Below are 47,906 nucleotides of genomic sequence, written 5' to 3'. Positions count from 1 at the left end.
GGTACTACATTGTGGGAGAGTAGGTCGTCGCCTTTTTAGAGAACCCTTCATATTTATTTATGAAGGGTTTTTTTGTGCCTTATACTCAAATAAATGAAAGGGCGGAGTAAGTGCCAAAAGCCGAAAGAAAGAAGTAAAGAGGCAAAAGGCAGAAGGCAAAAGCAGATAACAGAAGGTAAAAGTGATAAGCTAAAAGGGTAAAGTAAATAGAGTAAAGGCAAATTGAATAAATGACTATAGCACAGTTATAAACTATGGTTCAATAAAGGGATTAGTCGATAGGTCGGAATATTATATTTAAATTAGAAATTTTTAAAACTGGAATATTTAATTTAAAGGATAGATTAGTAAATTATCATCATTATTAGTTTAAATAAAAGCCTCTAATATTATTAGAGGCTTTATTATTTTTAAAAAGTAGTATTTAAATTATAAATTACTACTCTGTGGAGTAGATATATTTATGTTATTACTTGGGTTAGTTAGTGGTCTTGCTGTGCTTAATTCTATTTAGTCTTATTGCTTTTGAAAAGACTATCTAAAATTGTATTTATACCTTTAAAAGCCATAAATACAGCTAATACACATATTAGTATTGCAATTATTAATAGTGGAATATAGAAATCTCTTTCTTTATTACTTAATACGAGATAAAGTAATGTAGGACCAACAAACATTAATAACATTGCTATACCCATTTGTTTTACTCCTTTTACAAGAATATCTTTGTCTGTTGATTTAGTTTCCATTGTTATAATGATTTATTGCATTTCTAACACTTTTGTGTGTTTTTAATAAACTTTCTGCTTCTGTATAAGTTATGTTTAATTCTGACATTATCATTTTTGTACCTCGGTCTACTAGTTTGTCATTACTTAGTTGCATGTCTACCATTTTGTTTCCTTTTACCTTACCTAATTTTATCATGGTTGTGGTAGATATCATGTTTAGGACAAGTTTTTGCGCTGTACCTGCTTTCATACGTGAGCTACCGGTTACAAATTCTGGTCCTACTATAACTTCTATAGGAAACTTTGATACTTTGCTTAATGGGCTATTACTATTAGATGTAATACAACCTGTTAGTATACCTTCTGAATTACATTGTTTTAATGCTGCTATTACGTATGGAGTAGTACCTGACGCTGCTATACCTATTACTACATCTTTTGTTGATACGTTATGTTTTGTAAGATCACTCCAACCCTGTGTTGTAGAATCTTCTGCAAACTCGACTGCTTCTCTAATAGCTTTATCTCCTCCGGCTATTAGTCCTATTACTACGTTATAAGAGACTCCGAAGGTTGGAGGACATTCTGATGCATCTACAACTCCTAGTCTTCCGCTTGTACCTGCACCTAGATAGAATAGTCTCCCGCCTTGTTCTAATTTATTTACAACTTGCTCTACTAATGTTTCTATTTGTGGTATTGCTTTTTGTACAGCTTTTGGAACAGTATTATCTTCTGTATTTATATTTTGAAGCAAGTCTGTTATAGACATTTTTTCTAAATTGTTATAATTTGAATCTTGCTCTGTTGTTTTTGTAAATTTCATATTTTAATGTTAGTACTGATTTGCGTTAGGGATTGAGGCATTTGTTGAAGCTCCTCGCAGAGAGCGACTGCCGAAAGCGCGACCCTTGTGGTAACGCCCAATAATTATTCTACAATATAGGTAAATTGAAAAGCTTCTGACACTCTAAAGTAACCTAGTGGAAAATTATCTGGATTTGTAATGTTTACGCAGTTTCCTCTAACAGTTGCTGGTTGGGTTTGAAACGGACCGCCACCACTATCTGAGGTTTGTTGTAATAAAATATCCATGAATTGATAAAATTGTTGGGATATTCCGTAATTATTTATGGTTACTTGGTTTCCTGACTCTAGGTCTTCTTCTGAGTAAAATGCGAATATCTGATTACCGTCTGTAAATTGATCGTCATAAACTTGTAATACTGGAATTTCGGGAATATCGGATATAAACTCGTAAAAGTAGTAATTGTCTATATTGGCAGGATCAGTATAATAGGCTTTAAGCTCTATATCTTCTCCAGAAAAACCGCCATCGTTATTCTGTTCGATATAATCTATAGGAGTTACTGTTGTGAGTACTTCTGTACCTACGTACGTTTGATTTTGATATATAATAGTTAATGTATATTCTTGATTAATTTGAGGTATAAATGTTGATGTTTTATATATTCCGGTTTCAGCATCTTCTAAAAATTGAAACATATTACCATTGTTATCTTCCACAGTTACGATTGCATTATTGGCTGGTGGAACTTGTGCATCGAAAAATGGTGCAGATAATGTTAGTTTTATTTGTTGTTGAGCTCCATCTGTACCATCAAACCAATTTAATGATGCTTCTATCACTAATTTAGGATCTGATGTTGGGACTTTTAAATCGATTACATCTTCGCAATTAAAGAGTGTAAATACTATTAATATATATAGGATTTTTTTCATTTTTAATTAAAATTTAAAGTTGTAAGATACAGATGGGATTAACCCGAAAATGGCAAGTCTTGTTGCTTCGTTATTTCCAGTCATTCTGTTTTCTCCAAAAGTTATTGATGCTGCGTTGCGTCTGTTATATAGATTGTATATACTAAATACCCAATAGCTTTGCCATCCGGAAGTTTTATCTGGTTTTGGTGTGTAATTAGCCGATAAATCCATACGATGATAGGCTGGTAATCTGTCTGTGTTTCTATTACTGTAACTAGGTATATTTATTCCGTTATAGGTGTATTGTCCATTTGGATATGTTGTTGGTTGCCCTGTTTGAAATAGGAAGTTGGCATTAAATTTCCATTTTTTATTCCAATCATAACTACCAGTTAAGGATATGTCATGTGTTTTGTCATAAGCTGTGTTATACCAATTACCATTATTTATACCAGTTTCGTTTGTTGTGCGCCCGGGAGTTTTCTGTTCGGATTTTGAAAGCGTATAAGCTAACCAACCTTTAAAACGCCCTTCGTTTTTTCTTAATAATATTTCTAGTCCGTATGCTCTGGCTTCTCCATTAAGTATTACTTGCTCTATAGCATCGTTAGCAATTAAGTCTGCTCCGTCTATATAATCAATTCGGTTTTGAATTTTTTTGTAATAAGTCTCTACTTCTAAACTATATTTATCATCATTAAAACTTCTAAAGTACCCTAAGGCAACTTGGTCCAATAATTGAGGTTTTACATATTTACCGCTAGGTGTCCAAACATCTAATGGTGTAGGAGAGGATGTGTTTGACAATAAATGTAAATATTGTGTCATCCTATTATAACTAGCTTTTATAGAGGCATCATCGTTTAACTGATACGCTAAGGATGCTCTTGGTTCTATATTTGCGAAACTTTCTATAACATCACTTTTATTATAAGATTCTGATCCTGTTGGAGTCGCTTTTTGATAGATTTGAAAATCGTTATTAAAAACAACAGCTTGATTATCTTGATACGTATTTAACTGGTCTTGGCCTAAACGTAGAAAAGAACTAATACGTAATCCGTAACTTAGGTTTAATTTATCTGTTATTTTATGTTCCGCATCTATGTAAACAGCATTTTCAAATGCATATTTATCTGTTAGTTTAAATGAGTTTATTCCTGAAGTTGGCGTAGATGGTTTAATATCTCCTGGATTAAATTTATAGTAAATACTATTTATACCATATTGTAATTTGAAGCCATCGGCTAAGTAATGTTTAAAGTCGTATTTGAAATTAAAGTTTTGAATTCCAGAATTCCAATCAAATTCGACAAAATTTAGTTTTAAACCATAATAGTAATCAGAATAAATAACAGACATATTGGAGAATAATTTATCAGAGAATAAATGATTCCATCTAAAATTAAGGACCGTATTACCATATGTGTTTTCAAAGCTATCTGAAATACTAAAGACATCACGACCAAAATAACCAGAAAGGTAAATACTATTATTATCGTTTATATCGTAGCTTAATTTTGTGTTTAAATCATAGAAGTAGGCTTTATTATCTATATCAAATAGAGGTAGAAATAAATGTGCATAACTACTACGTCCACCAAATAGAAAAGACCCTTTGTCTTTTTTTATAGGTCCTTCTGCTAAAATACGAGATGCAACGATACCAATTCCACCATTCATATGAAACTCTTTACTGTTACCTTCTTTCTGATAAATATCTAAAACTGAGGAAACTCTTCCTCCATAACGTGCGGGAATACCACCTTTATATAATTTTATATCTTTTATGGCGTCAGGATTAAAGACGGAGAAGAATCCAAATAAGTGAGACGAATTAAAAACAGTAGCTTCATCCAATAATATTAGGTTTTGGTCTACAGCACCACCACGGACATTAAACCCAGAAGATCCTTCTCCAGCGTTAGTAACACCTGGTAATAGTGTGATGGCTTTAATTACATCAGCTTCTCCAAATACCACAGGAATATCTTTTATAGTTGCAGAACTAAGCGCATTAACACTCATTTGAGGTTTTTTAATGTTTAGTTTTTCTATGTTTTCTGTAATAATTACTTCATCTAAATTTTCAAAAGATTCTTCTAAACTAAAGTTTTTAGAAATATCGCTATCTAAAGTTATTGTCTGGATAGCATCAGAAAATCCAATATAAGACACAATTACTTTGTAGGTTCCTTTAGGAAGTGTGATGGAGTAAAAGCCATACTCATTAGTAACAGCACCAGTATTTAATTCTGGTATAATTACGTTAACGCTAATTAAAGTTTCATTACTACTAGCTTCTGTTATTTTTCCACTTAAAGTGAATTTTTCTTGTGCGCAGAGTACAGAACTACAAAGAAGGAATAGTATTAAGATATAGTTGGTGACGTGTTTCATTGTTTAATTTTGAGTAGTAAAAATAATGAAAATGTGCCTTAGTAATTAGTATTTAACGTTAAGATAAAATTTATTTGGGTTAAGTATTTAGGCTTAATTTTCTAAGTTATTTATTATTAAACGATGGTTGTGGAACATTAATATATTATTTATTAATAATTTGAAATAAAAAAAGCCCCCAATTGGGAGCTTTTTTATTCTATAATCAGTGACTTAGATACTTTTAAGTAAGTTGTTAAATAACTGAATAGGTCTCATTACTTTATTTGTTAATTCTTCGTTTGTTGAGTAATACCCTTCAAGATCTACTGCAACACCTTGGATATCATTTAAAGCGGATATAATTGTAGATTCTTCAGCTTTAAAAGCTAAAGCTACTGGTCCAAATTGTGCTTTTAAAGCAGCATCCTTATCTTGGTTTGCTAATGCTTCTGCCCAATACATTGCTAAATAAAAGTGACTTCCTCTGTTGTCAATTTCACCAACTTTTCTTGATGGTCCTTGTTTGTTTTCTAATAATTTTTCAGTTGCATCATCTAATGCATCACCTAAAACTTTTGCTTTTGGATTATTATTTACTTGACTGAAATGTTCTAAAGATACAGCAAGTGCTAAAAATTCTCCTAAACTATCCCAACGTAAGTGATTTTCTTCTAGTAATTGTTGTACATGTTTTGGAGCAGATCCACCAGCACCAGTTTCAAATAAGCCACCACCGTTCATTAATGGCACAATAGATAACATTTTGGCAGATGTACCTAATTCTAAAATTGGGAATAAATCTGTTAAGTAATCACGTAATACATTTCCAGAAACAGAGATTGTATCTTCTCCAGCTTTTACTCTTTTTAAAGTAAACTCAGTTGCTTTAATTGGAGATAAGATATGAAGTTCTAAACCTTCAGTATCGTGATCTTTTAAGTATGTATTTACTTTTTTGATTAATTCTGCATCATGAGCTCTGTTTTCGTCTAACCAGAAAACAGCAGGTGTTTGAGATGCTCTAGCACGAGTAACTGCTAATTTTACCCAGTCTTGGATTGGTGCATCTTTAACTTGACACATTCTCCAGATATCTCCAGCCTCAACATTATGAGAAATTAATACATTTCCGTCAGTATCAATAACGTCTACTTTACCGTCTGCAGCAATTTCAAAAGTTTTGTCATGAGACCCGTATTCTTCAGCTTTTTGAGCCATAAGTCCTACGTTTGGAACTGTTCCCATTGTTGTTGGGTCAAAAGCACCATTTTCTCTGCAAAAATCGATTGTTGCAGTATATATTCCTGCATAACTACTATCAGGAATTACGGCTTTAGTATCTTGAGCTTTACCATCCGCATTCCACATCTGACCAGAGTTTCTTATCATTGCAGGCATTGACGCATCAATAATTACATCACTTGGTACATGTAAGTTGGTGATTCCTTTATTACTATCTACCATTGCTAAAGCAGGGTTTGCTTTGTAAGCAGCATCAATATCTGATAATATCGCGTTACGTTCAGCTTCTGGTAACTCACTTAAGTTACTTAATAAATTTCCGAATCCGTTATTTACGTCAACACCAATTTTATCAAATGTTTTGCTGTATTTAGCAAATAAATCCTTGAAAAATACACGTACTGCGTGACCAAAGATGATAGGGTCTGAGACCTTCATCATTGTTGCCTTCATATGTAAAGAGAATAGCACTCCTTTTTTTTGAGCATCTTTAATTTGTGCTTCTAAAAAAGTTAATAATGCTTTTTTACTTAATACAGTACCATCAATAATTTCTCCTTTTAATAACCCTAAGTTATCTTTTAAAATAGTTTCATTTCCTGATGTATCAGTATGTACTATTTTAATACTAGTTGCCTCAGCTAATGTCACAGACTTTTCGTTGTTTGCAAAATCACCTTCTGTCATTGTAGAGACATGTGATTTAGAGTCTTTAGACCAAGCACCCATTGAGTGTGGGTTTTTCTTAGCGTAATTTTTTACTGCTTTTGGAGCACGTCTATCAGAGTTACCTTCACGTAATACTGGATTTACAGCACTACCTTTAATTTTATCGTAACGTAGTTTTGCGTCTTTTTCTTTGTCATTTGTTACTTCTTCTGGGTAACTTGGTATAGCAAAACCTTTTGCTTGTAATTCTTTTATTGCAGATTTTAACTGCGGAATAGAAGCACTAATGTTTGGAAGTTTTATAATGTTAGCTTCTGGTGTTTTGGCTAAAGCACCTAAAAAAGCTAAGTCATCAGACACACGTTGGTCCTCTGTTAAGTAGTCTGGAAAAACTGCTAATATTCTTGAAGCAAGCGAGATGTCTTTAGTTTCTAATCCTATTCCTGAAGAAGCTGTAAAAGCTTGTACTATTGGTAAAAATGAACGCGTCGCTAAAGCAGGAGCTTCATCTGTTATAGTATATATAATTTTTGGTGTATTTGACATAAATATATATTGTGTATTAGTTTAATTTTAAGCTTGGCTAAGATACAAAAAACAGGAGGTATTTTAAAGCGAAAACGTTTACTTAACACTGCAATTGGTTGGAAAATAAATTGAAGCTTAGTTTATTGCGGAATTAATAAAAAAAGAATAGTATATTAAGAAATATGGATTTTGTAGCTGTCTAGCAAGCCATGAATTTCCGCTTTCGAAAATTTAGCACCTTTTATTTTGTTGTTTTCGGGATTGATAGAGTAGTTGTAGGATGTTAAAAAGCTAGCATGCTCTACATTAGTATTAAAAAATACTGCATGCTTAAAGTCACACGCGTTAAAAATTGATTTTGAAAAGTTTGCTTCTGTTAATTCTGTCTTATCAAATGTACATTTGTCAAACTGCGTATTGACTAATTTAACTTGATAAAATGAGGCAAAATTAAGTTGACAACTCTTAAAGGTAATAGACATTAACAACTGATTACAGTCATTAAATAATACTCCTAATAATTTACAGTTTTTAAAAGTTACATCTTTAAAGGTGGTATCTGATGTTTTACTATTGCTTAAATCACAATCTATAAATTCACATTCTAAAAAAGTACTTATAGAAAGGTAGCTTGCGTTAAAATTACAGTTTATAAAACTACAATTGTCATATTCCCCTTTTTGTAGACTATTGATGGTGAAGTCTTCATTTTTAAACGTTTTGTCCGGTATAAAGGGTAAGTGCATCAGTTGTTTTTGTATGGTTATACAATATAAATGGTTTTATTTTAAAACAGGTTGATTTTATATAAATTACAAAAGCCATAACATAATAGATCTAACTATTGTTGTTATGGCTTTTTTGAGATAACACTATGTTGTCTTATTTAATTTTCATTAAATCAATCCAAAACTTACGTTTTACATTTTTTCAGAACAAACTAACATTAAATCAATAGTACATTTGGGTGTAACTTTCAAAATGTATTGACTTGTTACTAAATGTACCTGGTAATTGCTTTTCTTGATGCGTACTTTATAGTCCTTGTTTACACAATAACTACTTTTCTTTTGCATTGTTTTGTTTAAATACATTTGCTTTCGCTCCTGTAGTTTACTTAAAACTTTCAATCTTACTAGTTAAATCCTGCGTGCATGATTCACTTTTTAAAATATCATGGTTTTTAATTGACATGACTACACATATTATTTTAAAACCTCAAAAAACAATTAAACTAACTCAAATTCAATTTTTGATTGAAACCAATATTACTATTGTTGTTAATTGTTTTACTAAATTACGTTTTATCTTCAAGATTTTAAAAAATATAACCACTTAGTTATTAACTAGTTGTGAACCGTAGTTATTAACAAAAGTTAATAACGCAAAAAAGCCTAACTTATAAAAGTTAGGCTTTTTATTATGTGTAAGGTTGAAGATATTATTTTCTTCTAACTTCTTTAATTCTAGCTTTCTTACCAGTAAGACCTCTAAAGTAAAAGATTCTAGCACGACGTACTTTACCTTTTTTGTTAACTTCAACTTTCTGTAATGCAGGTAAGTTAACAGGGAAGATACGCTCTACACCAACTGTTCCTGACATTTTTCTGATAGTAAATGTTTCAGAAGAACCAGTTCCTCTTCTTTGAATTACTACTCCTCTAAAAAACTGAGTACGTACTTTTTCTCCTTCTCTAATTTCGTAGTACACAGTAATTGTGTCTCCAGCTGAAAATTCAGGGAAGTCCTTTTTAGTTACAAACTCGTCTTGTACAAATTTTATTAAAGATTCCATCTTTATTTTATTTTTAATGATTGATTCAGAGCAACATTCACGTATCTCGCCAGAGGTTAATCCGAATTTGGGTGCAAATATAAGTAAAAACTAAAAAGTATAAAGTATAATTGTTAAAAAATTTGAAGCTTTTTTTTACCTAATTTCACTGTGGTATGTTGTTGTTTAAAGTCCTGTTTATTAGTTGTTTAATTGGATTATTTATCCAATAAATCTGGGCGTCTTTCTTTTGTGCGTTGGTAAGCTTGGTCTTCTCTCCATTTATCAATGTTAGCAGCATGACCACTTAATAATATTTCTGGAACTTCTAAGCCTTTATAGTTTCTTGGTTTTGTATAAATAGGAGGAGCTAATAAATTGTCCTGAAAACTATCCGTTAAAGCAGATGTTTCGTTTCCTAATACTCCCGGTATTAATCTTATAACAGCATCACAAAGTACAGCAGCACCAAGCTCTCCTCCGGATAACACATAGTCACCAATAGAAATTTCTTTAGTAATAAGTAAATCACGAACACGTTGGTCCACACCTTTATAATGTCCGCAAAGGATAATAATATTTTCTTTTAATGAAATATGATTCGCAATACCTTGGTTAAGTGTCTCTCCATCGGGTGTCATATATATAACCTCGTCATAATTTCTTTCTTCCTTTAGTTTAGAGATGCATTTATCAATGGGTTCAATACTCATGACCATACCGGCTCCACCACCAAATTGTGTGTCGTCAATAGATTTATAGTTACCTGTAGTGTAGTCTCTTAAATTATGAAAATGTACTTCTACCAGATCAGCTTCTATAGCGCGTTTTAATATTGATGCTTCAAACGGGCTTTTTAATAATTCTGGTAAAACAGTTATTATATCTATTCTCATGGTTTTGCTTTATAGTTTGCAAAGATAGAAGAAATGTTTGGATGATTCTACGTCAATTTATTCTCGTTTTTATCCTAAAAAGTAAGATGATTTGTTGTTGTGTCTATTTAATAGGAGTGTTTTTAATCATATTTTTATAACAAAGTCAAATGTAGATTGGCTTAAATACTAGTCTTTTTATTACTTTCGCAGCATTAAAAAACAGACTATGATTTCTATAGATAATTTGGCAGTAGAGTTTAGCGGTACCGCTTTGTTTAGTGATGTATCTTTTGTGATTAATCCAACGGATAAAATTGCTTTAATGGGAAAAAACGGAGCAGGTAAATCTACCATGATGAAAATTGTTGCAGGTAGACAAAACCCAACACGAGGACATGTTAGAGCTCCAAAAGAAGCTGTAATTGCTTATTTGCCACAACATTTATTGACAGAAGATAATTGTACTGTTTTTGAAGAGGCAGCCAAAGCGTTTAAGCATGTTTATGATATGCGAGACCAGATGGAAGTACTTAATAAAGCGTTAGAAACTAGGACGGATTACGAGAGTGATGAGTATATGTCTATTATTGAGCAAGTGTCTGATTTAGGTGAAAAGTACTATGCTTTAGAAGATGTTAATTACGATGCAGAAGTAGAAAAAGCTTTAAAAGGATTAGGCTTTAGGCAAGATGATTTTACAAGATTTACTAATGAGTTTTCTGGTGGATGGCGTATGCGAATTGAATTGGCAAAAATTTTATTACAAAAGCCTGATTTAATTCTATTAGATGAGCCCACTAACCATATTGATATAGAATCTGTTATTTGGCTAGAAGATTTTTTAGTTAATAAAGCGGATGCAGTTATGGTAATATCGCATGATAGAGCTTTTATTGACAATATTACAAACCGTACTATAGAGGTTACTATGGGACGTATTTATGATTATAAAGCTAATTATAGTCATTATTTACAGTTAAGAGAAGATAGACGTGTACATCAAATAAAAGCGTATCAAGAACAGCAAAAGTATATTGCGGATAATATGGCTTTTATTGAACGTTTTAAAGGAACATATTCTAAAACTAACCAAGTGACTTCGCGAGAGCGTATGCTTGAAAAACTGCAAATTATAGAGATTGATGAAGTCGATAATTCTGCATTAAAATTAAGTTTTCCTCCGGCACCAAGATCTGGAGATTATCCTGTATCTGTACAAAACTTAACCAAAAAGTATGATGATGTTGTGGTCTTTAGTGATGCTAACATGTCAATTAAAAGAGGGGAGAAAGTTAGTTTTGTTGGTAGAAACGGAGAAGGTAAGTCTACAATGATTAAAGCTATTTTAGGTCAAATAGACTTTGAAGGAGAATGTAGTTTAGGTCATAATGTTCAGGTTGGGTATTTTGCTCAAAACCAAGCGGCTTTGTTAGATAACGATTTGACTGTTTTTCAAACGGTGGACGAAGTTGCAAAAGGAGATGCTAGAACAGGTGTAAAAAATATTTTAGGTCGCTTTATGTTTAAAGGCGATGATATTGATAAAAAAGTAGGTGTTTTATCTGGAGGAGAAAAAACAAGGTTAGCTATGGTTAAGTTATTATTAGAACCAGTTAACTTGTTAATTTTGGATGAACCTACAAACCACTTAGATCTTAAATCTAAGGACGTATTAAAAGAAGCATTAAAAACATTTGATGGGACATTGGTATTAGTCTCTCACGATAGAGACTTCTTACAAGGTTTATCTGAAAAGGTATTTGAATTTAAAGAGCAACGCGTTATTGAACATTTTGAAACTATTGATGCCTTTTTAGAACGCAATAGAATTAAGAGTATTGCAGATATTAATTTAATGAAATAAGTGTTTAGAGATTAAATCTGTCTTCAATAGATTTAGCCGTTCGTTTTAAAAATTTAGGAGCAATAAATCGGTAACCAAAGTACAGACTAGCATAGCTTTTGTCTGTTACAACACTTTGTGTAAGCTTTTTATTTACAGCGTTAGAGTCAAAATTGAAACTAGCGCCAGCGCTAATAGTTTCTGAGGTATACCCAAATTGTAATGTAAAGTCTAAAGCACGAGTAATAAACGTGTTTTTGGTTGTTGCTATTTGGTCTATTTTTTCTGTTGTAAAACGAACCCCTAAAGCAGGAGCGATAGAAGAGGAGATAAACCAATGTTCTTTAAATGCCCAAGTATAATAGTATGCCGGAGCTATTGCAATGTCAAAGCTGTTTTCTGCAATTTTTTGATTGTCAATAGTATTACTTAATCTATTAAAACCAGACCTTAATGTCGGGACTAAGCTTCCTGCAGTTTCTCTCTGCCATTCAGTAAGGTGCGTCAAGTGTTTTAAAGAAAAATTATCATTCAACACATAAGATGTGGTGCCAATCCAACTGGTTGTTTTTAAATTAGGGAATTGTGCCAATACATCTGCATGATTATCTTGATAAAATCCTTTGACTTTTCTGTATTCAAAACTCTGTATCCATTGTTTTATAAAAATATTTAACTGTGGATTGATAAACTTAGACTTGAAATTAGAATTACGACTGCTTGGAGAAAATCCTACTTTTAAGCCTAAAAACTTATAGTTAGCAGCGACTTGTAATCTGTACGTGTTATTAGCATTTACAATAACAGATTGCCCATTATCTTGGATGGAAAACGACTCGGACTGCGTGCTAATATTAGATTTTACTAGTAAATTTTCTTTAAATGAAATCACAGCATTCTGTCCACAAACAAAAGTTGTGATAAATATTGAAACAATTAAAAATGTATATTTCATAATTATAGTACAGAAATAAAGGTGTTGATGCCTTCTGTTGCAGATTCAGCAATAACAGTTACCTTTTTAGAGCTAGAAATAGATGGGTTTGGATCAATAAAAAAGGTAGGCGTATTTTCCGGTACATAATGCATTAAGCTTGCTGCGGGATATACTTGTAGTGATGTACCTATAATTAATAATTTATCTGCTGTAGCACAAATCTCTACAGCTTTATCAATTAACGGTACTGCTTCTCCAAACCAAACAATATGCGGACGCAATTGGTTTCCGTTTTTATCTAAATCCCCTAGATTAAGATCTTTTTTCCAATCAAAAACTAGAGCTTCATTTTTTGTACTCCTTACTTTTAATAATTCGCCATGTAAATGTATGACGTTTGTACTACCTGCGCGTTCGTGCAGATCGTCTATGTTTTGCGTAATTATGGTTATTTTAAAATGCTTTTCTAAGTTAGCTAATTCTAGATGGGCTTTATTGGGCGCTACTTCTAGTAACTGTCGTCTGCGCTGGTTATAAAACTCTAATACTAATTCTGGATCAGCCTCAAAACCCTCAGGAGAGGCGACTTGCATAACATCGTGACCTTCCCACAAACCATCAGCACCTCTAAACGTTTTTATGCCACTTTCTGCGCTCATACCCGCTCCAGTAAGTACTACTAAATGTTTCATAATTAATTTGATGTTTTTAGTTTCCAAGCTTTATAAGGCTCAGACTGGACTAATACTTCTAAGATGTTTTCGCCATTATCATCATCTTCTTCAACATAATTAATTATATCTGCCCTATCATAGCCTTCCCTAATTAATGTTTCTATATAGGTTGTAGCATCTTTAAAGTTTTCCATCATTACTAAAGTGCTTAAATATCCAGCTTGACCTTCAAAAAAATCAGGATAGTTATCTATTATATATTTATAGTTGTTAAGTGCAAAGTCATAATTTTCGTCATAAAACGCAACATTTGCTTTTATAAAGTTTAAAAAATCGTCTTCTGTTTCTTCTTGTAGTTGATTAATTACTTGTATGGCTTCAAAGTAATCTTCTTTATAGACATAGTAATCAATTTTGTTAAGCACAATAGTTGGATCGTCTTTATAGGTTTTTATTAATTCTTCTAAAGTAGCAAGATATTTTTCGTCATCAACGTTGCTTGCCATTAAAGACTTAAATATTAAGAAAAACTTTTCTTTAGAAAGCTTAGAGGTTATACCATCCATTAATTTGTAGGCTAGCTCAAAATTTCCTGATTTTTTATATTGTATGGCTTGAAATAGTTCTGTAACACCTTCGTCTTTTGTTGTTTCTATTAGTCCTAATATTTTTTTATTGGGTGCTACATAAGTCATTAATCTTGACATGGTGGTGGTAATATTTTCTCCAGCAAGATATAAGTAGATGTCGGATATTAACATCTCAGAATCCTTTTTATGGATTCTATAATCATGATAATTTAATCCACCTTCGGCAGAGTATAGTCTAAAAAGGATATAATAGGTTTGTAAATTTTGATCATACCTGTAGTTTACAAAATCGTAATACGCACCATTTTCTACTTCGGTTATAATTTCTTGTGGAAATAAGTCCAAGCCTTGTTTAATTCCTTTGACAAAAGATTTTAGGTAATCACTATTTAAATCTGGGGTAGTATTGTCTTGCAGAATACGTTTTAGTAATGCGTTTTTATACAGTTTTCCAACAAAAGGTTCTGATTGGTTATTAAGTACTGAGCTTTCTATTAAATTACCTAAAGCAACTACTTTTTCAGAATTGGTGTCGTTATACGTAATTGTATCATTAGGATTAAAATTAGCATTGTTTTGAGCAATAGCAAAAATTGAAAATAATAGATATAATGATAAAGAGAGGTTTAGTTTGTTTAGTGCCATTAAATTTTTTATTACTTTTGATATTAGATTATAAACTTAAGATTAATTCCCTTTAATATCTTAATGCTTAGTAAAAAATAAGTCATTCATTTAAAAAATTAATCCATGAAATCCTTTCACTACCTTTTTATTATTCTTTCTATTACGTTATTTACTAATTGTTCGGACGATGATGCTTCAGAACAAATAATGTCTTTAGAATCCGAAATTTTTAATATTGCAACTGTAGGTTCTTCTGGAGTTTTTGGTACTATTGAATATTTTAAAAACTCTAATAGTACAATTACTATCGAAATTAATTTGGTTGGTATAGCGGTTAGTCAATCTTATCCAGCTACAATATATTTTGATACTGCTGTAGAATTTGAGCAATCTACTACAATGGTTGCATTAAACCTGGAACCTGTTGATGGTAATACAGGAAAAAGTAGAACCACTTTTTCTACTTTAGAAAACGGGACAGCAATTACTTATGAAGAATTATTAAATTTTGATGGTAATGTTGTCATTAATCAAAGCGGTACTAGCACATCAGTTTTAGCGCAGTCAGATATTGGTCAAAATATTGTAACTACTAATAATATAAATTATGCTTTAAATGGGGTTGATGTTACTGATATTTCAGGAGTTATAAGTTTTTCAGAACGTGTTAACGGAGAGGCGCTAGCTGTAATTACATTAACTGGTAGTCCAGCAGGCGGTATGCATCCAGCACATATACATGTTGGTAGTGTTGCAACAGCACCTGGTTCTATTATGTTTAGCTTTACACCTGTTGATGGTACAATGGGTATTAGTAAATCTAATATCGCTAAATTGGACGATGGTACACCGTTTGGGTATACTGATGTTTTAAATGTTAATGGTTACGTTAACGTACACTTAAGTAGTACTAATTTAGGCACTTTAATTGCACAGGGTAATATTGGTGTTAACTAATTATAAATAGAAATTTTTACAAAAGCCTGATGGTAATCCCATCAGGTTTTTTAATTTTAAAATATGGTAGATTTACAATTATTAGAACATTTAGAGACCTTTTTAACAGACCACCGATTGGAGCGTTTTAACAAAGTCCTTAGTCAGCGTACTAAACACTTTACTGTAGCTACAGAGGATGTCTATCAATTACATAATACCAGCGCTGTGATGCGTAGTTGTGATGTTTTTGGACTACAAGAGTTAAATATTGTAGAAGAAACTAATAGTAAAAGTATTGATAGAGAAATTGCAATGGGCGCACAAAAATGGGTCGATTTAAACAGGTACCATTCGGTTAAAGAGTGTATCACAGATTTAAAAGCTAAAGGGTATCAAATTGTGGCAACCACACCTCATACGGACGATTGTGATTTATATGATTTTGATGTGACTAAAAAGTCTTGCTTTTTCTTTGGAAGAGAAACCGATGGTTTATCAGAAGAAGTTTTAAGACAAGCCGATAGTTTTTTAAAAATACCAATGGTTGGTTTTACTGAAAGCTTAAATATCTCTGTAAGTGCAGCAATAGTATTACAACATGCAACTTCTAAATTGAAAAAAACAGACATCGATTGGCAACTTACTGAAACTGAATTGTTGGAGAAAAGACTAGATTGGTGCAAGAAAACGATTAAAAGTTACGATGAGATTACTACCCGTTTTTATAATGCAAAAAAATAGAGTAGAGGAAGACTTATAACGCAATGCTATATTAAAAAGCTAATAGTTAATTTAAGAAATAAAAAAATCTCAAATTATAATAATTTGAGATTTTTAAATTTTATAGTATGTGTAAAAAGTTATATTCTTTTTTTACGACCTCTGTTTAATACTTTGTATTCTTCATAACATTCGCTAATAGCATCTAATATTTGAAGATCATTGGCAGTGCTTACAAATTCTAAAGAGTAGTTACATTGGCTAACAATCTCGTCTAAGTCAACTTTATTAACGCCTAATAATGCTATTAGTACTTCTCTATCAAATCGATTAGCTAATGTGTTTCGGATGTTATCATCTTCCTTCATTTGCTTCAATTTACGTAACTCTTTTCCTTTTTTGCTAAAGGTGTTATATAAAAAGTCTAACGGGTTAAATATCGATCCTAAAACCTTGGTAACAGCACTAGGTTGTTTTTTACCAGCTTCATAACCATTAGATAGTCCTGAAATACTATATCTATAATTGTTGTTTATTTTAACTTGTTTGATGTCTACTTCTAAATAACCAGTTAATTGTAACCCCGTAACTACAACTTCTTCTAAAGCTAAAGCTAGTTCTGTTAATGTAATTGTAGATTTATCAATTCTGTCAACCCAGTCATTAGTTACTTTTACTTTAATAGATTTAAAACCTAAATAAGATAAGTGTAATGTGTCATTAGCTTTTGCACGTAACTCAAATTCTCCTTTGGCATTAGTTGCAGTACCTATAACTTGATTTAAGTTAACAATGTTTACATTTTCTAGGGGTTGCTTTGAGGTAGCATCAATGATAATACCTTTAACGGTAGAATCTGATTTTACAGCAGTAGAGTCGCTAACTTTTTTAGCGGTTGTGTTTTCTTTTGCTTTAACAGAATTGTCTTGAGCAAACCCAAAAGTTATGCTTAAGCTAAAAAGTAATATAAAAAGGGAATACTTCATGTAGAATAGTTAGAATATAAAAATAACAAAGAAAACGCTAAAAATGACGTCTTCTTTGTTATTTGACTAAATATTAACAAAAAGGTTTAAGTTTTTGCTATTCTAAAACTATGTTTTAATCTTTACGTCTAGATCTAGTTGGTCTAGAGTGAGATGTTTTAAATTCAGATTTATCTCTGTCAGAACGACTTGATCTATCAGAACCACCTTCGTTACTTCTGCGTCTGTCACTTCTGCTAGAACTGTCATCGCTTCTTCTTGAGCGTCTTTCTCCTCTTGGTTTATCATCACGACGTCTTCCGCCACCATTTCCACCTTCACGACGTCTTCCACCGCCACCACGGTTTCTATCACGACCACCACCACGACTTCCGCCTCTGTCTTCTGTAACTTCTACATTAACAAAACGTCCATTATCTTTGTAATCTGTAAAGAATGCTAAGACTTTTTCTTGGTGTTCTTTTTCTGTATTAAAGAAAGAGAATGTTTCTTTTACATCTACTTTAAAGACATCATCACGACCTAAATCTAAAACTTCTTTTAAGAAATCTTTTAATTTCATCCAGTCATAACCATCTTTTTCTCCAACATTAATAAAGAAACGTGCTGCGCTTCCAGAAGATTGTGGTCTTCCTTCACGACCTGAGTCTCCACCTGCAACATTTAAGTTTTTAGATTTTTGATAGTAGTTAAAGAAACGTGTAAACTCTACAGAGAAGAATTTTTTGATAAGTTCTTCTTTTGAAGTGTCTTCAAATAAAGCGTTGATATCTCCTAAATACTTATCAATCTCATGATTGATTTCTGTGTTATGTATCTTATTTGCTAAAGACATTAATTGTACTTCGCAAATAGCCATTCCGTTAGGAATTTCTTTTAATTCAAATTTCTTGTTGATAATACGTTCGATACTTTTTAATCGACGTACTTCACTTTTAGAAACAATTACCATAGATACACCTGTTTTACCAGCACGACCTGTTCTACCAGAACGGTGTGTATATGTTTCTATCTCGTCACTTAATTGGTAGTTAATTACGTGAGTAATATCATCTACATCAATTCCACGTGCAGCAACATCTGTTGCAACAAGCATTTGGATTTGACGTGATCTAAATTGTTTCATTACAATATCACGTTGATTTTGAGATAAATCACCATGTAAAGCTCCTGCACTGTATCCGTCTTCAATTAAGTTTTCGGCTACTTTTTGTGTATCACGTTTTGTTCTACAAAATATAACTGAAAAGATATCAGGGTTTGCATCTGCTAAACGTTTTAAAGCTTGGTAACGGTCACGAGCGTTAACCATGTAATATTCGTGAGAAACGTTACTTGTACTTTCATTTTTATGACCCACAGTAATTTCTTGTGGATTAACCATAAACTTCTTAGCAATAGTTGAAACTTCTCTTGGCATTGTAGCAGAGAATAACCATGTGTTTTTGTCTTCAGGAGTACCAGATAAAATTTCTGTAATATCTTCCTTGAATCCCATGTTTAACATCTCATCAGCCTCATCTAATACCGAATATTGGATTTTAGTAATGTCAACTAAGCGACGATTAATCATATCTTTCATACGACCAGGCGTAGCTACAATAATTTGTGCGCCACGTTTTACTTCTCTTGCTTGATCAGTAATACTTGACCCACCATATATAGCAACAACATTTAAACCTTTACAGTATTTACCGTAGGCTTTCATTTCGTTTGCTATCTGTAAACAAAGTTCACGTGTTGGAGATAATATTAAACCTTGAGTAGTACGACTATTTACGTCTATTTTCTGTAACATTGGAAAACCAAATGCTGCAGTTTTACCAGTTCCAGTTTGCGCTAACGCAACTAAATCTGTGTCTTCGTTTAATAAAATTGGGATTGCTTTTGCTTGTACTTCAGATGGTGTTTCAAAACCTAAATCTTCTATACCTTTTAATAGATCTTCGTTTAGACCTAATTCTTGGAATGTGCTCATTCTTTTATTTTATGTATTTCAATGTCAATCTGTTTGGTGTTACAAATAGAAGCGCATTGAATATACTTAACCTAAACTTCTAATAACACATCCTCTCTCTGAGGAATATATAAACCCTCATGGGTTTTTCAAGGTGCAAAGGTACGTTTTAATTCTGGATATTCAATCTTTAATAGATTATCCTTGTTAAGTACAGTAAATAAAAGGGGTGTGGTGTTTTTTGTTAAATCTGATTAAGTAAAATGACGTTTTAAATTGGTCTAAAAAAGGTTGTTTTGCGCTAAAAGAGGTTTGTTTTTTAAATTACTGATTTAAAAGTTTAAAGTCTATTTAAAAAAGCAACTAATTGTTGTACAGCTTTACCGCGGTGCCCAATGCTATTTTTCAATTTTAAATCCATTTGCGCAAATGTGCTGTCATAACCATTGGGTTTAAAAATAGGATCGTAACCAAACCCTTTGTCTCCTTGTTTGGAACTAGTGATTTCGCCTTTACAAATACCAGTAAATGTGTCCAAGTTATTGTTTAAATGTAATGCAACAACCGTTTTAAATTGCGCGTTTCTATTATCTTTTTCTATTAGGTTTTCTAATAATAAGGACATGTTATCATTGTCATTACGCTGTGGACCTGCGTATCTGGCACTAAAAACGCCAGGTGCCCCGTTTAAAGCTTCAACTTCTAAACCGGTATCGTCCGCAAAGCAATCAAAGCCATAATGCAGTTTTATGTACTCTGCTTTTTGTACTGCATTGCCTTTAATATTTGGTTGGGTTTCTGGTACATCTTCAAAGCATCCAATATCTTTTAAGCTTAACAACTTAATATGTGACGGTATTAAGTTCTGGACTTCTTTGACTTTATTTTGGTTGTTTGTAGCGAAAACGAGTTGCATAATGGGCTTTTTGTTGCAAATTAATAATAACTACTAATTTTTGTAACAAAATTTAAGTTTTTGTGTCTAATAAGTATGAAAAAATTAATCTTAATAAACGCAATTGTTTGGGCCTCTATTGTTATGGTAGGCGCATACCTTTTTAAGGGAGATGAAAACTGGAAATACTTTTTCGGTTTAATACTAGTCGCTTTTTCTATAGTTAATTGTTTAATGGCCAATCTTATTAAAAAAGATAAGAAGTCGTGTTCTGCTTTTAGATAGTTTAGTTTTTCTATCACTTATGATGATAAGGTTCATTCCTTAAAATTGTACAACCACGATACAACTGCTCAATAACAAATAAACGCACCATTTGATGGGAAAATGTCATTTTAGACAATGATATTTTTCCTTGTGCTTTTGCATATACTTCAGGGCTAAAACCATAAGGTCCTCCAATAACAAAAACAATTTGCTTAGCTCCAGAGTTCATGTGTTTTTGTAAATAGTTAGAAAAACCAACGCTATCAAATTGTTTACCGTTTTCGTCAAGTAAAATTAAGACATCAGTCGGCTTTAGCTTTCCTAAAATAAGATCACCTTCTTTTTGTTTTTGCTGGTCTTCGCTTAAATTTTTTACTTTTTTTAAATCTGGAATAATTTCCAAATCAAAACCTATATAAAAACCTAAACGTTTTGTGTAGTCGTCAATTAGCTGTTGTAATTGCTTATTATCGGTTTTGCCAATGGCTAGAAGTTTTATAGTCATGTGCAAATTTACAATTTATGAGATAAGATGCGTTAATTTTTTAGTTTGAAAAATGATAAATCAAAATAGTAAATCAAAAATGTATTGTTATTTTTACATCAAATAAGAAACACATGATAAGTCAAGCGCAATTTGATAAAGAAATAGAATTAATTATAACTAACGCTATTAGAGAAGATGTTGGAGATGGTGATCATAGTTCATTATCTTGTATTCCTGCATCAGCGCAAGGTAAAGCTAAGTTGTTGGTTAAAGACGAAGGGATTATAGCAGGGGTAGAATTTGCTAAGCAAGTATTTAGCTATGTAGATGCAGACATGAAGATCGAAACCCTTATTGAAGATGGGAGCAGAGTTAAATATGGTGATATTGTGTTTTATGTTACTGGTGCATCACAATCTATTTTAAAAGCAGAACGATTAGTGTTGAATGCTATGCAACGTATGAGTGCTATTGCAACAAAAACAAGACAGTTTGTAGACTTATTAGAAGGTACAGGAACAAAAGTTTTAGACACACGTAAAACAACACCAGGTATTAGAGCTATTGAAAAATGGGCAGTTAAAATTGGTGGCGGAGAAAACCATAGGTTTGCTTTATACGATATGATTATGCTTAAGGATAACCATATAGATTTTGCTGGTGGAATTACTAAAGCTATTCAAAAAACAAAACAATATTTAAAAGACACTAATCGTGATTTAAAAATTATTGTAGAAGCTAGAGATTTAAACGAAATCAAAGAGATTTTAAAAACCGAAGGCGTTTACAGAATACTAATAGATAATTTTAATTACGAAGACACTAAAACAGCTGTAAAACTAATTGGTGATCAATGTTTGACGGAAAGTTCTGGTGGAATTAACGAAAAAACAATCAGAGACTATGCTTTATGTGGTGTTGATTTTATTTCGTCAGGTGCATTAACGCATTCTGTTTATAATATGGATTTAAGCTTAAAAGCGGTAGATTAATTTAATAGTTTAACTATTTAAAAGGTTAATAATTAACCAATAGACGTCTTTAATAACGTCTTAAAACTATCATTTTTAACACCGTAATAGCTAAGCATTTACACGAAAAGTGTTTTTGATAAAAAGTAAAAGCAAATCAAACAATTAAAATTAAATGTCTCAAGCCATAGAGGAGAAGCTTAACAAAATACCGGTGGTTAACATTTTGGTTAAACTATTGGGTAAAATAAAACTACCTGGCTTGGTGGGATTATCTATGTACGATTTAATTGAATTGTACATTATTGGCATTGTAAAGGGGGCATTAACAGCACGAGCAAGTGCAATAGCTTATAGCTTTTTTATGGCATTATTTCCGTTTTTGCTATTCGTGATTATTGTCATTCCATATATCCCAATAGACGATTTTCAAACAGATTTTTTGGTCTTTTTAGAATCTATTTTGCCACCAACAACATCAGATTTTTTTTCCGATAATATATTTAATAATATAGGAGGTAATCAAAACGGAAGCTTATTATCCTCTGTGTTTTTGTTATCTATTTTTTTAATGGCAAACGGTATTAATGCCTTGTTTTCTGGGTTTGAAAACTCATATCATGACCAATTAACACGTAATGTGTTTAAGCAATATTTATATGCGTTAGGTATCGCTTTAATTTTATCCTTTTTACTAATTGTGACCGTTGCAGTTTTAGGATATTTTAATATATATGTCATCGATAATTTAACAGATCGTGGTTATATTGCCAAGCGTCAAGTTAGTATTTGGAGTACATTAGCACAATATGGCTTTTTTGTAGTTATGGTGTATATGGCAACCGCAGTGTTGTATTATTTTGGAACAGCAGAAGGAAAGTCGTCTAGGTTTTTCTCCATTGGTGCGCTGTTTACCACAATACTAATTTTAGTGACTTCCTTTTTATTTGGGATTTACATCGAAAATTTTGCACAGTACAATGAGCTGTATGGCTCGATTGGTGCATTATTAATTTTATTATTTTATTTATGGCTTAACGCAAATATCCTATTATTGGGATTTGAGTTAAACATGTCTTTAAAACAACTTAAAAAAAGTTTTTAATTATGAAAAAGTGTAGTATCGTTTTATTAGTTCTATTATTTAGTTTATCAGCTCAAGCACAAGATGTTTTTGGTCAATGGAAAACTATTGATGACGAAACAGGTGAAGCAAAATCAATTGTAGAAGTCTATGAAAAAGACGGAAAAGTATATGGTAAAATTATTGAAATTTTTAATAAAGACAGACGTGATTTACCATGTGTAAAATGTGAAGGCGACGATTATAATCAACCAATTTTAGGTTTGGATATAATTAAGGATATGACTAAAGATGGTAAGTACTATAAAAACGGGACAGTTGTAGACCCTCAAAGTGGTAAAGTTTACGACTTAAGATTAGCAGTTACAGAAGACGATACACTTCAAGTTAGAGGTTATATTGGTTTTTTCTACTCTACTCAATATTGGGAACGTATAAAATAATTACCAATTAAAAAGGCCAATATATTTTGCATTATATAGATGTTATATTACCCATTCCTCTAGAAAACCGTTTTACATATAGTATAACGGAGGCAGAGAGTGGGTTTTTAAGTATCGGAATGCGTGTGTCTATCCCTTTTGGGAAATCAAAAATATACACAGGAATTGTCGCATCAATCCATCAAGTAAAGCCTTTAATTTATGAGGCAAAGCAAATCCATCAAATTCTTGACGAAACACCAATAGTTACAGAAATGCAATTGCAATTATGGCAATGGATTGCTAAATACTATATGTGTACAGAAGGCGAGGTTATGCGTGCGGCATTACCAAATGCTTTTTTGCTTGAAAGCGAAACCATTATAAGTAAGAATAATGCTATTGAATTAAATGAAACAGATTTAAAAGACGACGAGTATCTTATTTACGAAGCATTACAACGCCAATCATCACTTAAGATTCAGGATATTGCCAACATTTTGGATAAAAAAAATGTACTTCCTGTAGTAAAACGGTTAGTAGAAAAAGAGGCTATTATTTTAAATGAAGAAATTTACGATAAGTATAAGCCAAAATATGTTAGATATGTTAAGCTAACAGAAGACTATACTACTCCAGAATCTTTAAATCAATTATTAGAAGCATTAAGTAGTAGAGCAAAAAAACAGCGGGATGTTGTTATGACCTTATTTTCTATTTCTGCAAAGACTAAAAAGCCAGTTAAAGTTTCGGATTTAGTGGCAGAAAGTAAAACAACTTCTGCAACAGTAAAAGCGTTAGTTGATAAAGGTATTTTAGAAGATTATCATATCCAAACAGATCGTGTGGTTTATGATGGAGAAGAGAATGAAGCTTCAAAAGCTTTAAACGAATTTCAAACGGAAGCTTTACAGCAAATTAAGACTAGTTTTAAAACTCAAAACGTCGTGCTTTTACATGGTATAACGTCTTCTGGTAAAACGGAAGTATATGTAAAGCTAATCGAGGAAGTTATCGCAAAAGGACAACAGGTCTTGTATTTATTGCCTGAGATTGCATTGACAACACAGTTGGTTACTAGACTGCAAAACTATTTTGGAGAACAAGTAGCGGTGTTTCATAGCAAATATTCTGCTCATGAGCGTGTTGAGGTTTATAATCAAGTATTAAATAATTCAGCGAAAGCGAAAATAGTTTTAGGCGCTAGATCATCTATATTTTTACCCTTTAAAGATTTGGGGTTAATTATAGTGGATGAGGAGCATGAATCTTCTTTTAAGCAATTTGATCCTGCACCACGTTACCACGCGCGTGATGTGTCTGTCGTTTTAGCATCGCTTTTTAAAGCAAAAACACTTTTAGGAAGTGCTACTCCAAGTATTGAGAGCTATTTTAATGCGCAGGAAAATAAATATGGTTTAGTCGAAATTAATAGACGTTATAATAATGTTCAGTTACCAGATATCGAGCTAGTAGATATTAAAGACAAGCAGAAGCGTAAAAAAATGAAAGGGCATTTTTCCGATAGATTAATCGAAGAAATGACTGAAGCGATTGCCGATGGACATCAAATTATACTGTTTCAGAATAGAAGAGGGTATTCGCCAATTGTAGAATGTAATACTTGTGGACATTCGCCGCAATGTCCTAATTGTGACGTTAGTTTAACGTATCATCAATTTCGTAAACAGTTGCGTTGTCATTATTGTGGTTATAACAGTGCGATGTTAATTAAATGTATGGCATGTGGGACGCCAGGACTAGACTCTAAAGGTTTTGGAACGGAACAGATTGAAAGCGAGGTTAGACTGCTATTTCCAACCCTTAAAGTAGGGCGTATGGATTTAGACACGACAAGAGGTAAGTTTGGTTACGAAAAAATTATAACTGCTTTTGAGCAGCAAGAGATTGATGTGTTAGTCGGTACACAAATGTTAACTAAAGGATTAGATTTTAGAAACGTTAAGTTAGTTGGTATAATGAATGCCGATAACATGTTAAACTTTCCGGATTTTAGAGCGCATGAAAGAAGTTTTCAGTTAATGTTACAGGTGTCTGGTAGGGCAGGACGTACCAATAAGCAAGGTAAAGTACTAATTCAGACTTATAATCCATATCATAAAATATTGCAGCAAGTCTCAATAAATGATTATGCCGGGATGTTTAAGGAGCAGTTGGAAGAGCGTTATAATTATAAATACCCACCATATTATAGATTAATAAAAATCACACTAAAACATCGCGATTATAATAAAGTAGATATGGCAGCAGATTGGTTAGCAAAGTCGCTAACACAATTGTTTAAACATAATGTTTTAGGACCTGAGTTTCCGCCGATATCTAGAATTCGTAATCAATACCATAAAAACATTCTAATTAAAGTACCGCAAGGTCAGCCATTAGGTAAAACAAAAGAAGCTATTAAAAAAGTAAATACTAGTTTTGCTGCTATTGGAGGTTTTAAAGGAGTACGAGTTATTATTAATGTCGATAATTATTAGAGACGTGCTACTAGTTGTAGTACTTTATAAATTTTACATCAAAGTTATGGGACATAAAAAATCCCACTTAAAAAAAGCAGGATTTAATTATATAAAGAATGTAGTTGTTTAGATGCTATTTAAAGCTTCTACTAACTGTGTTTTTTTGTTTCTACTTAAAGGTATTTCGTAAGCACCAACTTCAACATTTTTACTGTTAAATCGGTCTACTTTGTCAAGATTGACAATATATGATTTGTGGATTCTTAAAAACTTACCTTCTGGTAATTCGCTTTCAAAAGCTTTCATTGTAGATAATACAACAAGACTGGTGTCTTCAGTTACTAATTTTACATAGTCACCAAGTGCTTCAATCCATTTAATATCTCTAATGTAAACTTTACGTTTTTTAAGATTACTTTTTACAAATATATGTTCTCCTTCTTCTTGATTAAAATCAAGTTTTAACTTATGGTGCTCTACAGCTTTATCAACTGCTTGGCTAAAACGTTCTCTAGTTATAGGTTTTTGTAAATAATCTGTAGCATCATAATTAAATGCTTTAAATGCGTATTCTGTTTTACCAGTTACAAAAACAATTTGAGGTTTATTATTTAGTACGTCTAGTAATTCAAAACCATTTAATACAGGCATTTCAATATCTAAGAAGATAAGGTCTACCTTATGTGTATTTAATCCGTTTTTAGTCTCTAAAGCACTGCTGTACTCAGCAATCAAGTTTAGATGATTGTTGTTTTCAATTAGCTTTACAATAGACAGTCTTTGTATTGCTGAATCGTCCACTACTACACAATTTAATACCATAGTCTTTATTCTTTATAGGTTAAGTTATCGACAATAGTACAAAAAATCGGGATTAAAACCAAAAAACTCCGCTAAAATGTAAATTTTAACATTTTAAAAAGATTTTATTGAACGCTTTATTTTGTATTAAAAATGATTGAAAAGTACTTGTGGGATTAAATAAAAAGAATTATTTTTGCACTCATTTTTAACACAAATTAAATTAGATTTTTATGAATCATTATGAAACTGTTTTCATCTTAAATCCCGTTTTATCTGAAACACAGATAAAGGAAACAGTACAGAAATACGAAGAATTTCTTGTATCTAGAGGAGCAAAGATGGTATCAAAAGAAGATTGGGGACTTAAGAAGTTAGCTTACCCAATTCAAAACAAAAAAAGTGGATTTTACCACTTATTTGAGTACCAAGTAGAAGGAGAAGTAATCAATCCTTTAGAAGTAGAGTTTAGACGTGATGAGCGTTTTATGCGTTACTTAACTGTAGCTATGGACAAACATGCAGTGTCATGGGCGGAACGTAGAAGAGTTAAATTAAAACAAAAAGCTTAATTATGGCAAGTATAGATCAACAAGCAAAAGGAAAAAAAGAAGGAGAGATCAGATATCTTACACCTTTAAATATTGAAACTAACAAACAAAAGAAATATTGTCGTTTCAAAAAGTCTGGTATCAAGTATGTAGATTACAAAGATGCAGATTGGTTATTAGGTTTTGTTAACGCTCAAGGTAAAATTTTACCAAGACGTTTAACAGGAACTTCATTAAAGTATCAAAGAAAAGTGTCTGTTGCTGTTAAAAGAGCACGTCACTTAGCTTTAATGCCATATGTAGCAGATTTATTAAAATAAAAATATCATAACAATGGAACTTATATTAAAACAAGACGTTGAAAACTTAGGATTTAAAGACGATGTTGTAACGGTAAAGAACGGTTATGGTAGAAACTTTTTAATCCCTACAGGACACGCGATTTTAGCAACTAAATCTGCTATCAAATCGTTAGAAGAAACTTTAAAGCAACGTGCTTACAAAGAGGCTAAAGAGGTTGAACAAGCTAACGTAATTGCTGAAGCAATTAAAGCTTTAGAGATCAAAATAGCTGCTAAAGTTGGACAAGGAGACAAATTATTTGGTTCTGTAAACAACATTGATGTTGCTGAAGCATTAGCTAAAGAAGGTCAAAACATTGAGAAGAAATTTATCTCTGTGACTACAGTTAAGCGTTTAGGTAAATATAACGCAGCAGTGCGTTTACATAGATCAGTAAATGTTGATTTAGAATTTGAAGTTGTTGCTCAAGCATAACTAAAAATTGTTGTTAACAATACGTTAATAAATAGTATTTAAATATTAAAGCCACTCTGCAAAGAGTGGCTTTTTTTGTTATATTTTTGTTAAATGTTATGCTTGCATAATATTAAAAACAATCAACACAACAATATAACACAATGAAAAAACTTAACTTAACTATTACTTTACTGTTATTTACAGTTCTGAGTTTTGCTCAGGTTACAACATCTAGTATTAAAGGGTTAGTACAGGATGACACCAACGAACCATTATTTGGTGCCAATGTGGTAGCAGTACATGGTCCAACAGGAACTAAGTATGGCGCTATTACAAACTTAGATGGACGTTACAATTTATTAAATCTTAGAGTAGGTGGACCGTATACGGTATCTATTACTTATGTTGGATTTAAAGAGCAAACATTTACTAATGTATATTTAACATTAGGTAAAACAACAAACTTAGATGCAGCAATGAATGGTAATGCCGAGTCTCTAGATGAGGTTGTTATCACCGGATCTGCTTCTGGTACTTTTGGAAGTGATAGAACAGGTGCAGAAACTAGTGTTGGAAGACGTGAGTTAACAACGTTGCCTACTATTTCTAGATCTGCTGCAGATTTTACAAGGTTAGAGCCTTCTGCTTCAGGAAATTCTTTTGGAGGTAGAAATGATCAATTTAACAACTTTAGTTTAGATGGTGCAGTTTTTAATAATCCATTTGGATTAGACGCTGCAACTCCAGGAGGTCAAACAGATTCTCAGCCAATATCTTTAGATGCTATTGAGCAGATTCAAGTATCTTTAGCACCTTATGATGTTACATTGTCTGGTTTTACTGGTGCTGCTGTTAATGCGGTAACTAAAAGTGGAACTAATGAGTTTCATGGTACTGTTTACGGTTTTACTAGAAACGAAGACATGACTGGAGGAAAGATTAAAGGAGAAGATGTTTTTCAGTCGGATTTAGAACAAAACCAATATGGTGTTAGTATCGGAGGTCCAATTGTGAAAAATAAATTATTCTTCTTTGCTAACTTTGAAAAGGACGAACGTTCTGATTTAGGTACAAATGGTTTTGCGCCAAATACAGGAAGTGGTGCAATTAACGAAACTCGTGTTTTAGAATCTGATCTATTAATTGTTCAAAATGCATTATTGGACTTAGGATATGACCCAGGACGTTACCAAGGATTTAATTACGATTCAAATTCTACTAAAGGTATCTTTAAGTTAGATTGGAATATTAATGATAATAACCGTTTAGCTGTAATTTATAACTTTTTAAATGCATCTAAAGAAAAACCTGCACATCCATCGGCATTAGGTTTTAGAGGGCCGGACACAAATACATTACAGTTTGAAAACACAGGATATGAGATCAATAATAACATCAAGTCTTTTCAGTTAGAATTAAACTCGACGTTATCTAGTAGCGTAAGTAATAAGTTTCAAATGGGGTATACTCATTTTGACGATTATAGAAATGCATTATCATCACCAGCACCAACAATTACAATTACAAATGGTGGTTCTAATTATATTATTGCAGGACATGAGCCTTTTTCTATTAACAATACATTGGATCAGAAAGTATTTCAATTTTCAAATAACTTAAACTATGTTGAAGGTGATCATACGTACACTGTAGGTTTCTCTTATGAGAAATTTCAGTTTGATAACTCTTTCAATTTAGGAGCTTATGGAGCGCAAGGCGTCTTTTTTCCAACAACAACAATGGATGATTTTCAAAACTTTGCAGATTCAGGACAATTACAAGCATTATTTAACGATGCTGCAGCTGCAAACGCAAGTTTAGAAGCAAACGGTGAAGGAGTTGCAGGGGGTTGGGCATTAGCCGAAACGAATGTAGGACAATTAGCATTTTATCTTCAGGATGAATGGAATGTTACTGAAAACTTTAAATTAACATACGGTGTTAGATTTGACAAGCCATTATTTTTTGACTCATCTTCAAAAGCACAAGATGTTATTGATAGAGCATGTTGTTATGCTCCAGGAATTGAATATGTAAATCCTAATACAGGAGAAGGTGTGTTTTTAGATAACACTAAAATGCCATCAAACAAAGTATTAATCTCTCCAAGAGTTGGGTTTAATTATGATGTAAAAGGAGACAATAGTTTTCAAGTACGTGGTGGAACGGGATTATTTACAGGTCGTTTACCATTTGTATGGTTAGGTAACCAGATTGCTAATCCAGAAGTATTCTTTTACCAAGTAGTAGATCCAGATTTTAAATTCCCTCAAGTATGGAGAACAAATATTGGAGCAGATTACAGATTTGATAATGGTATTGTTGCAACAACAGATATTTCTTACACAAAAGATATTAATGGAGCACACGTACAAAACTGGGGACTTCGTAATCCTACGGGAACTTTAAATGCGCCTGGAGATACAAGAGCAATCTACACATCAGATGATGTTATTAATAATGCTTACGTATTTACAAACTCAAACAAAGGTCGTGTTTGGAACTTTACAGCTAAGGCTCAAAAAACGTTTGATAACGGATTATACACAAGTGTTGCTTATAACTACTTAAACTCTAAGGATGTTAATTCAATTGAAGCAGAAATTACGGGTGATGCATTTGCATTTAATCCAGTAGTTGGTAATGCTAATAACGATGTGTTATCACATTCTAAATACGGAGATACACACCGTTTTATTGGTGTTGCAAGTAAAAAGTTTACTTATGGTAATGATAAGTGGGCAACAACAATCTCTACGTTCTTTGAGTACGCTCAAGGTGGACGTTTTAACTACACTTATGGTGGAGATTTAAACGGAGATGGTTCTAACTTAAACGATTTACTTTACGTGCCTACAGCTGCAGAGTTACAAGACATGCAATTCTCAGGAGCTGGACAAGCTGAGGCTTTTGAGTCTTTTATTCAACAAGATGATTATTTAAGTGATCGTCGTGGAGACTATGTAGAGCGCTACGGTGCTTTAGCTCCATGGAGAGGACGTTGGGATCTTAAATTATTACAAGACTACAAGTTTAATGTAGGAGGTGGTAAAACTAATACAATACAGTTTAGTGTTGATGTATTAAATGTTGGAAACTTATTAAATAGTGACTGGGGTCTTGTACAACAACCAAGTTCTGTACAACCATTAGGAGTAGATGTTGATACATCTGGTGTGCCAACATATACGTACACAGGAGCAACGGAAACATTTTCTTATAACTCAAGCTTATTATCAAGATGGCAAGCACAATTTGGAGTTAGATACATTTTCTAGTCCATACGTCATAGATATTTTTTAAATTTGCGCTCCTTTTAAGGGGCGCATTTTTTTTTATTCAATATTATAACTTAAAACATTTTTAAATGATTTTTTTATTTCAACGCTTTCGCGGAAACCTTGCCTTTAAAAACATATACTTAGCAGTGCTATTAGTGGCTTTTGTGTCTTGTAAAAAAGAGACAGCTCAAGTATCAAAAACAACTACAGTAGATGCTTCTACACTTAAACAATCGGCGTTAATCGAAACTTTTAAGTACCAGCCAGAGCAAGAGTTGATTATTAGTGTGCACAGAGGTGGTAAAGGTTTAAAGCATTATCCTGAAAACTGTTTAGAAACTTTAAAATATGTAAATGATAGTATTCCTGCTATCTATGAAATTGACATCGCGCAGACTAGAGATAATGTATTAGTATTAATGCATGATAATACATTAGAGCGTACCACTACTGGAACAGATAAATTAAACAAGTATACTTACCAGGAGTTGCAAGCCTTTAATTTAGAAGATGATTATGGTAATGAGACAGCCTTTAAAATACCAACGTTAAAAGCGGTCTTACTTTGGGCTAAAGAAAAAAACGTAGTACTTACATTGGATAAGAAAAAGAGTGTGTCTTTTGACGCTATTGTAGCTTTAGTAAAGCAAGTAGAAGCAGAAGATGTCTCAATAATTATTACATACGATTTAAAGCAAGCGGAAGAAGCATACGGTTTAGCGCCTAATTTAATGTTATCTGTATCTGCTAGAAATCAAAAAGAATTAGATTGGTTATTAAATTCAAAAATACCAACACAAAATATGTTAGCATTTACGGGGACAAGATTATCTCCAAACTACTTTTATAAAACAGTACAATCACACGGTATAAAAACCATGTTAGGTACGTTAGGAAACTTAGATAAGCAAGCAGAGGCAAAAGGAGAGGTGCCATATACGTTATGGAGAGATAAAGGAATAGATCTTTTTGCAACTGATAGACCTTTTGAAGTAGCTAAAGCATTAAATATTAAGAAATAGAGAAGATGAAGTATTCTAGACTTACAAAAGAACAATTTGAAGAATTACATAAAGAGTTTATTAACTTTTTAGCAACGCAAACCATTACCGCAGACGAGTGGGATAAGCTTAAAACTGAAAAGCCTGAAGTTGCAGAGCAAGAATTAGATGTGTTTAGCGACTTGGTTTGGGAAGGTGTCTTATCTACTGTAAAGTATGTAGAGCAGATATCGGAGCACAACATACATTTGTTTGTGTTTAACGAAGATCACATGCATGTTATTGGAATTAAAATAGATGGACCTATAGATGTAACAACAACTGATGGATTTAATTGGTTGCGCGAAAATTTAATGGATGATACGGTTACATTTACTCAAGGTAAAAAAGATTATTCTGAAGACAAAAACTTAGATAAATTTAAGTTGATCCAATCTGGTAGCGCAATTACAAAAGGGGAGTTGTATGAGTATTTTAACAAGTTAATCAACTAAGACATTCATAATTAGTAAAAACGTATTACAGGCTTGTTGTGGTAGGTAATAGTGTTTTTTCTTCTAAAGGGACACAAAGACAACAGTATTATATATTTTTGTCAAGCCTACAGTAGTAGGTTCTATTTTAAAATTATAAGTAATCATTAAAAATAGTTCTGCTTCGGCAGAAAATATTATGGCACAAAAACCAAGCATACCAAAAGGAACAAGAGATTTTAATCCAGAACAAGTAGCAAAACGTAACTACATTTTTAGTACTATTAAGTCTAAATTTGAGCGTTTTGGGTTTCAACCTATAGAAACACCAAGTTTTGAAAACTCGGATACCTTAATGGGTAAATATGGAGAAGAAGGTGACCGTTTGATTTTTAAAATTTTGAATAGTGGTGATTATTTGTCAAAAGTAAATGATGACTTATATACTGAGAAAAATTCAAATAAAATAACAACTAAAATATCAGAGAAAGCATTGCGTTATGATCTTACAGTGCCATTTGCAAGATACGTGGTACAACATCAAAACGATATAGAGTTTCCATTTAAACGTTATCAAATGCAGCCCGTATGGCGTGCAGATAGACCTCAAAAAGGACGTTTTAGAGAGTTTTATCAATGTGATGCAGATGTTGTAGGAAGTGATAGTTTATGGCAAGAGGTTGAGTTTGTACAATTGTATGACGAGGTCTTTACTGCTTTAAAACTAGAAGGTGCGACTATTAAAATTAATAACCGTAAAATACTTTCTGGTATTGCAGAGGTTATTGGAGCAAGTGATAAGTTAATTGACTTTACTGTTGCTTTAGATAAATTAGATAAAATAGGAGAGGAAAAGGTAAAAGAAGAAATGCTTGGTAAAGGTATTTCTGAAGCTGGTATTGCTAAGCTTCAACCGTTGTTTACATTAACTGGCGATTTTGGTTCTCAAATAGCCAGTTTAAAATCAATATTATCAACGTCTGAAGAAGGTCAAAAGGGTATTGAAGAATTAGATTTTATTAATACTGCAATTTCTACTTTAGGTTTAAAATCTGCAAAGTTGCAATTAGATGTAACTTTGGCTAGAGGGTTAAATTACTATACAGGTGCTATTTTTGAAGTATCTGCACCAGAAGGTGTGGCTATGGGATCTATTGGTGGAGGTGGAAGATACGATGACTTAACAGGTATCTTTGGTCTTAAAAATGTTAGTGGAGTAGGTATCAGTTTTGGATTAGATCGTATTTACTTAGTTTTGGAAGAATTAGGATTGTTTCCAGAAACTATAACTAAATCTACAGAGGTTATCTTTATTAACTTTGGAGATAACGAAGCTTTGTTCTGCTTAAAAGCTGTAAAAGCATTAAGAGAAGCTGGTATAAATGCTGAGTTGTATCCTGATAAGATTACAAACGGAAAACACATGAAAAAACAAATGAATTATGCTAACAAGCGTAACATTCCTTTTGTTGTTTTAGTTGGTGAAGAAGAATTGAAAAACAGCCAGTTTACTTTAAAAAATATGGTGTCTGGAACACAAGATACTGTTGACTTAGAAACAATGATTTCTAAAATAAAATAAAAGGTAACTCTTTATAATAGTAAAAGCCGAAACGCAAGTTTCGGCTTTTTTAGTAAATGAGAATTAATTTGGGGTATTCACTTACTCAACTAAAACTTTTTTAGATAGTTCTCCATTATCTGTTTTTAACTTAATAATATAGGTTCCTGTGCTAAGTTTACCTGTTTTTAATTCGATATAATCTTGAGTTTCTAAATCTGAAAAATCAGCAATAAGTTGTCCTAATATGTTATAAAGATTTACAGATGTTATACTATTTAATTTAGGATTGCTTACAACAATACTATTACTGCTGTTGGCGTAATAAGTATTTAGTGTAGTTTCTAAAGTAAGATCCTGAACTCCTAAAGTTTCTGAAGCACTAAAGACCAATTCAAACCTATCAGTATATTCTCCTGCGACTAATTGTATTGTAAAATCAGATACTCTTAAATCGCTATAAGTGGCATTTAAAATATCATGTATGTAAATGTCTAAGTCAGAAGGCACGTTTTCTAGCGCATCAATCGTAATCGTGTTGTTACCGTCTAAGTTAGTTTTTAGTATTAAAGGTAATACTGTGCTAGTGTTAATTACATCAATCCCTTGTATGATGTAATTCCCGTTGTTAATATCCCAATACATATCATCAATTTGGTTTTCTGTACTTTCACCATCATAGCCCCAATCATAACCAGAAGTAGCATTTGGATCTTGAGTTACTAGCAATTGTCTGTGTATTCCGTTAACGGAATTTAAGCCTAATCTAATTTTTAACCTTTCGTCAGAATTATAGTTGTCATCGGTTGTATTGTCAACATCTTGCCTTACAAATACTGAAGATCCACTGCCTTCTTTTTCAAAGACACGTTGATTATTATTAAACTTTAAAGTACCAGTGTTTTCACTTTTTACAAAGAAACCTTGTGCTACGGGAATATAACGACCCGGTAATTTTGATGGAGTACCACCAGTCGCTACTAGTGGGTCATTTGTACCATAACTTGCAGCAGGTGTTGCTCCGGATAGATTGTAAGAGGCATAACCACCTTGGTATTGTGCTAAATTATGAGAGCCACCTCCCCAATGTTCCCAATAATATAATGTTCCTGTTGTGCTTCCTGTACCTTCAATGGTAGGCCCGTTATCTAAAATAAACTGATGTGCATCTATTGCAGATGCATAAGGGTTTCCAATTAGGTACTCGTTAGCAGCTGTAATAGGAAGTGTTATTTCGCCATTGTTAGGTTTTCCTTGGAAGACATAGTTTTGTTCTGTTAGTACATTTCCATTAGTGTTATTTACTCCTTTTAGTGTAAATCCTTCCCCTGTATTTAAAGATCCTGTACTTCTTACATGTTGCCAATCGGCATAAGCTCCAGATTGATTAGCGTATTTCCATATCCAATAATCAGCGATTCCAATAGGAGTACCTGATGTACCGTCATAACTGTTTGTAATAAAGTTAATATCTACTGGTGCTGCAGGATTACTACCGTCTTTAAAAATTGTAGGTACCGTGTAGCTATTATTGTTACTAGTTGTATTTGTTACGCCTACAGGAGATGACCAATAATTATAAGTGTATAAATCTTGTGTTCCTTGTTGGTCGCGTTCTAGAGTTCCGGAACTGGTGCTGTCTAAATCACTTTCAAAAGTTTGTATTAATTGAGATTCGCCTTGTAAATCAATTTTACCATCTATTTTTAAATAATGCGTGATAGTTAAACCATTTCCAGAGTTAGTTGCAGTAGCACCATCTGCAGTTAAAATGTTGTTTTGTACATTTAAAGCTAAAATAGTCCTGTTGTTTTTATTTATTGAAGGCAAAGTTGCATTGTCTAAGGTAACGTTGTGGTTGGTGTTAACTATATTCCAGTCTATGGTAATATTTGGGTCCACTAAAGATTGTGATCCTGGAATATACCACTCGGTACCACTTGCCCAACTATTAGAGTTGTCCCAATTACCATCTGCTGAGGTGTTGTAGGGTAGTGGAGAGGATTGGAACTCTAAAGTAAACTTACTAGGGTCTGTTAAGCTACCTCTATTGCCATTTCCAGAAACATCGTTAAGATGGGTTCCGATATAAGAGTTCATGTTGTAATACGCCTTAAGATTGGTCCAGTTGATACTGTTAATATCATTTTTGGTAATTGTATTTGGTACAATAACGCCATTAACAACTGTTCCTGCTTTTTCAAGTTCTTGGTTCATAACATAGCGCAGCTGCGTAATAGAAAGCGCTTGATCCCAGATTCTAACCTCATCAATATCTCCTTTAAAAAAATCTAAAACATTTGTTTTGTCAATATAAATGGCACCAATAGCAAAGTCAGAACCATTAGGAGTCGGGTTAATTAATGTTTTTGTAGTATCCAAAACCCCATCAATGTATAATTTAGCAATGCCATTGTCGTAAACACAGGCGACGTGATGCCATACATTATTTGGAATTGTAGTATTGGATTCTATTTTTCCTGAAGTGGTAGTTCCTATTGTAAAACTTACTAAGTTGCTATCTGTTAAAAAGAATTTATACCCATCAACACCATCATTTTTTGCAACTATAGTTTTGTCTGAAGCTAGGGCGTTTGAACCATTTGTTTTTACCCACGCGGAAGCAGTAAAATCTCCAGCTAAATCTATTTTGTCTCCAACTAGTGTAAAATTATCTACACCGTCAAAGCCTAAATGTCTTGATTTTATTTCTTCATGTGCTACTCCAAAAGTGAAATATTTTGTTCCATCAAAATCATAACTACCTTCTTTAGTTGGGATACCATTAAAAGTATTGGAGTCTAAAAATACTGTTTGCAGATTGGTTGAAAAACCAGCATCATCAGAAACTAATAGTACGTAGGCATCGTTTCCTGTTAAAGGCGGTAAACCTGCAAGATCTGTATCAAATACTGATACCTCAACTTTTCCAATATCATCACCAGCAGTTTCAACTATTTTCCATTTTCTGTTCATTACATCTGTAATGGTAGTAACAGTTGCAGGTCCTAAGCTAACTGTAATTGAGCTTCCTGAGGTACTTGTGTTTTGTCCATCATTACCCCAAACTAAAAATTCATTACTAGTGTTAAATGCACTGGTGTTGAGGTTGTTTGTTGTTTCTGTATTAGTTAATGATATTGCAACAATACTTGAGTTGTTGACACTTTTAGATTGTTTTTGGGTTAAGTCAGAATCGTCATCTCTTCCAATTCCTGCAATATCATAATTAAAACCTGAGTTAGCAGAAGTATCCCAAATTACGGATCCGTTTGAGGCAACGTAATCTTGTGACGTTCCGTTAACACCTAATGTTACTCCGTATTTAATAGCAAGATAAGATTGTATTTTATTACGTTCGTCTAATAGGTTTGCATCGTTTTTACGAGAAGAAAATGAGATTATTTCTACTATTCTAGCATTTGTTGCTGCTTCATAACCTTCACTTCTTCCAATCCAATAACGAGAATTATTTACATTTGAAAAATCTGAAATATCATTCTGTACGGTTTCAACATTATTAGCATTGTAAAACAACTCTTGTCTAGTTAAAGCGCTATTGTTTCTGGCGTTTAATATTCCTACATTATTATAGTTGTTAGACGTGTTGTTGTCAGCGACACCGTATCCAGTGTATGGTGATGTTGCAGTTGTTGGTCCTACGCAATACGCAAAGACTTCATTAGTAAATCTTGCAGAGTAACGCCCGTATCCAAACCCTGTAACGTCTACTGTATTTGTATTAATATCTTCGTCTCCACAAAATACATCCATATTACCAAATGTTGCATTTATATTAGTGTCGGGTAAAATAACAGCAAACATATCTTGAGTGTAAAAACCGGTTCCTCCTTCTAAGAAATCTCCATTTGTGCTGTCGTAAGAGTAATCATCATCTGTTGGGGCTAGTGTATAAGAGCTATCAAAGTCTAAGACTGCATTAAAATTAACGTTGTAATCAGGATGGTCTCTGTATGTTGGCTCTTGTCCTGCGGTATTTACTGTAGCGTTATTTGTATTTGCTTGATCATACCAAGTTGTTATAGGTTGGTTATCGCTAACACCAGCACCATCATTTGCTTTTAGCCATGTTTCTAAGTTAGCAGTAATACCTCCTGGTCCATTGGTTACTGATGATGTTGTACCGTACCCTTGGATGTAAAAAACATAAGGATTTTCGTTAGAATCGTTATTTGCTATTGTCAGTATTGCAGATCTTAATCCGTTAGCAGAAGGATCAAAAGTAATGTCAAAACTAGTCGTGTTTCCGGCAGCTATAACTGAAGTAGGAGTTGTTGTTAACGTAAAGTCTGAAGCGTTTGCTCCTGTTATTGTTACATATGGGGATAATCCTGTTAAGTTTAATGGAAGTGTTCCATCATTATTAATTAAGAATGTTTTAGTAGCGTTTCCTGTAGTAACATTTGTAGATCCAAAATCGGTGTTGTCTGAAGTGTTTGGTGTTGTATCTCCATTGATTATGCTAATGCTATTTCCTGTAATATCTATTTCAGGTAATGGTGTTGTGGTAGCAATAAGAGAAATATCGTCAATAGCGATATCGCTTCTAAAACCATTACCTGTTGTTCCTGAAAATCTTAGGTTAATACTTTGTCCAACGTATGCGCTTAAATCTAATGTAACCAAAGCCCACGACGCACCATTGCTAGTTTGCACTTGACCAGATTGTGACCAGATGTTGTTAGGAAAGGTTGCGCCATTATTTGTACTTAAGTCTACATTTAGATTTCCAGTAGCGCTACCATACATGTGATAGTAAAATGAGAATACCGGATTGCTGGCACCGGATAAGTCAAAACATGGGCTTATTAAATTAGTGGTACTGTTATTATAATCAGTTGCTTCTGTGTATAAATAATAGTTGCCATCATTAGCAGTTGAAGGCCCGGTGTTACTAGATGGTGTACCATTAGCATCTCGTGTCCAATTCATATTGTCTCCTGTATCTTGAGACCAATCTCCTAAACCAGATTCAAAACTTTCAGTGTATGGAAAAGTTGTAATAACAGAAGTACAGGTAGCGCTGCATCCTCCAGAAACATTAAAATATAAGGTTGTTCCGCCTGAGTTTGCACTGTTACCTGAATTTGTTAATACAGTTGTACCGCTTGAGGTTATGGTAATATTGGAGGCGCCGCCATTCCAACCATCATTATATGTGTCGTACATGGTAGCATAATAATTGTTTCCGTCAGGTAAGCAGCTTAAATCTAAGGTTGTTGAATAAGACGAATTTGAAGCGCCAGTATAACCATCATCAATAGTAGCTAATAATGTACCTGAAGGATTATATATTTGCACCCTATTTTCTGAAGACCATTCGGGCCAATTTACTGTTACTTGAACTGCTGAGGTTTGTGCATAGGTTAAAGAGAAACTTAAAAACAAAACAGTAAACATCATGTTTTTACATAATGTTTTAGCTAGTAATACTTTAGGAGTATAGTTTTTCATAAGTAGGATTTTAGTTTAGTTGGGGAACTAATATTTAAATCGGGATAAAACTACCTATAAATTAGATGAATAACAAAATTATTCGACGAAATACATCTTTAGTGCTGCTTTGTGATTTGTTTATACGTTTAAGTGTTTTTTAATACAGTTAAATGGTTTAAAATTAAAAACCCAAAACAAGTGTTTTGGGTTTTTATTCATATAAATAATTTTGGTAACCTTTTATTATTCGATTAAAACCTTTTTAGAGAATGTTCCATCGTTAGTTTTTACTTTTAATATATAGGTGCCTGTATTTATTACATTTGTTTTTAATTCGATTAAATCTATAGATTCCAAGTCATTAAAAATAGTAATTTCCTGTCCAATTATATTAAATAAACTCACAGATTTGATAGTTTCTAACTTAGGGTTGTTAACTACAATAGTATTGGAATTATTTGCATAATAAAATTGTATTGTTGTTTCAATATCAAATTCATTTGTAGACAACACTTCAGATTGACTAAATCTTAATTCAAAACGATCTGTATAAGCACCTGCAGCAAGATAAATTGAGAACGTATCCTGTTTAATATCATGATATAGGTTGGTTACTGTATCATAGATGTAAATTTCCATGTTTTCCGGTGTGTTTTCTAAAGCATCAATTACAAAAGTGTTTTCTCCGTCCGTATTAGTATGTACTCCTAATGGTAATATCGTAGAGGTGTTAATGGTATTTGTACCTTGTATTATGTACTGGTTGTCTTCAATCATCCAATAAATATCATCCATTTGAGATTCGTTGTTTTCTCCGTCATAACCCCAATCGTAACCTGGAGTAGCATTAGCATCTTCAGTAACTAATAACTGTCTGTGTAAATTGTTAACCGAGTTAAAGCCTAATCTAATTTTTAAGCGGTCATCAGAATTATAAACATCACTAATTGCATTAGTGTCAGAGGTTCTTACAAATACAGAGGAAGCTCCTTCTTTTTCAAATACACGTTGACCGTTATTAAACCTAATGCTTCCTGTGTTTTCACTTTTAACGAAAAAACCTTGAGAAACAGGGATGTAACGCCCAGGTAGTTTAACCGGTGTTCCGCCTGTTCCAACTAATGGGTCATTAGTTCCATAACTGGCAGCAGGAGTAGATCCTGATAAGTTATACGTAGCATAACCTCCTTGGTAATTTGCAAGGTTGTGAGAACCACCTCCCCAATGTTCCCAAAAATATAATGTTCCAGTAGTGCTTCCTGCGCCTTCAATAGTAGGTGCATTATCCATTATAAATTGATTAGCATCTAAAGCCGAAGCGTATGGGTTACCTACTAAATATTCATTACCTACTGTTATTGGTAGTGTAATATTACCGTTGTTTGGTTTTCCGTTAAAAACATAGTTTTGTTCTAATAAAACGTTTCCTCCTGTGTCTGTAACTCCTTTTAAGGTAAACCCTTCTCCAGAAATTAAAGTACCTGTACTTCTTACATGTTGCCAATCTGCATAAGCGCCTGATTGATTAGAGTATTTCCAAATCCAATAATCTGCAATTCCTATTGGAGTTCCTGTTGTTCCATCATAACTGCTAGTTATAAAATTTATGTCTATTGGATTGTTAGGATCTGTACCATCTTTAAATACTTGTGGTAAAGTGTAAGCATTATTATTTGTACTTGTATTACCAACACCTACTGGAGAAGACCAATAATTGTATGTGAACAAATCTTTTGTACCCTGTTGGTCTCGTTCTAACGTTCCAGAACTAGTTACATCAAGATCACTATTTAAAGATTGAATTAATTGAGATTCACCTTGTAAATCAATTTTACCATCTAATTTTAAGTAATGTGTTATAGTTAAGCCATTTCCAGTTCTTAGACTTGTAGTACCATCTAGCATTAGCGTATTGCTTTGAACATCCATACCTAATACACGTCTGTTGCTATTATTGTTAGTAGGTAAACTGGCGTTATCCATGGTTATATTATGACTTGTTTGTACAATGTTCCAGTCTACAGTTATATCTGAATCTACAATTGATGCAGAGCCTGGAATGTATTGTTTGTCCCCATTGGTCCATGTATTATGACTAGTCCAAGTTCCGTTAGATTTAGAAGAATAGGGTAGTGGAGCAGTTTGGAAATCTACAGTATTTAGATTTCTTAAAGCACCTTGTCTATTATTACCTGATGCATCATTAGTGTTGGTGTATGTGTAGATGGACATTGGATAGTATCCTTCTAGTGTATTCCAAGCTAGCGTTGCGGTTTCATTATTTGTAATTGTTGTTGGTAATACTTTACCAGAAACAAAGGCTGCGTTTTGTTTAATTTCTTGATTTATAATATAACGTAATTGGTTTACGCTTAAAGCGGTACTCCAAACTCGGACTTCATCAATATTTCCTCTAAAAAATTGTGTTGTACTTGTTTTAGCAGCAGAAGCTACATGAAAAGAATTAGTTGTGCTTACAGGTGCAGATCTGTTTACGGACCTATCTAAAACACCGTCAATGTATAAATAGATTTTTGTGCCATTGTAAATTGCAGCAACATGATGCCATTCGTTATCAGGGATTTTAGTAATACTGGCTAATGTCTGATTACTTCCGTTTTTCCAGTACATTCTAATTCTGTTGTCATTTAAAATTTGAAAGTCATAACCTTCTGTAAAAGGATTGTTTCGTTTTGAAACAATTGATTTAATCCCAGTGTCAGCTGCGTCTCTTTTTATCCACGCAGATATCGTAAAGCCTGAAGGGTTTAAATCTAAATTGTCTTCCATGTCTATATAGTCTGTAGCACCATTAAAATATACAGAGCGCACGACTTCTACTTGAGGCGCGTATCCAAAAGTGATATATTTTGTACCATCAAAATCGTAGCTTGTTTCAAGATCAGTACCATTAATGGTCATGATTCTGTAATCTGCAGTAGGGTCAAATACAGGTGTGTTTGAAATAAACATATAATAATTACCCGGAGGGCTAATATTTCTAATTGCATTTTGAGGAATTCTAATTTTTACTTCAGAAATGTCTCCACCATTCTCAACAACCTTCCAAGTACGTTGCATACCAAGAAAACTAACAGGAGTAGATAAACCTGAAATTCCTGAGCTCATGTCTACAGATATAACATTTGGTGCAGCGTCTAAACTAGCATTATTATTTCCCCAAACTAAAAATTCTTTATCTCCAAACGCAGTAGGGTTGGTGCTAATATTTGTAGAATTTGTATCATGTAAATCAGTTAGTCCCATTGTAAGAATACCTTGGATTCTTCCGGCGCCATCAGTATTGTCATTTACACTTCTAGATTGCTTTTGATTTAACTCGGAGTCATTATCTCTACCTATTCCTGTTATGTCATAATTGTAGCCTAAGTTTTCAGATTGATCCCATATTATGTTTCCAGAACTATCAACATAATCTTGAGAAGTACCATTTATACCTAACGTTATTCCATATTTTATTGCTAAATATGACTGTATTCTATTGCGTTCTTGTGATAGGTTGTTATCAGATTTTCTTGAGTTATATGTAATTACCTCAGCAATACGACCATCAAAACTACCATTCCAATATTGACTTCGACCCAACCAGTATCTTCCATTATTTATTGTAGCGTATCGAGATATATCATTTGTTTCGTTCCCAACTTGATTGGCATTAAAATATAATTCCATATCAGTATCACTAGCATTCTGTCTAATATTTACAATTTGAATTTGATTATAATCTGTTGATGAATTAGTGTCTGATCTAGCATATCCATTTTCGGCAGGGTTAGTTGGTGTTTCACTTGTTGTTCCGATACAATACGTTAGGCGTTCATTATTTAACCGTGCAGTATAAGATCCGTAACCAAATCCAGTAACGTCTTCTGTATAGCTTTCTGTTAAAGGATCTGAGCTAGTAAAAGTATCTAATGGTACCATAGAGCTTGTAATACTAGGATCTGGCATTAAAACAACAAACAAATCATTGGTGTTAAAACCTCCTGTTCCTTTTAACTCATCTCTATTAGTTAAATAGGTCATGTCAGAGCCTGAGGTGTTGTTATTGTTTTCAAACTCTATCACAGGATTAAAGTTCATGTTTTTACCACTATTATTTCTGTATACTGGTTCTTGACCAGTTACAACAACTTCGGCATGATTTCCTTTTCCATTATCAGACCACTTGGTAACATTTGCGCCATCAGAACCATAAGTTGTACCATCAAGTTGATCTGCTTTTAGCCATAAGTCTAAATTATTAGTTACACCGCCTGGTCCATTAGTTGGCGTGTTATAAGTAGTACCAGTTATTAAAATGTCATCGACCATTACATAATCATTTGTGTCACTAGCATCACATCGTATTCTAAATTGTCCTGTTGGTAATATTGGGAAGCTAAAGTCTGTAGCCATTAATGTTACTGTTTTACTATAATAAATAACAGAATTAGTGCGTTGAAAGTCAGCAGATTTATCAGATACATTTCCGCTTACAAATCGCTTTACTGTTTCCCAAGATGAACCTAATCCACCACTATTGTATTCAACAAAAAAATCTTCTCCAGTTTCCATGCTGTATGCTGTAAAGAAAAACTTAAGATCGATTTTATCATAAAGAAATAAACTATATGATGGCGAGGTCATAGCTGAATTATCTCCAGAGTTATCTCTTAACCAAAAACTATTATTTGCGCTATAGGCGTAAGTGGCGTTGTTGGTTCTGACAGCTGTTGATCCTCCTGACCAACCTTGATTTCCAGATTCGAAATCGTAAAAACCTAAAGTAGTTTGAGCTATTGAGGCTGTAATAAATAAACTTAAAGTAAGTAATGTAATAAAATAATTTTTGAGGGTGAAAATTCGCATAATTGGTTAAGTTCTAGTTAGGGACTAAATATTAGAATTCAAATATATAACAAATTGTCCTTGAAACGCAATATTATTCGATGAACGGTAAGATGTAATTGTTAATATGTTGATTTTCAAATATTTAAAACAAAAATTATTTTTACATTTCAACCTATTTTATGGTATTTGAACGACTATTTGATGCGTAAAAAAAGCTAAATAAATCAATATTTAGCTTTTTTGGGAGTTTTTTTGTTTAGAATTTTATCAATTTGTGAGTGTGGATTATTACATTTTTGGAGTTAGAAATTCTTAAAAAGTAAGGTGCTTGTTCTAATCTTTCTAAATTATTTAGAACGATTTTACCGTTAATTGGTGTTGATATATTTCTGTGAACTATTCTTCCATTTATATCATAAATTCTTGTGGTAATCATTTCATTTCTTAAGGCCAAAGGAAGTTTTATGCTTAAATAAGAATTAAATGGGTTAGGGCTAATGTTTATGTTTTCTATTTCAAAATCATTTACTCCTAAAGTAGGATCATCCATTCCGTCACAATTTTCATCTATTCCGTTTCCTCCAATTTCGGTAGCTCCGGGAAAAATGGTATCGTTAGTATCGTCACAATCTTCATTATTTGTAGTGTATCCATCAGGAAGAGTACATGCTTCAATTGTATTGTCAAAGTCTCCGAAACCATCGTTGTCTGTGTCAGCATAATAGATGTTTTTAGGTCCATTATTTGATATTTCCCAAGCACATGTTATCTCATTAAAGATAGCTGTCTCATTACATTCTATTTCTGGTTCTGCAGGTTGTGTTCCAGTTACATCCCAAGTACAAGTTGTGTTGTTGAAGGTTGCAGTTTCATAACATTCTGTAGTTGGTTCTGCAGGTTGTGTTCCCGTTACATCCCAAGTACATGTGGTATTATTAAACGTTGCAGTTTCATAACATTCCGTAGTTGGTTCTGCAGGTTGTGTTCCTGTTACATCCCAAGTACAAGTCGTGTTGTTGAATGTTGCAGTTTCGTAACATTCCGTAGTTGGTTCTGCTGGTTGTGTTCCCGTTACATCCCAAGTACAATTCGTGTTGTTGAACGTTGCAGTTTCGTAACATTCTGTTGTTGGTTCAGCAGGTTGCGTTCCAGTTATGTCCCAAGTACACGTTGCGTTGTTGAATGTTGCAGTTTCGTAACATTCTGTTGTTGGTTCCGCAGGTTTTGTTCCAGAAACATCCCAAGTACAAGCTGTATTGTTAAATGTTGCAGTTTCGTAACATTCTGTTGTTGGTTCCGCAGGTTTTGTTCCAGAAACATCCCAAGTACAAGTTGTATTGTTAAATGTTGCAGTTTCATAGCACTCTGTCGTTGGTTCTGCAGGTTGTGTTCCAGAAATATCCCAAGTGCAAGTTGTATTGTTGAATGTTGCAGTCTCATAACATTCCGTTGTTGGTTCAGTAGGTTGTGTTCCAGAAACATCCCAAGAACATGTTGTATTGTTGAACGTTGCAGTTTCATAACATTCTGTAGTTGGTTCAGTAGATTGTGTTCCCGTTACATCCCAAGTACAAGTCGTGTTATTAAACGTTGCAGTTTCGTAACATTCCATAGTTGGTTCTGCAGGTTGTGTTCCTGTTACATCCCAAGTACATGTTGTATTATTGAATGTTGCAGTCTCATAACATTCTGTTGTTGGTTCTGTAGGTTGTGTTCCTGTTACATCCCAAGTACAAGTTGTATTATTGAATGTTGCAGTCTCATAACATTCTGTAGTTGGTTCGGCAGGTTTTGTTCCAGAAACATCCCAAGTACACGTTGTGTTGTTGAATGTTGCAGTTTCATAACATTCCGTAGTTGGTTCTGCAGGTTGTGTTCCCGTTACATCCCAAGTACATGTGGTATTATTAAATGTTGCAGTTTCATAACATTCTGTTGTTGGTTCCGCAGGTTTAGATCCAGAAACATCCCAAGTACAAGTTGTGTTGTTGAATGTTGCAGTTTCATAACATTCTGTAGTTGGTTCTGCAGGTTTTGTTCCAGAAACATCCCAAGTACAAGTTGTGTTGTTGAATGTTGCAGTTTCATAACATTCCGTAGTTGGTTCTGCAGGTTGTGTTCCTGTTACATCCCAAGTACAAGTCGTGTTGTTGAATGTTGCAGTTTCGAAACATTCTGTAGTTGGTTCCGCAGGTTGTGTTCCAGAAACATCCCAAGTACATGTTGTATAATTGAATGTTGCAGTTTCATAACATTCTGTTGTTGGTTCCGCAGGTTGCGTTCCCGTTACATCCCAAGTACACGTTGTATTATTAAATGTTGCAGTTTCATAACATTCTGTTGTTGGTTCCGCAGGTTTTGTTCCAGAAACATCCCAAGTACAAGTCGTGTTGTTGAATGTTGCAGTCTCATAACATTCCGTAGTTGGTTCAGTAGATTGTGTTCCCGTTACATCCCAAGTACAAGTCGTGTTATTAAACGTTGCAGTTTCATAACATTCCGTAGTTGGTTCTGCTGGTTGTGTTCCAGAAACTTCCCAAGTACATGTGGTATTATTAAACGTTGCAGTTTCATAGCATTCTGTTGTTGGTTCTGCAGGTTGTGTTCCTGTTACGTTCCAAGTGCACGTTGTGTTATTGAATGTTGCAGTTTCGTAACATTCTGTTGTTGGTTCCGCAGGTTGCGTTCCTGTTATATCCCAAGTACAAGTTGCGTTGTTGAATGTTGCAGATTCGTAACATTCTGTTGTAGGTTGCGTAGGTTTTGTCCCAGAAACATCCCAAGTACAAGTCGTATTATTGAATGTTGCAGTTTCGTAACATTCTGTTGTTGGTTCCGCAGGTTGCGTTCCCGTTACATCCCAAGTACAAGTTGTATTGTTGAATGTTGCAGTTTCGTAACATTCTGTTGTTGGTTCCGCAGGTTGCATTCCCGTTACATTCCAAGTACACGTTGTGTTATTAAATGTTGCAGTTTCGTAACATTCTGTTGTTGGTTCTGCAGGTTGTGTTCCTGTTACGTTCCAAGTGCACGTTGTGTTATTGAATGTTGCAGTTTCGTAACATTCCGTAGTTGGTTCCGCAGGTTTTGTTCCTGTTACGTCCCAAGTACAAGTTGTGTTATTGAATGTTGCAGTTTCGTAGCATTCCGTAGTTGGTTCCACAGGTTGTGTTCCCGTTAGATCCCAAGTACAAGTCGTGTTGTTGAATGTCGCAGTTTCGTAACATTGTGTTGTTGGTTCCGCAGGTTTAGATCCAGAAACATCCCATGTACACGTTGTGTTGTTGAATGTTGCAGTTTCATAACATTCTGTAGTTGGTTCCGCAGGTTTTGTTCCTGTTACGTCCCAAGTACAAG

The 47,906-nt window shown here is 33.3% G+C and carries 34 protein-coding genes; 15 read left to right on the top strand and 19 right to left on the bottom strand.

The features are described from left to right. Nucleotides 1-506 precede the first annotated feature (506 nt). The 8 genes from BMZ09_RS15450 to trmD all read right to left on the bottom strand — a co-directional run bounded on the left by BMZ09_RS15450 (nt 507) and on the right by trmD (nt 9,947). On the bottom strand, nt 507-749 hold the full coding sequence (locus BMZ09_RS15450; protein ID WP_090842305.1) for a DUF6095 family protein: 243 nt from the start codon (nt 747-749) through the stop codon (nt 507-509). Further along, entirely contained in the window at nt 739-1,557 is an 819-nt protein-coding gene (gene murQ / locus BMZ09_RS15445; protein WP_090842303.1) for an N-acetylmuramic acid 6-phosphate etherase, read from the bottom strand. The genes BMZ09_RS15450 and murQ overlap by 11 nt, the downstream gene beginning before the upstream one ends. 104 nt (nt 1,558-1,661) lie before the next feature. Further along, nucleotides 1,662-2,474 (bottom strand): DUF4249 domain-containing protein, encoded by an 813-nt coding sequence (locus BMZ09_RS15440; RefSeq protein WP_090842301.1) that lies wholly within the window; start codon nt 2,472-2,474, stop codon nt 1,662-1,664. A 6-nt stretch (nt 2,475-2,480) separates the two neighbouring features. Further along, on the bottom strand, nt 2,481-4,856 hold the full coding sequence (locus tag BMZ09_RS15435) for a TonB-dependent receptor (protein WP_090842298.1): 2,376 nt from the start codon (nt 4,854-4,856) through the stop codon (nt 2,481-2,483). Between the two features lie 213 nt (nt 4,857-5,069). Then, nucleotides 5,070-7,295, bottom strand: coding sequence for an NADP-dependent isocitrate dehydrogenase (locus BMZ09_RS15430; RefSeq protein WP_090842296.1), 2,226 nt, complete (start codon nt 7,293-7,295; stop codon nt 5,070-5,072). Nucleotides 7,296-7,450: 155 nt separating this feature from the next. Continuing rightward, complete coding sequence (locus BMZ09_RS15425) at nt 7,451-8,023, bottom strand: pentapeptide repeat-containing protein (protein ID WP_090842294.1); 573 nt, start codon at nt 8,021-8,023, stop codon at nt 7,451-7,453. A 695-nt stretch (nt 8,024-8,718) separates the two neighbouring features. Next, nucleotides 8,719-9,072, bottom strand: coding sequence for a 50S ribosomal protein L19 (rplS, locus tag BMZ09_RS15420; protein WP_090842292.1), 354 nt, complete (start codon nt 9,070-9,072; stop codon nt 8,719-8,721). Nucleotides 9,073-9,269: 197 nt separating this feature from the next. Then, the gene (trmD, locus tag BMZ09_RS15415) at nt 9,270-9,947 is read right to left on the bottom strand and encodes a tRNA (guanosine(37)-N1)-methyltransferase TrmD (protein ID WP_090842290.1); all 678 of its coding nucleotides are present in this window, start codon (nt 9,945-9,947) and stop codon (nt 9,270-9,272) included. Nucleotides 9,948-10,155: 208 nt separating this feature from the next. Between trmD and BMZ09_RS15410 the strand changes: the two genes are divergently transcribed. After that, complete coding sequence (locus BMZ09_RS15410; RefSeq protein ID WP_090842288.1) at nt 10,156-11,793, top strand: ABC-F family ATP-binding cassette domain-containing protein; 1,638 nt, start codon at nt 10,156-10,158, stop codon at nt 11,791-11,793. A 4-nt stretch (nt 11,794-11,797) separates the two neighbouring features. On the opposite strand, the gene BMZ09_RS15405 is transcribed toward BMZ09_RS15410, so the two are convergent. The 3 genes from BMZ09_RS15405 to BMZ09_RS15395 are packed head-to-tail and all read right to left on the bottom strand — an operon-like array spanning nt 11,798 to nt 14,618. Further along, nucleotides 11,798-12,727: a DUF4421 family protein gene (locus tag BMZ09_RS15405; RefSeq protein ID WP_090842286.1), complete on the bottom strand. Its 930-nt coding sequence runs from the start codon at nt 12,725-12,727 to the stop codon at nt 11,798-11,800. A 2-nt stretch (nt 12,728-12,729) separates the two neighbouring features. Beyond that, nucleotides 12,730-13,401 carry an SIR2 family NAD-dependent protein deacylase gene (locus tag BMZ09_RS15400; protein ID WP_090842309.1) on the bottom strand — a complete coding sequence of 224 codons (672 nt, stop codon included), beginning with the start codon at nt 13,399-13,401 and terminating at the stop codon, nt 12,730-12,732. A 2-nt stretch (nt 13,402-13,403) separates the two neighbouring features. Beyond that, the gene (locus tag BMZ09_RS15395; RefSeq protein ID WP_090842284.1) at nt 13,404-14,618 is read right to left on the bottom strand and encodes a tetratricopeptide repeat protein; all 1,215 of its coding nucleotides are present in this window, start codon (nt 14,616-14,618) and stop codon (nt 13,404-13,406) included. A gap of 105 nt (nt 14,619-14,723) precedes the next feature. On the opposite strand from BMZ09_RS15395, the gene BMZ09_RS15390 reads away from it, so the two are divergent. Continuing rightward, nucleotides 14,724-15,557, top strand: a complete 834-nt coding sequence (locus BMZ09_RS15390) for a hypothetical protein (RefSeq protein WP_090842282.1) — start codon at nt 14,724-14,726, stop codon at nt 15,555-15,557. 63 nt (nt 15,558-15,620) lie between these two features. Next, on the top strand, nt 15,621-16,280 hold the full coding sequence (locus BMZ09_RS15385) for a TrmH family RNA methyltransferase (RefSeq protein WP_090842280.1): 660 nt from the start codon (nt 15,621-15,623) through the stop codon (nt 16,278-16,280). Nucleotides 16,281-16,399: 119 nt separating this feature from the next. Here the strand turns inward: BMZ09_RS15385 and BMZ09_RS15380 are convergent, their stop codons facing one another. The 3 genes from BMZ09_RS15380 to BMZ09_RS15370 all read right to left on the bottom strand — a co-directional run bounded on the left by BMZ09_RS15380 (nt 16,400) and on the right by BMZ09_RS15370 (nt 20,118). Further along, nucleotides 16,400-17,245 carry a carboxypeptidase-like regulatory domain-containing protein gene (locus tag BMZ09_RS15380; RefSeq protein ID WP_090842278.1) on the bottom strand — a complete coding sequence of 282 codons (846 nt, stop codon included), beginning with the start codon at nt 17,243-17,245 and terminating at the stop codon, nt 16,400-16,402. A 115-nt stretch (nt 17,246-17,360) separates the two neighbouring features. Further along, the gene (locus BMZ09_RS15375; RefSeq protein WP_090842276.1) at nt 17,361-19,223 is read right to left on the bottom strand and encodes a DEAD/DEAH box helicase; all 1,863 of its coding nucleotides are present in this window, start codon (nt 19,221-19,223) and stop codon (nt 17,361-17,363) included. A 319-nt stretch (nt 19,224-19,542) separates the two neighbouring features. Next, nucleotides 19,543-20,118 carry a non-canonical purine NTP diphosphatase gene (locus BMZ09_RS15370; protein WP_090842274.1) on the bottom strand — a complete coding sequence of 192 codons (576 nt, stop codon included), beginning with the start codon at nt 20,116-20,118 and terminating at the stop codon, nt 19,543-19,545. 75 nt (nt 20,119-20,193) lie between these two features. Here BMZ09_RS15370 and BMZ09_RS15365 point away from each other — a divergent pair, with 75 nt between their 5' ends. Continuing rightward, the gene (locus BMZ09_RS15365; RefSeq protein ID WP_090842272.1) at nt 20,194-20,382 is read left to right on the top strand and encodes a hypothetical protein; all 189 of its coding nucleotides are present in this window, start codon (nt 20,194-20,196) and stop codon (nt 20,380-20,382) included. A gap of 13 nt (nt 20,383-20,395) precedes the next feature. Here the strand turns inward: BMZ09_RS15365 and rlmH are convergent, their stop codons facing one another. Next, complete coding sequence (gene rlmH / locus BMZ09_RS15360) at nt 20,396-20,869, bottom strand: 23S rRNA (pseudouridine(1915)-N(3))-methyltransferase RlmH (protein ID WP_090842270.1); 474 nt, start codon at nt 20,867-20,869, stop codon at nt 20,396-20,398. A 113-nt stretch (nt 20,870-20,982) separates the two neighbouring features. On the opposite strand from rlmH, the gene nadC reads away from it, so the two are divergent. The 4 genes from nadC (at nt 20,983) to priA (ending at nt 25,829) form a co-directional block, all read left to right on the top strand. Beyond that, nucleotides 20,983-21,843 carry a carboxylating nicotinate-nucleotide diphosphorylase gene (gene nadC / locus BMZ09_RS15355; protein WP_090842268.1) on the top strand — a complete coding sequence of 287 codons (861 nt, stop codon included), beginning with the start codon at nt 20,983-20,985 and terminating at the stop codon, nt 21,841-21,843. Nucleotides 21,844-21,997: 154 nt separating this feature from the next. Further along, nucleotides 21,998-22,927: a YihY/virulence factor BrkB family protein gene (locus tag BMZ09_RS15350; protein ID WP_090842266.1), complete on the top strand. Its 930-nt coding sequence runs from the start codon at nt 21,998-22,000 to the stop codon at nt 22,925-22,927. A gap of 2 nt (nt 22,928-22,929) precedes the next feature. Then, nucleotides 22,930-23,349 carry a DUF2147 domain-containing protein gene (locus tag BMZ09_RS15345; RefSeq protein WP_090842264.1) on the top strand — a complete coding sequence of 140 codons (420 nt, stop codon included), beginning with the start codon at nt 22,930-22,932 and terminating at the stop codon, nt 23,347-23,349. A gap of 23 nt (nt 23,350-23,372) precedes the next feature. Further along, complete coding sequence (gene priA, locus BMZ09_RS15340) at nt 23,373-25,829, top strand: replication restart helicase PriA (RefSeq protein ID WP_090842262.1); 2,457 nt, start codon at nt 23,373-23,375, stop codon at nt 25,827-25,829. A 108-nt stretch (nt 25,830-25,937) separates the two neighbouring features. On the opposite strand, the gene BMZ09_RS15335 is transcribed toward priA, so the two are convergent. Further along, nucleotides 25,938-26,633: a LytR/AlgR family response regulator transcription factor gene (locus BMZ09_RS15335; protein WP_090842260.1), complete on the bottom strand. Its 696-nt coding sequence runs from the start codon at nt 26,631-26,633 to the stop codon at nt 25,938-25,940. Between the two features lie 212 nt (nt 26,634-26,845). Between BMZ09_RS15335 and rpsF the strand changes: the two genes are divergently transcribed. The 7 genes from rpsF (at nt 26,846) to hisS (ending at nt 34,259) form a co-directional block, all read left to right on the top strand. Further along, nucleotides 26,846-27,184 (top strand): 30S ribosomal protein S6, encoded by a 339-nt coding sequence (rpsF, locus tag BMZ09_RS15330; RefSeq protein WP_090842257.1) that lies wholly within the window; start codon nt 26,846-26,848, stop codon nt 27,182-27,184. Nucleotides 27,185-27,186: 2 nt separating this feature from the next. Continuing rightward, the gene (gene rpsR / locus BMZ09_RS15325) at nt 27,187-27,483 is read left to right on the top strand and encodes a 30S ribosomal protein S18 (protein ID WP_090842255.1); all 297 of its coding nucleotides are present in this window, start codon (nt 27,187-27,189) and stop codon (nt 27,481-27,483) included. A 13-nt stretch (nt 27,484-27,496) separates the two neighbouring features. Then, nucleotides 27,497-27,940 carry a 50S ribosomal protein L9 gene (gene rplI, locus BMZ09_RS15320; RefSeq protein ID WP_090842253.1) on the top strand — a complete coding sequence of 148 codons (444 nt, stop codon included), beginning with the start codon at nt 27,497-27,499 and terminating at the stop codon, nt 27,938-27,940. Nucleotides 27,941-28,083: 143 nt separating this feature from the next. Next, nucleotides 28,084-31,200 carry a TonB-dependent receptor gene (locus BMZ09_RS15315; protein WP_090842251.1) on the top strand — a complete coding sequence of 1,039 codons (3,117 nt, stop codon included), beginning with the start codon at nt 28,084-28,086 and terminating at the stop codon, nt 31,198-31,200. An 89-nt stretch (nt 31,201-31,289) separates the two neighbouring features. Beyond that, nucleotides 31,290-32,225, top strand: a complete 936-nt coding sequence (locus tag BMZ09_RS15310; RefSeq protein WP_090842249.1) for a glycerophosphodiester phosphodiesterase family protein — start codon at nt 31,290-31,292, stop codon at nt 32,223-32,225. Between the two features lie 5 nt (nt 32,226-32,230). After that, nucleotides 32,231-32,698, top strand: coding sequence for a DUF6495 family protein (locus tag BMZ09_RS15305; protein ID WP_090842247.1), 468 nt, complete (start codon nt 32,231-32,233; stop codon nt 32,696-32,698). A 178-nt stretch (nt 32,699-32,876) separates the two neighbouring features. Continuing rightward, on the top strand, nt 32,877-34,259 hold the full coding sequence (hisS, locus tag BMZ09_RS15300; RefSeq protein WP_090842245.1) for a histidine--tRNA ligase: 1,383 nt from the start codon (nt 32,877-32,879) through the stop codon (nt 34,257-34,259). Nucleotides 34,260-34,340: 81 nt separating this feature from the next. Here the strand turns inward: hisS and BMZ09_RS15295 are convergent, their stop codons facing one another. From BMZ09_RS15295 to BMZ09_RS15285, 3 genes are all read right to left on the bottom strand, one after another. Beyond that, the gene (locus tag BMZ09_RS15295) at nt 34,341-39,713 is read right to left on the bottom strand and encodes a DUF8202 domain-containing protein (protein ID WP_245741157.1); all 5,373 of its coding nucleotides are present in this window, start codon (nt 39,711-39,713) and stop codon (nt 34,341-34,343) included. Between the two features lie 225 nt (nt 39,714-39,938). Next, nucleotides 39,939-44,567, bottom strand: coding sequence for a DUF8202 domain-containing protein (locus tag BMZ09_RS15290; protein ID WP_090842243.1), 4,629 nt, complete (start codon nt 44,565-44,567; stop codon nt 39,939-39,941). A gap of 238 nt (nt 44,568-44,805) precedes the next feature. Next, the coding region (locus BMZ09_RS15285) for a MopE-related protein (protein WP_090842241.1) at nt 44,806-47,906 on the bottom strand (3,101 nt) is incomplete at its 5' end.

It is taken from the genome of Olleya namhaensis, assembly GCF_900114005.1.
Taxonomy (GTDB): Bacteria; Bacteroidota; Bacteroidia; order Flavobacteriales; family Flavobacteriaceae; genus Olleya; species Olleya namhaensis.
Note: the sequence above shows the minus strand (reverse complement) of the source record. Positions and strands in the feature narration are given on the sequence as shown.

Excerpts from the sequence above, each read along its gene's own strand:
- BMZ09_RS15410 (WP_090842288.1), top strand. The coding sequence starts at position 10,156 with ATGATTTCTATAGATAATTTGGCAGTAGAGTTTAGCGGTACCGCTTTG.
- BMZ09_RS15295 (WP_245741157.1), bottom strand. The coding sequence starts at position 39,713 with ATGAAAAACTATACTCCTAAAGTATTACTAGCTAAAACATTATGTAAA.
- BMZ09_RS15390 (WP_090842282.1), top strand. The coding sequence starts at position 14,724 with ATGAAATCCTTTCACTACCTTTTTATTATTCTTTCTATTACGTTATTT.
- hisS (WP_090842245.1), top strand. The coding sequence starts at position 32,877 with ATGGCACAAAAACCAAGCATACCAAAAGGAACAAGAGATTTTAATCCA.
- BMZ09_RS15370 (WP_090842274.1), bottom strand. The coding sequence starts at position 20,118 with ATGCAACTCGTTTTCGCTACAAACAACCAAAATAAAGTCAAAGAAGTC.
- trmD (WP_090842290.1), bottom strand. The coding sequence starts at position 9,947 with ATGAGAATAGATATAATAACTGTTTTACCAGAATTATTAAAAAGCCCG.
- BMZ09_RS15440 (WP_090842301.1), bottom strand. The coding sequence starts at position 2,474 with ATGAAAAAAATCCTATATATATTAATAGTATTTACACTCTTTAATTGC.
- BMZ09_RS15380 (WP_090842278.1), bottom strand. The coding sequence starts at position 17,245 with ATGAAGTATTCCCTTTTTATATTACTTTTTAGCTTAAGCATAACTTTT.
- rpsF (WP_090842257.1), top strand. The coding sequence starts at position 26,846 with ATGAATCATTATGAAACTGTTTTCATCTTAAATCCCGTTTTATCTGAA.
- BMZ09_RS15345 (WP_090842264.1), top strand. The coding sequence starts at position 22,930 with ATGAAAAAGTGTAGTATCGTTTTATTAGTTCTATTATTTAGTTTATCA.
- BMZ09_RS15350 (WP_090842266.1), top strand. The coding sequence starts at position 21,998 with ATGTCTCAAGCCATAGAGGAGAAGCTTAACAAAATACCGGTGGTTAAC.
- BMZ09_RS15400 (WP_090842309.1), bottom strand. The coding sequence starts at position 13,401 with ATGAAACATTTAGTAGTACTTACTGGAGCGGGTATGAGCGCAGAAAGT.
- BMZ09_RS15395 (WP_090842284.1), bottom strand. The coding sequence starts at position 14,618 with ATGGCACTAAACAAACTAAACCTCTCTTTATCATTATATCTATTATTT.
- BMZ09_RS15430 (WP_090842296.1), bottom strand. The coding sequence starts at position 7,295 with ATGTCAAATACACCAAAAATTATATATACTATAACAGATGAAGCTCCT.
- nadC (WP_090842268.1), top strand. The coding sequence starts at position 20,983 with ATGATAAGTCAAGCGCAATTTGATAAAGAAATAGAATTAATTATAACT.
- BMZ09_RS15365 (WP_090842272.1), top strand. The coding sequence starts at position 20,194 with ATGAAAAAATTAATCTTAATAAACGCAATTGTTTGGGCCTCTATTGTT.
- rplI (WP_090842253.1), top strand. The coding sequence starts at position 27,497 with ATGGAACTTATATTAAAACAAGACGTTGAAAACTTAGGATTTAAAGAC.
- BMZ09_RS15335 (WP_090842260.1), bottom strand. The coding sequence starts at position 26,633 with ATGGTATTAAATTGTGTAGTAGTGGACGATTCAGCAATACAAAGACTG.
- rplS (WP_090842292.1), bottom strand. The coding sequence starts at position 9,072 with ATGGAATCTTTAATAAAATTTGTACAAGACGAGTTTGTAACTAAAAAG.
- BMZ09_RS15310 (WP_090842249.1), top strand. The coding sequence starts at position 31,290 with ATGATTTTTTTATTTCAACGCTTTCGCGGAAACCTTGCCTTTAAAAAC.
- BMZ09_RS15375 (WP_090842276.1), bottom strand. The coding sequence starts at position 19,223 with ATGAGCACATTCCAAGAATTAGGTCTAAACGAAGATCTATTAAAAGGT.
- BMZ09_RS15290 (WP_090842243.1), bottom strand. The coding sequence starts at position 44,567 with ATGCGAATTTTCACCCTCAAAAATTATTTTATTACATTACTTACTTTA.
- BMZ09_RS15405 (WP_090842286.1), bottom strand. The coding sequence starts at position 12,727 with ATGAAATATACATTTTTAATTGTTTCAATATTTATCACAACTTTTGTT.
- rlmH (WP_090842270.1), bottom strand. The coding sequence starts at position 20,869 with ATGACTATAAAACTTCTAGCCATTGGCAAAACCGATAATAAGCAATTA.
- BMZ09_RS15305 (WP_090842247.1), top strand. The coding sequence starts at position 32,231 with ATGAAGTATTCTAGACTTACAAAAGAACAATTTGAAGAATTACATAAA.
- murQ (WP_090842303.1), bottom strand. The coding sequence starts at position 1,557 with ATGAAATTTACAAAAACAACAGAGCAAGATTCAAATTATAACAATTTA.
- BMZ09_RS15435 (WP_090842298.1), bottom strand. The coding sequence starts at position 4,856 with ATGAAACACGTCACCAACTATATCTTAATACTATTCCTTCTTTGTAGT.
- rpsR (WP_090842255.1), top strand. The coding sequence starts at position 27,187 with ATGGCAAGTATAGATCAACAAGCAAAAGGAAAAAAAGAAGGAGAGATC.
- BMZ09_RS15315 (WP_090842251.1), top strand. The coding sequence starts at position 28,084 with ATGAAAAAACTTAACTTAACTATTACTTTACTGTTATTTACAGTTCTG.
- BMZ09_RS15425 (WP_090842294.1), bottom strand. The coding sequence starts at position 8,023 with ATGCACTTACCCTTTATACCGGACAAAACGTTTAAAAATGAAGACTTC.
- BMZ09_RS15385 (WP_090842280.1), top strand. The coding sequence starts at position 15,621 with ATGGTAGATTTACAATTATTAGAACATTTAGAGACCTTTTTAACAGAC.
- BMZ09_RS15450 (WP_090842305.1), bottom strand. The coding sequence starts at position 749 with ATGGAAACTAAATCAACAGACAAAGATATTCTTGTAAAAGGAGTAAAA.